The 57,671-nt window shown below is 38.9% G+C and carries 55 protein-coding genes (1 of these 55 running past the window's edge); 38 read left to right on the top strand and 17 right to left on the bottom strand.

Annotated features, from left to right (window positions below; translation table 11 throughout):
• The 7 genes from EXE29_RS13090 to EXE29_RS13065 form a co-directional block, all read left to right on the top strand.
• Positions 1 to 1,073: part of a DUF2345 domain-containing protein coding region (locus EXE29_RS13090; RefSeq protein ID WP_228198804.1), annotated on the top strand (this coding region is incomplete at its 5' end). Its footprint begins 677 nt before the window's first position; the window shows 1,073 of its 1,750 annotated nt.
• Positions 1,074 to 1,727 (top strand): type VI secretion system amidase effector protein Tae4, encoded by a 654-nt coding sequence (locus EXE29_RS13085; RefSeq protein WP_120364817.1) that lies wholly within the window; start codon positions 1,074 to 1,076, stop codon positions 1,725 to 1,727. It abuts the gene before it with no gap.
• 53 nt (positions 1,728 to 1,780) lie between these two features.
• A complete protein-coding gene (locus tag EXE29_RS13080; RefSeq protein ID WP_120364816.1) occupies positions 1,781 to 2,089 on the top strand; it encodes a hypothetical protein in 309 nt (102 codons plus the stop codon).
• A 768-nt stretch (positions 2,090 to 2,857) separates the two neighbouring features.
• On the top strand, positions 2,858 to 3,136 hold the full coding sequence (locus EXE29_RS13075; RefSeq protein ID WP_120364815.1) for a hypothetical protein: 279 nt from the start codon (positions 2,858 to 2,860) through the stop codon (positions 3,134 to 3,136).
• A 343-nt stretch (positions 3,137 to 3,479) separates the two neighbouring features.
• Positions 3,480 to 3,914, top strand: coding sequence for a hypothetical protein (locus tag EXE29_RS13070; protein ID WP_120364814.1), 435 nt, complete (start codon positions 3,480 to 3,482; stop codon positions 3,912 to 3,914).
• A 92-nt stretch (positions 3,915 to 4,006) separates the two neighbouring features.
• Positions 4,007 to 4,165: a hypothetical protein gene (locus EXE29_RS17510; protein ID WP_165382501.1), complete on the top strand. Its 159-nt coding sequence runs from the start codon at positions 4,007 to 4,009 to the stop codon at positions 4,163 to 4,165.
• A 655-nt stretch (positions 4,166 to 4,820) separates the two neighbouring features.
• Positions 4,821 to 6,062, top strand: a complete 1,242-nt coding sequence (locus tag EXE29_RS13065; protein WP_120364812.1) for a reverse transcriptase domain-containing protein — start codon at positions 4,821 to 4,823, stop codon at positions 6,060 to 6,062.
• A gap of 41 nt (positions 6,063 to 6,103) precedes the next feature.
• On the opposite strand, the gene EXE29_RS13060 is transcribed toward EXE29_RS13065, so the two are convergent.
• Positions 6,104 to 6,883, bottom strand: a complete 780-nt coding sequence (locus tag EXE29_RS13060; RefSeq protein WP_117007769.1) for a ferredoxin--NADP reductase — start codon at positions 6,881 to 6,883, stop codon at positions 6,104 to 6,106.
• 106 nt (positions 6,884 to 6,989) lie between these two features.
• On the opposite strand from EXE29_RS13060, the gene tsaA reads away from it, so the two are divergent.
• Positions 6,990 to 7,709, top strand: coding sequence for a tRNA (N6-threonylcarbamoyladenosine(37)-N6)-methyltransferase TrmO (tsaA, locus tag EXE29_RS13055; RefSeq protein WP_171406274.1), 720 nt, complete (start codon positions 6,990 to 6,992; stop codon positions 7,707 to 7,709).
• 9 nt (positions 7,710 to 7,718) lie between these two features.
• Here tsaA and EXE29_RS13050 read toward each other — a convergent pair whose 3' ends face one another.
• Positions 7,719 to 8,966 carry an MgtC/SapB family protein gene (locus EXE29_RS13050; RefSeq protein ID WP_120364811.1) on the bottom strand — a complete coding sequence of 416 codons (1,248 nt, stop codon included), beginning with the start codon at positions 8,964 to 8,966 and terminating at the stop codon, positions 7,719 to 7,721.
• A gap of 240 nt (positions 8,967 to 9,206) precedes the next feature.
• Between EXE29_RS13050 and tfpB the strand changes: the two genes are divergently transcribed.
• The 4 genes from tfpB (at position 9,207) to EXE29_RS13030 (ending at position 13,659) form a co-directional block, all read left to right on the top strand.
• Positions 9,207 to 10,964: a type IV pilus assembly ATPase TfpB gene (tfpB, locus tag EXE29_RS13045; RefSeq protein WP_117007767.1), complete on the top strand. Its 1,758-nt coding sequence runs from the start codon at positions 9,207 to 9,209 to the stop codon at positions 10,962 to 10,964.
• A 182-nt stretch (positions 10,965 to 11,146) separates the two neighbouring features.
• Positions 11,147 to 11,539 carry a NirD/YgiW/YdeI family stress tolerance protein gene (locus tag EXE29_RS13040; RefSeq protein WP_120364810.1) on the top strand — a complete coding sequence of 131 codons (393 nt, stop codon included), beginning with the start codon at positions 11,147 to 11,149 and terminating at the stop codon, positions 11,537 to 11,539.
• Between the two features lie 117 nt (positions 11,540 to 11,656).
• The gene (locus EXE29_RS13035; protein ID WP_117007765.1) at positions 11,657 to 12,328 is read left to right on the top strand and encodes a response regulator transcription factor; all 672 of its coding nucleotides are present in this window, start codon (positions 11,657 to 11,659) and stop codon (positions 12,326 to 12,328) included.
• Positions 12,325 to 13,659, top strand: coding sequence for a sensor histidine kinase (locus tag EXE29_RS13030; protein ID WP_120364809.1), 1,335 nt, complete (start codon positions 12,325 to 12,327; stop codon positions 13,657 to 13,659). Before EXE29_RS13035 ends, EXE29_RS13030 begins: the two co-directional genes overlap by 4 nt.
• Before the next feature lie 176 nt (positions 13,660 to 13,835).
• Here EXE29_RS13030 and hemP read toward each other — a convergent pair whose 3' ends face one another.
• Positions 13,836 to 14,006 (bottom strand): hemin uptake protein HemP, encoded by a 171-nt coding sequence (hemP, locus tag EXE29_RS13025; protein ID WP_117007763.1) that lies wholly within the window; start codon positions 14,004 to 14,006, stop codon positions 13,836 to 13,838.
• Positions 14,007 to 14,152: 146 nt separating this feature from the next.
• Here hemP and EXE29_RS13020 point away from each other — a divergent pair, with 146 nt between their 5' ends.
• Positions 14,153 to 15,052, top strand: coding sequence for an NUDIX domain-containing protein (locus EXE29_RS13020; RefSeq protein ID WP_120364808.1), 900 nt, complete (start codon positions 14,153 to 14,155; stop codon positions 15,050 to 15,052).
• Positions 15,053 to 15,107: 55 nt separating this feature from the next.
• Here the strand turns inward: EXE29_RS13020 and EXE29_RS13015 are convergent, their stop codons facing one another.
• Together EXE29_RS13015 and mrcB are read right to left on the bottom strand one after the other, a co-directional pair.
• Positions 15,108 to 15,620: a tetratricopeptide repeat protein gene (locus EXE29_RS13015; protein WP_120364807.1), complete on the bottom strand. Its 513-nt coding sequence runs from the start codon at positions 15,618 to 15,620 to the stop codon at positions 15,108 to 15,110.
• 68 nt (positions 15,621 to 15,688) lie between these two features.
• Positions 15,689 to 18,088, bottom strand: coding sequence for a penicillin-binding protein 1B (gene mrcB / locus EXE29_RS13010; RefSeq protein ID WP_120364806.1), 2,400 nt, complete (start codon positions 18,086 to 18,088; stop codon positions 15,689 to 15,691).
• A gap of 152 nt (positions 18,089 to 18,240) precedes the next feature.
• Here mrcB and EXE29_RS13005 point away from each other — a divergent pair, with 152 nt between their 5' ends.
• Positions 18,241 to 19,179 carry an NAD(+) kinase gene (locus tag EXE29_RS13005; protein ID WP_106986472.1) on the top strand — a complete coding sequence of 313 codons (939 nt, stop codon included), beginning with the start codon at positions 18,241 to 18,243 and terminating at the stop codon, positions 19,177 to 19,179.
• A 3-nt stretch (positions 19,180 to 19,182) separates the two neighbouring features.
• Complete coding sequence (locus tag EXE29_RS13000) at positions 19,183 to 19,452, top strand: YeaC family protein (RefSeq protein ID WP_106986485.1); 270 nt, start codon at positions 19,183 to 19,185, stop codon at positions 19,450 to 19,452.
• 76 nt (positions 19,453 to 19,528) lie between these two features.
• Here EXE29_RS13000 and EXE29_RS12995 read toward each other — a convergent pair whose 3' ends face one another.
• Positions 19,529 to 20,521: a glycosyl transferase family protein gene (locus EXE29_RS12995; protein WP_120364805.1), complete on the bottom strand. Its 993-nt coding sequence runs from the start codon at positions 20,519 to 20,521 to the stop codon at positions 19,529 to 19,531.
• Between the two features lie 402 nt (positions 20,522 to 20,923).
• On the opposite strand from EXE29_RS12995, the gene EXE29_RS12990 reads away from it, so the two are divergent.
• Entirely contained in the window at positions 20,924 to 22,270 is a 1,347-nt protein-coding gene (locus EXE29_RS12990) for a dicarboxylate/amino acid:cation symporter (RefSeq protein WP_117007758.1), read from the top strand.
• 251 nt (positions 22,271 to 22,521) lie between these two features.
• On the top strand, positions 22,522 to 23,664 hold the full coding sequence (locus EXE29_RS12985; protein WP_117007757.1) for an acyl-CoA dehydrogenase family protein: 1,143 nt from the start codon (positions 22,522 to 22,524) through the stop codon (positions 23,662 to 23,664).
• 56 nt (positions 23,665 to 23,720) lie between these two features.
• On the opposite strand, the gene EXE29_RS12980 is transcribed toward EXE29_RS12985, so the two are convergent.
• Complete coding sequence (locus EXE29_RS12980) at positions 23,721 to 24,239, bottom strand: DJ-1/PfpI family protein (RefSeq protein ID WP_106986476.1); 519 nt, start codon at positions 24,237 to 24,239, stop codon at positions 23,721 to 23,723.
• Positions 24,240 to 24,725: 486 nt separating this feature from the next.
• Between EXE29_RS12980 and pheA the strand changes: the two genes are divergently transcribed.
• The 5 genes from pheA (at position 24,726) to EXE29_RS12955 (ending at position 30,375) form a co-directional block, all read left to right on the top strand.
• The gene (pheA, locus tag EXE29_RS12975; protein ID WP_106986477.1) at positions 24,726 to 25,835 is read left to right on the top strand and encodes a prephenate dehydratase; all 1,110 of its coding nucleotides are present in this window, start codon (positions 24,726 to 24,728) and stop codon (positions 25,833 to 25,835) included.
• A 71-nt stretch (positions 25,836 to 25,906) separates the two neighbouring features.
• Positions 25,907 to 26,998 (top strand): histidinol-phosphate transaminase, encoded by a 1,092-nt coding sequence (gene hisC, locus EXE29_RS12970; RefSeq protein ID WP_120364804.1) that lies wholly within the window; start codon positions 25,907 to 25,909, stop codon positions 26,996 to 26,998.
• Positions 26,999 to 27,001: 3 nt separating this feature from the next.
• Positions 27,002 to 29,251 carry a bifunctional prephenate dehydrogenase/3-phosphoshikimate 1-carboxyvinyltransferase gene (locus EXE29_RS12965; protein WP_120364803.1) on the top strand — a complete coding sequence of 750 codons (2,250 nt, stop codon included), beginning with the start codon at positions 27,002 to 27,004 and terminating at the stop codon, positions 29,249 to 29,251.
• Positions 29,252 to 29,362: 111 nt separating this feature from the next.
• Positions 29,363 to 29,731 carry a hypothetical protein gene (locus EXE29_RS12960; RefSeq protein WP_117007754.1) on the top strand — a complete coding sequence of 123 codons (369 nt, stop codon included), beginning with the start codon at positions 29,363 to 29,365 and terminating at the stop codon, positions 29,729 to 29,731.
• Between the two features lie 188 nt (positions 29,732 to 29,919).
• Positions 29,920 to 30,375: a hypothetical protein gene (locus EXE29_RS12955; protein ID WP_106986481.1), complete on the top strand. Its 456-nt coding sequence runs from the start codon at positions 29,920 to 29,922 to the stop codon at positions 30,373 to 30,375.
• A gap of 49 nt (positions 30,376 to 30,424) precedes the next feature.
• On the opposite strand, the gene EXE29_RS12950 is transcribed toward EXE29_RS12955, so the two are convergent.
• Complete coding sequence (locus EXE29_RS12950; protein WP_120364802.1) at positions 30,425 to 31,054, bottom strand: alpha/beta hydrolase; 630 nt, start codon at positions 31,052 to 31,054, stop codon at positions 30,425 to 30,427.
• Positions 31,055 to 31,178: 124 nt separating this feature from the next.
• Here EXE29_RS12950 and yaaA point away from each other — a divergent pair, with 124 nt between their 5' ends.
• The 4 genes from yaaA to EXE29_RS12930 all read left to right on the top strand — a co-directional run bounded on the left by yaaA (position 31,179) and on the right by EXE29_RS12930 (position 35,682).
• The gene (yaaA, locus tag EXE29_RS12945) at positions 31,179 to 31,958 is read left to right on the top strand and encodes a peroxide stress protein YaaA (RefSeq protein WP_117007752.1); all 780 of its coding nucleotides are present in this window, start codon (positions 31,179 to 31,181) and stop codon (positions 31,956 to 31,958) included.
• A gap of 885 nt (positions 31,959 to 32,843) precedes the next feature.
• Positions 32,844 to 34,166 carry an NCS2 family permease gene (locus EXE29_RS12940; RefSeq protein ID WP_106986484.1) on the top strand — a complete coding sequence of 441 codons (1,323 nt, stop codon included), beginning with the start codon at positions 32,844 to 32,846 and terminating at the stop codon, positions 34,164 to 34,166.
• A 68-nt stretch (positions 34,167 to 34,234) separates the two neighbouring features.
• Positions 34,235 to 35,236, top strand: a complete 1,002-nt coding sequence (locus tag EXE29_RS12935; RefSeq protein WP_120364801.1) for an adenosine deaminase — start codon at positions 34,235 to 34,237, stop codon at positions 35,234 to 35,236.
• Positions 35,237 to 35,325: 89 nt separating this feature from the next.
• Positions 35,326 to 35,682 (top strand): hypothetical protein, encoded by a 357-nt coding sequence (locus EXE29_RS12930; RefSeq protein ID WP_130125662.1) that lies wholly within the window; start codon positions 35,326 to 35,328, stop codon positions 35,680 to 35,682.
• A 68-nt stretch (positions 35,683 to 35,750) separates the two neighbouring features.
• Here EXE29_RS12930 and EXE29_RS12925 read toward each other — a convergent pair whose 3' ends face one another.
• Positions 35,751 to 36,305 carry a cytochrome b gene (locus EXE29_RS12925; protein ID WP_106986380.1) on the bottom strand — a complete coding sequence of 185 codons (555 nt, stop codon included), beginning with the start codon at positions 36,303 to 36,305 and terminating at the stop codon, positions 35,751 to 35,753.
• A gap of 218 nt (positions 36,306 to 36,523) precedes the next feature.
• On the opposite strand from EXE29_RS12925, the gene EXE29_RS12920 reads away from it, so the two are divergent.
• Both EXE29_RS12920 and rnhB read left to right on the top strand, forming a co-directional pair.
• On the top strand, positions 36,524 to 36,907 hold the full coding sequence (locus EXE29_RS12920; protein WP_117007750.1) for a hypothetical protein: 384 nt from the start codon (positions 36,524 to 36,526) through the stop codon (positions 36,905 to 36,907).
• A 63-nt stretch (positions 36,908 to 36,970) separates the two neighbouring features.
• Positions 36,971 to 37,549, top strand: a complete 579-nt coding sequence (gene rnhB, locus EXE29_RS12915) for a ribonuclease HII (RefSeq protein WP_117007749.1) — start codon at positions 36,971 to 36,973, stop codon at positions 37,547 to 37,549.
• Positions 37,550 to 37,631: 82 nt separating this feature from the next.
• Here the strand turns inward: rnhB and csrA are convergent, their stop codons facing one another.
• The 3 genes from csrA to alaS all read right to left on the bottom strand — a co-directional run bounded on the left by csrA (position 37,632) and on the right by alaS (position 42,393).
• Complete coding sequence (gene csrA, locus EXE29_RS12910; RefSeq protein WP_004989721.1) at positions 37,632 to 37,886, bottom strand: carbon storage regulator CsrA; 255 nt, start codon at positions 37,884 to 37,886, stop codon at positions 37,632 to 37,634.
• A 241-nt stretch (positions 37,887 to 38,127) separates the two neighbouring features.
• On the bottom strand, positions 38,128 to 39,408 hold the full coding sequence (locus tag EXE29_RS12905; protein WP_106986353.1) for an aspartate kinase: 1,281 nt from the start codon (positions 39,406 to 39,408) through the stop codon (positions 38,128 to 38,130).
• Positions 39,409 to 39,699: 291 nt separating this feature from the next.
• Complete coding sequence (gene alaS, locus EXE29_RS12900) at positions 39,700 to 42,393, bottom strand: alanine--tRNA ligase (protein WP_171406273.1); 2,694 nt, start codon at positions 42,391 to 42,393, stop codon at positions 39,700 to 39,702.
• Positions 42,394 to 43,010: 617 nt separating this feature from the next.
• On the opposite strand from alaS, the gene EXE29_RS12895 reads away from it, so the two are divergent.
• Both EXE29_RS12895 and EXE29_RS12890 read left to right on the top strand, forming a co-directional pair.
• A complete protein-coding gene (locus tag EXE29_RS12895; RefSeq protein ID WP_120364799.1) occupies positions 43,011 to 44,036 on the top strand; it encodes a type I glyceraldehyde-3-phosphate dehydrogenase in 1,026 nt (341 codons plus the stop codon).
• Between the two features lie 344 nt (positions 44,037 to 44,380).
• On the top strand, positions 44,381 to 44,683 hold the full coding sequence (locus tag EXE29_RS12890; protein ID WP_106986356.1) for a hypothetical protein: 303 nt from the start codon (positions 44,381 to 44,383) through the stop codon (positions 44,681 to 44,683).
• A gap of 124 nt (positions 44,684 to 44,807) precedes the next feature.
• Here EXE29_RS12890 and EXE29_RS12885 read toward each other — a convergent pair whose 3' ends face one another.
• Positions 44,808 to 45,107, bottom strand: coding sequence for an AzlD family protein (locus tag EXE29_RS12885; protein WP_106986357.1), 300 nt, complete (start codon positions 45,105 to 45,107; stop codon positions 44,808 to 44,810).
• Positions 45,104 to 45,850 (bottom strand): AzlC family ABC transporter permease, encoded by a 747-nt coding sequence (locus EXE29_RS12880; RefSeq protein WP_120364818.1) that lies wholly within the window; start codon positions 45,848 to 45,850, stop codon positions 45,104 to 45,106. Before EXE29_RS12880 ends, EXE29_RS12885 begins: the two co-directional genes overlap by 4 nt.
• Positions 45,851 to 45,989: 139 nt before the next feature.
• On the opposite strand from EXE29_RS12880, the gene EXE29_RS12875 reads away from it, so the two are divergent.
• From EXE29_RS12875 to EXE29_RS12850, 6 genes are all read left to right on the top strand, one after another.
• The gene (locus EXE29_RS12875; RefSeq protein ID WP_117007747.1) at positions 45,990 to 46,442 is read left to right on the top strand and encodes an Lrp/AsnC family transcriptional regulator; all 453 of its coding nucleotides are present in this window, start codon (positions 45,990 to 45,992) and stop codon (positions 46,440 to 46,442) included.
• Positions 46,443 to 46,720: 278 nt separating this feature from the next.
• Entirely contained in the window at positions 46,721 to 47,887 is a 1,167-nt protein-coding gene (locus EXE29_RS12870) for an ATP phosphoribosyltransferase regulatory subunit (protein ID WP_120364798.1), read from the top strand.
• Between the two features lie 66 nt (positions 47,888 to 47,953).
• The gene (locus EXE29_RS12865; protein ID WP_106986359.1) at positions 47,954 to 49,273 is read left to right on the top strand and encodes an adenylosuccinate synthase; all 1,320 of its coding nucleotides are present in this window, start codon (positions 47,954 to 47,956) and stop codon (positions 49,271 to 49,273) included.
• A gap of 173 nt (positions 49,274 to 49,446) precedes the next feature.
• Positions 49,447 to 50,238 carry a M48 family metallopeptidase gene (locus EXE29_RS12860; RefSeq protein WP_106986360.1) on the top strand — a complete coding sequence of 264 codons (792 nt, stop codon included), beginning with the start codon at positions 49,447 to 49,449 and terminating at the stop codon, positions 50,236 to 50,238.
• Between the two features lie 139 nt (positions 50,239 to 50,377).
• Complete coding sequence (locus tag EXE29_RS12855) at positions 50,378 to 50,692, top strand: hypothetical protein (protein ID WP_106986382.1); 315 nt, start codon at positions 50,378 to 50,380, stop codon at positions 50,690 to 50,692.
• A 114-nt stretch (positions 50,693 to 50,806) separates the two neighbouring features.
• The gene (locus EXE29_RS12850; RefSeq protein WP_106986383.1) at positions 50,807 to 51,580 is read left to right on the top strand and encodes a M48 family metallopeptidase; all 774 of its coding nucleotides are present in this window, start codon (positions 50,807 to 50,809) and stop codon (positions 51,578 to 51,580) included.
• Between the two features lie 362 nt (positions 51,581 to 51,942).
• Here the strand turns inward: EXE29_RS12850 and EXE29_RS12845 are convergent, their stop codons facing one another.
• From EXE29_RS12845 to EXE29_RS12835, 3 genes are all read right to left on the bottom strand, one after another.
• Positions 51,943 to 52,425, bottom strand: a complete 483-nt coding sequence (locus EXE29_RS12845) for an FKBP-type peptidyl-prolyl cis-trans isomerase (RefSeq protein WP_106986361.1) — start codon at positions 52,423 to 52,425, stop codon at positions 51,943 to 51,945.
• A 136-nt stretch (positions 52,426 to 52,561) separates the two neighbouring features.
• Positions 52,562 to 53,878 carry an NAD(P)/FAD-dependent oxidoreductase gene (locus EXE29_RS12840; RefSeq protein ID WP_120364797.1) on the bottom strand — a complete coding sequence of 439 codons (1,317 nt, stop codon included), beginning with the start codon at positions 53,876 to 53,878 and terminating at the stop codon, positions 52,562 to 52,564.
• A gap of 112 nt (positions 53,879 to 53,990) precedes the next feature.
• Complete coding sequence (locus EXE29_RS12835; protein ID WP_120364796.1) at positions 53,991 to 55,298, bottom strand: D-alanyl-D-alanine carboxypeptidase family protein; 1,308 nt, start codon at positions 55,296 to 55,298, stop codon at positions 53,991 to 53,993.
• 179 nt (positions 55,299 to 55,477) lie between these two features.
• Between EXE29_RS12835 and EXE29_RS12830 the strand changes: the two genes are divergently transcribed.
• Both EXE29_RS12830 and EXE29_RS12825 read left to right on the top strand, forming a co-directional pair.
• On the top strand, positions 55,478 to 57,181 hold the full coding sequence (locus tag EXE29_RS12830) for a M61 family metallopeptidase (protein WP_120364795.1): 1,704 nt from the start codon (positions 55,478 to 55,480) through the stop codon (positions 57,179 to 57,181).
• Positions 57,182 to 57,249: 68 nt separating this feature from the next.
• A partial coding sequence (locus tag EXE29_RS12825; RefSeq protein ID WP_354267168.1) for an AbaSI family restriction endonuclease occupies positions 57,250 to 57,671 on the top strand: 422 nt, incomplete at its 3' end.

The raw sequence follows: 57,671 nt of genomic DNA, 5'->3' as shown, positions 1-57,671 counted from the left end.
TAGGAAACCTCAGTCATCCCAAAGAAACTGCAGAAAGTGAAGGTCGAGGCGAAGGTTTTGAACTAAGAACAGACCAATGGGGCGCAGTGAGAGCAGGGGAAGGTTTACTCCTCAGTACCTATAAACAAGACCAAGCAACAGGCACACACTTAGATGCCAAAGAGGCGAAACAACAACTTGAAGGATCCCTCAATAATTCAAAAGCCTTAAGTGAAGTTGCAAAGAATCAGCAAACAGACCCACTTGAAGTCTTGGATAATCTGAAAAACTTCCTTGGACAAATCGAAAAGGGCAGTCAAGAAAAAGCCGATGCTTTTAAACAAGCCTTAATGATTTTATCTGCGTCCAACTCAATTGCGATGACGAGCAATGAAGATATACATGTTTCAGCAGATAGGCAGATCAGCCAAAGTGCTGGGGATAGTATTAATATCAGCAGTCAAAAATCCTTAATTGCCCATGCACAAAGCAAGATCAGTCTATTTGCGGCACAAGAAGGATTACGTGCGTATGCAGGCAAAGGCAAAGTTGAAATCCAAGCCCAAGGAGATGGGGCTGACTTGATTGCCCGTAAAGGTATTCAAATTATTTCGACTGAAGATAGCGTGGAAATTAAAGCCAGTAAGAAAATAGTACTGACTGCAGGTGGCAGTCAAATTGAGATTAGTAGTGCAGGGGTGCTGCCAACGACTGCTGGAAAGTTTGAGGTGAAGGCGGGGCAGCATACGTTTGTGGGAGGGCAAAGCTCACAGAATAACTTACTCACTTTGCCGAATTTAACAAATTTTTCTTTAAAGAAAAAAGTTAAAAAAATTTACTGGAGTTATGGCGAAAACGAAAACCGTATTGGAAATTCTTCAAGATTTTATACTGATGTTAATTTACATATAGAGACCGAAAATTATGCTGATGGTGAAACTGTTGTTATTAAAGTTAAAAATCCAAAGTTTGAAAGAGTCAGTAATCAACAAGAATTTTTACAATTTCAGGCAATTATAAAAAGTGGTACTGCGAAAATTAAGAATATTTTAAAAAATGAAAAATCATTAATTTTGAATGAAGAGTTACTTTAAATGGTTATCGAAGCAGAAGTAGATGGTGTTATATCGGAACCTTTGAAAGTTAATCGGCCAAGATGGACAGATATGGCTATTAATTATCCTAATAATACAATTCATAAAGAAACCTTGTATCCACAAATCTCTAGGGCATTAGGGAGAGAAATAAATAATGATGCATATGCAAATACTTGTGCTTTAAGAATGAGTGCGGGCTTAATCCGGTCAGGTGTACAACTACCGAAAGCACCATCAAAAGGTGGTACAATTGTTGGTGATGATGGAAAGAATTATTGGATACGCGTTAAAGATTTAAAAGCTTATTTATATACGCTGTTTAAAAAACCAGATTTATCAGTAGATTTACCAAAACTTTCCTCTATTAACCCATATGTACCAGAAGAACTTGATCATCGCTTAGATTATGTTAAAAATAATATAATTGAAAAAATTAAAAATAAAAAAGGAATTATTGTTTTTGAAGTAACTGGATGGGGCGATTCAACTGGTCATTTTACGCTATGGGAAGGAGGTGAAAATGGTAAAGGGCTACTATACTCCTCAGATGATCAAAATAATCCAGACTCAGCCACATATTACTTTTGGATGGTTGCTACTGGAAATAATAATGGTATAACGCAAAAAGTAGATTTTTGGGAGTTGAAGTGAGATATATTATATTATTTATATTTTTAAATTCATTTAATGTTCAGGCTAAACCAATGTCGGATGCTGAGTCATTAAAAGCATACACTTTAATGAAATGTTTGCAATATAATCATTCAAATTTAATTTCAGAACAGGATTTTTCATATTTTAGCTTCGAGTTTGTTGGGAATGAAAGATTGGGTTTTGATGAGATTCAGTTAATTGATCAATATGTGTATGAAAAAGTGAAGGGGTATTCTGAAAATAAAGTTTTTTTGAAAAATGATGTTTTACCAAAAAAAGGAAATAATATATTTTATCAATGCTATTTTTTTAATGAGTCAAAAGATTTGAATAAATTAATTAACAAGTATATTAAGTAATTTTAAAAAATAAATATTGTCTATATATTTAAAAACATGGAAAGCTTATTCTAAACGTGAATTAGGTAATTATTGGTCTGATTCTCTACCTAATTTTTTTCTATAATAGACACCTCTTGCATAAATCATTTTTTGAACTTTTAAAATTCATGATGTAAATTCCCATTTCCTTACAGGAGATGGGAAGCACTGATTCGTAAACGAAAGGTTATTTTATGCTTAAAGTCCCTCATCCTCTTGCTCCTCATCCCAAAGGGAGAAGGGACTTTTATTGATATTTTAAGTACCGATTAATGATCATTTTTTGATTTTTGTAAGAACATTAATTTAGAAGAAGCAAATAAAATACTTTATGCAATCTATAGTGCATTATGGTTTTGGTTAAAATATAAAGTTTATATGGTAGATAAAAGACAAGGCTACTCAGATGTCAAAAAAATTACCAAAGTAGTAAATGGTAGTGATAAAGGTCTACATGAAAGAAAAGCAGCATATCTAGAAGCATAAGGAATATTTAAATGAGTATAAAAAATTTTACTTTGTATTTTTTCATTTTTTATCAGATTATAAAATTGCTAAGTCATTTAATAAGGTTTTATTATGTGCTGTTAATGAAATAGATTTAGCATCATGTTAAGTTAATGAACCTAAAAAAGAGCTGTTTTAATTTTCCATGACAAAATAAAAAATTTAACGGAATATAGGTTTGGAAAAAATAAAATTGAATTAAACCAAAATTTACTCCTATAAAAAAAATTTTTGAGATGGATGGATATTGCAACAGATACTGTATATTTTGTTTTTAAAAATGGTATATCATATTATAGTTTAGGTGTTTCTCATGAATCTTACGGGTCAAAAGTATTTTTAGGGGTATTTACGGTTAATAGGAAAAATTTATTTCAAAAAGAATGTACGACGAATTCTTTTGGTGAAGCTAAAGCAAAACTGAAAACTATAAAAGATGTTGAAGATAGCGTTATAAGAGAAAGTGGTTTTGATTTCCCAATAATTTTCTATAAGGCGGACAAATATATTTTTTCTTGATATGTGATTTGTATATATTCTTTCAATTTAATTTGTCTATGAATACAGAAATTTACTAATGAATTATATGAGTTAAATTATTTTTGAAATGAAGGATACTAGCTTGGTTTATCCAAGATGATACATTTCAAGGCGAACGTTCCGTAAGTTGAAGAAATGAGATGTTAAGTAAGGAATTGATGGATTAATGGCCATGAAATTTTCCAAATAGCAAACTAGAAGCCTTAATATTAGAAAGCCGTTTGGCTAAAAAAAATGCTATTTGACTCAAGAAAAAAATAATTAGACTGACGGGATCAATTAAGAAAAAGAATAAACAGGAATTCAACAAAGAGTATAGAAAATGAGTAAATTAACAAAAATGATGTTATTGCCTGTGTCTTTAACCTTAGGTTTAGCTGGGTGTATGGGTATAGGTCCGAATAAAACTTATGTGTTGACAACAACATCATTTAACTACGATCCGAGTTATAGGACTTATATGGTTAAGATGAATGGAGAGGAAATGGGCGGAGGCTTTGGCGGAGCAACAAAGGGCTCTGCAGTAATACTCGGTCCACAAAATATTGCTTGGGGGGAAGATAACAGTAAGCGTAAACATCAAGCCATTAATGCTGTGAATTTAACTAAAGAAGACTTAAAAAATAAACGATATTTAGCGGTACATTTATACCCAGATGACAGTGTAGAAATTACCACGTCGAATGATCTGCCTGACCCGACACAGAAGGGTTTAGATTGGCGGGATAAATTGAGAAAGCAATCTAAGAGCAAATAAACGAAATTTAAAGTGCTGTATTTTTTAAATATATTTCAACAAAGAAATGGATAAGATGAGCACAATAGTATTTAAAATATGAATAGATAAAAATGAAGAAATTAACAAAATTGATAGTATTGCCTGTGTCTTTAACCCTAGGCTTGGCAGGGATTATGGCGGTACTGGGTTTAACGGGTGGTTATGCTGTGATTAAACAGGCGTTGAAAGAGCGTAAGTATAGTAAAATGGAAACCAGTTGTTCAGCTTAATCTAAATATGAAAAAACCGAGTTAATTAGCTCGGTTTTTTATAAATTTTTTTGAAAAACTTGAATTTTTTATAATAATCCCAATAATTTAAGAATCGATTATGCTCTCTCGAGCACCCAATCGCACCTAAAGTCACAGGACGCATCATTGTGTTCTGAGTACTTGGCAATGGCGACCGACAAGGTTTCATCGTTGAGTAAGACGAATAGGAAGCGATATGCTGCTTCTGTCATGGCGAAAACTTGGAAGCATGTAGGTTGTTTGAAAATTTGGAGCATAAATATGATCGATAAAGTCAAAATCTATTTAGCTGATATCTGTTTGTCAGTTTATTTGGGGATGACAGTGTTTATTGGTTGGGATGGTGGAAATATTTCGATACAAATATCGTTGTTTTTCACTTGCTTATACACAATAACACAACATAAAGGGCAGTTATTTTCTGATATAATGAAAAGGGAAATGTGTCTAAAAATGGTCTCGATTTTGAAATCTGGAAACACAAATCAGAATGATATCTCGAGCACCCAATCGCACCTAGAGTCACAGGACGCATCATTGTGTTCTGAGTACTTGGCAATGGCGACCGACAAGGTACAATCGTTGAGTAAGACGAATAGGAAGCGATATGCTGCAACTCTGAAGCTATGTGACCATGACCTTGCAAGAGCATAGTGAAACAGGAATGGAATTTTATCAATATTGTCAACAAGAGTTTGATACCAAGCTAAGTGAATTCAAAGCGAAACTTGGTAAAAAAAAGTCAGCTTTAACATATCATTCAAAATATATAACACTCGATGAATTCCTTGAAGAAAGAGAAAAATACAAAGTAGAAATAATAAACTCTATTAAATTAAACAGGTTTAAATTTGATCCACTCACTCCAATTTTCCTTCCTAAAGGTAAAGATAATTACCGTATGGTATGTGTACCATCAGTTAAAGATCGGTTGATTCAGCTACTTTTTATCTCTTATTTAGAGACAATGAACAAAAAAAATGAGTTACAAACTCGTGATTTTGCTTATGGTGAGATATATGCAAATTTAAAAGGGGTTAAAGCCGCTCACGATAAATTAAAAAATCTGAGAGAAAAATATAAATATGCCTTGAAAACAGATATTGAATCTTTTTTTGACCAATTAGATCGAAATCGCATATTAGCTTTATTTCAGACAAAAATAGGATTACCTAATTTACAGCTTTTTTTTAAAGAAATGATTCAAGCTGACCCACATGTAAGTCTACTTCAAGAAACATCAAAAGAGAAAAATCAAATTTTTGTAGAAATGATAAGAAAAAAAAGAGGACGAGGAATTCGCCAAGGTATGCCTATAGCATCACTCTTAGCATCTTTTTATTTACAGGATTTTGAAAAAACTTTACAAACACATGGGATTGAATTTATTCGTTATGCTGATGATTTAGTAATATTTGCACATTCAAGGAGTACGATTACTCAGCATTTTGCTTTAGTCCGAACAGAATTAGCAAAAATTCATTTATCTATACCCGATATTGGTATGGGAAAAACAGAAGTTTATTCAGCATCAAAAACTCTCATGTTTTTAGGTCTTGAATTAAGAAAAGTAGATCAAGAATATAAGTTATTTATTCCTCAAAAAGCATTTAATGATTTAAATCAAAAAATGATTGCTTTGCAAGGTTATAAGAAGAATACAAAAAGTGGATTAAATTTTTATAAGACTTGTCAAAAAATAGATCAAATTTGTAATGGTTATATAGTTTGTTATGAATTTACAGCAAATTTAGATTCATTTAAGAAGTTTATAGATGAACGAAAACTATCTGTTTATCAAAAGTTATTAGCCCCTTTGGGTATCGACTACATAAAGCTTTCAGCAGAAAAGAAAAAGTATTTTTTCAATGAATAAAAAACCGAGCTAAAAGCTCGGTTTTTTATAAGATGTAAATCTTATTTTTCTACGAATGCACGTTCAATTACGTAGTCGCCTAGAACGCCCATTTTTGGAGATTCTTTCAGACCATGCTGGTCAAGAAGTGCAGCAACGTCGTCTAGGAATGCAGGTGAACCGCAAAGCATTGCACGGTCAGTTTCAGGGTTGAAACGTGGCAGACCGATTTTTTCGAATAGCTGACCAGATTCAATCGCAGTTGTTACACGGCCTTGAGTGTGGAATTCTTCACGCGTTACTGTTGGGTAGTAAACCAATTTTTCTTTCGCGCCTAATTCACCAAAGAATTCGTGATTAGGAATTTCATTTTCAATTAAGTCTTGGTAAGCCAATTCTGAAATGAAACGCGTACCATGCACAACGATGATTTTTTCAAAACGTTCGTAAGTTTCAGGGTCACGAATCACAGAAAGGAATGGTGCAAGACCTGTACCTGAAGAAAGAAGGTATAAGTTTTTACCTGGGTTTAAGTCATCAAGTACTAAAGTACCTGTAGGCTTTTTAGAAACTAAAATTTCGTCGCCAACTTTAACTTGTTGCAAAATAGATGTTAAAGGACCATCTGGCACTTTAATAGAGAAGAATTCAAGTTCTTCTTCATAGTTTGCACTAGCAATAGAATAAGCACGCATTAAAGGCTTACCGTTTACTTCAAGGCCGATCATCACAAATTGACCGTTTTTAAAACGTAGTGCAGTGTCGCGAGTCGTTTTAAAAGAAAATAAAGTGTCATTCCAGTGGTGAACGTGAGTAATCTTTTCGACGTTGAAAGCAGCCATTAAAGGTCTCAATAAAATTATCAAATTAGAACAGCTTACTATTCTAATCTAAAATCATTCTCGATAAACTGAATATATTTAATTGAGCTTATCAGAAAAAGTGATTATGTCGGGTTTGAATTTGCCAATTATTGGTTATATGCGTTCTCCTTACCAAGAAAAGTTCGGAATACCGCGTCAGCCGAATTTGGTGCAGGTTGAGTCATATATAGAAATGACAGGTGAATATAATACCTTGCTGGCATTTGAAGGAATTGAAGCCTTTAGTCATTTATGGCTGATTTGGCAGTTTCATGACAATAAAAATCAGGATACTCAAAAGTTCCGTCCGCAAGTACGTCCACCACGCCTAGGAGGCAATCAAAAAATAGGTGTCTTTGCTACGCGGAGCATGTATCGACCTGCGCCGATTGGTTTATCTGTAGTACAGCTGAAGAAGGTGGAAAAAGTTGGAAAATCTGTACGGGTTTATGTGCAAGGCAGTGATTTACTCAACGGCACGCCCATTGTAGATATTAAACCTTATATACAGTATTCGGATGCTGTGGCCGATGCACAAAGTGGTTATGCACAAGACGAGCCTAGGCGTAAAGTGGTGTTATGGCAGCAAGTCGCAGAGCAACAAAAAATTCACTTAGTGCAGACCCAAAAAATTGATGTACAAAAATTGCAAGAGCTTGAACAAGTATTGGCACTTGATCCGCGGCCTGCATATCAGGAAGATGCAAAGCGTGTTTATAAAATGCGCTTTGCTAATGTTGATGTTGCATTTACCGTAAGCGTTGAAGCAGTACATATTTGTGAGCTTAATACAGTAATTGAATAGCGTTGTTCCTTATAGGCAATACAGGAGCGTGATGAGCACAGCAATATGCAAAATTTGAATTGGTGCAAAGTAGGCAAAATAGCGATAACCGCCCGTGATAAATGCATTGATGGATTTAGCAATTGCATGTGCAATCATCCCAAGAACAAATGCATAAAATACGGTGCTATTGTCGGGCGTACCTTGTATTACAACAGTTGCCATCGCGGCATGAATTTCAAATAAAGATGCTAGTAAGGTTCCAAGAATTAAACCTGCATCGCCCAAACTCAAATTAAGCGCGTAAACACCTGCTTGAATCAGCGTTAAGGTTAAGGCGATAATTGCAGCCTCTTTTAAGCTAAACATACGGCTGTCTAAATCTTGATTTGGCGTTATGAGAGGAGCATCTCTTAATAAGAGCCATGCACAGGTTGCCAAAACGACTGTGGCGATGAGAGTAGCAATCACAATGCTTTTTAGCCACAGCATACTCAGACCAGCCACAATAATTAGTAATTGCAATAGTGTAGCGACACAAGACATGAGTGCAGCACCAGCATTGTGTTTTGCATTGGCACGTCCAGCGCGAACTTCCATGCCTAAGCTTGCAACCGTGGCAGTGCTAGACACAAAACCCGATGCAATAGCAGACAGCATCATGGCATTTTTAGAAGACAATAAACGTTTTGCAATATGTGCTAAGGATTGCACGACCAAGATCAGTGTAAGAAGTTTTAAAATAATATAAGGATTAAGTACGTCGCCCCACAGTGGGGTATTGGGAGTAAGTGGAAGTGCGATTAGGATTAATGCCAATAAACACAGACCATCTCTAAATTCTGCTTCAGTAATCCATTTTCCTGCAAAGCTGTGCATGGAATGTTTGGCTCTTAAAATGATGGTTAACCCCACAGATAAACCTGCAGCCAAAGGCATATTCCATAAACATAGTGCCCCAATAAAATAGGTCATCATAAAAGCCAGTTCTGTGGTAATGCCTGGGTCATCCGTTTGGTTTTTAATTGAAAACACAACCATTGCACCCACAATGGCCGCGCCCATTAATCCAATATGCTGACCAAATAAAAAACAGAGTGCGCCAAGCAAGGCACAAATGGCAAAGGAGCGAAGTCCTGCAAAGCTGTGCTGATTTTCACGTTGTTTACTACGTTCACGTTCTAAACCAATGAGTAAGCCGCAACCTAGTGCAGATGCAAATATAGAAAGCAATGTAGCAAATGAGCCTGGAAATTGTGTGGCAAATGAATAATCCAAAAGGTCACCAATACTATCGTTATTATCTAGATGTGCTTGAAATATAGGCGAAGTTTTGAATGTCTTTCAAGCGTTATATTGCTCAAAATAAGAAATATCCTTATTTATTTTAAGGTTTTGGTTTGGGCAGATTAATAAGGCAGGACCATTAAATACTTTTAGGTGTTAATTGATGGTTTATTGATATAAAAAGCAAGGTGAAACTTGTTATAGTAAAAGTCTGTTTGGGGACTGAAAATAATGATACATAATTTTGAAATTGACACGGTTTGGTGTTTAGAGCAATTAGAAAAAGATGGCCGAATTACCGAGCGCGATCGATTATTAATTCAAACGACACATCGTCAACGTGAACAACTGAAATGGCATCCATTACAGTGGATTTCAAATTTTAATTTGCCTGATCAAAGTCACCCACAGTCGGTTTTAACGCTGAATCGCTTATGTCAGTGGTTGGCAGAAAAAAGCCAGCTACCTTTTTATATTATTGATCCATTAAAAGCGGATGTAGCAGCATTAACCAGTGTGATGTCGCAAGAGTTTGCATTTCGAAATCGTATTTTGGCTGTTGAGTTACAAAATGATGTGGTGCTGATTGCCACAGATCAACCGTATAAAATGGAGTGGATGGCCAATTTAGAACGTACGGTACTACCGCGTAAAATTCAACGCGTATTGTTAAATCCTGAGCAATTACAGCGTTATTTGGTCGAATATTATCAGGTCAGCCGTGCGGTGAATAATTCGCAAAAAACCTCGGCTTATGATCGTGATAATAAAGGCGTGGAAGCTTTACTCCAGCTAGGGGATACGCAAAACCCAGATGCCAATGATCAGCACATTGTGAAGTTAGTCGATTGGGTACTGCAATTTGCCTTTGAACAAGGAGCAAGTGATATACACCTTGAACCACGTAAAGAAGCAGGTAAGGTGCGTTTTCGTATCGATGGGGTATTGCACACCATTTATAATATGCCAGCCAATACACTGACCGCAGTCATTTCACGTATTAAAATTTTAGGTCGAATGAATGTGGCTGAAAAGCGTAAACCGCAAGATGGCCGTTTAAAAACCCGCACACCAAAAGGCCAAGAAACGGAATTACGTTTATCAACCTTGCCAACGGCATTTGGTGAAAAACTGGTGATGCGTATTTTTGACCCTGAAGTGTTGGTACGAAGTTTTCAGCAGTTGGGTTTTGAAGGGCGTTTGCAAAATGCGTGGAATGAACTGACCAGCCATAGTCATGGCATTATCTTGGTGACTGGTCCAACAGGTTCGGGTAAAACTACTACGCTGTATTCATCTCTTAAACAATTGGCTACAGATGAAGTGAACGTGTGTACCATTGAAGACCCGATTGAAATGTTAGAACCTAGCTTTAACCAAATGCAGGTCAATACAGGCATTGATTTGGGTTTTGCTGATGGTGTACGAGCTTTAATGCGTCAAGACCCTGACATTATTATGGTGGGGGAGATTCGTGATCACGACACAGCCAACATGGCCATCCAAGCGGCATTAACAGGTCATTTGGTATTGTCTACGCTACATACCAATGATGCGCCGTCGAGTTTAACCCGTTTACATGATTTAGGTGTGCAACCCTTTTTGACGGCAGCAACCATATTGGGTGTTTTGGCACAGCGCTTAGTGCGGAAACTATGCCCGCATTGTAAGCAAGAAACTTTTATTGATCATCAAGAGTGGAAGCATCTCACATTCGATTACAACATTGATATGCCAGATTTTGTGTGTAAGGCTGTTGGGTGTGATGAATGTCGCAATACAGGCTATAAGGGGCGAGTAGGTATTTATGAGTTTATGCCACTGAGTTTGGAAACCAAGCAACTGATTGGCGCCAATGCAGATCTAACTAAACTTCGTTACCAAGCTCGTAAAGAAGGCATTGAACCGTTAAGAATTGCAGGTGCACGTAAAGTGATGGCTGGTGTAACCACCTTAGAGGAAGTGCTACGTGTTGTGCCTTTAAACTAAGCACTAGGCATTTGCATATATGTCTGATGGTCTAAAATGCTTCTTGTTTTAATGGGGTGTGATTTATTTAGTGTGTCCAGTTTCATACGCAAGATGATTTGATCCTAAGATTCACCTCATCTTACTTTGTTTAAATGCAGTTATCGAATCAAGCATTGAACATTTAAACAGAGGAAATGAGCATGAACACATTAACTAAATCATTGGTTGCAACCGTTTTTGCAGGTGTAGCTGTGTATGCGGTTGCAAACCCAACAGCACCACAAACCAAGGTAAATGCGCCAGCCATCATTCAACAAGCTATTGCTGCACCAGCATTGGTAACTGTAAAGCAAGCTTTGACTTTAAAAGATGATACTGAGGTTCAGTTAAAAGGCTATGTTGTGAAAGCCTTAGGTGATGAAAAATATCAATTCCGTGACAGCACTGGCAGCATTAGCGTTGATATCGATGATAAGTTGTGGCAAGGCAAAGCGATTTCTGCCAAAACACCGGTTGTGATTATGGGTGAAGTGGATGTTGATTTACTACCGACCAAACACGTAGAAATTGATGTTGATCACATCAAATTTTAAGAGCACGTAGATCACCCAACAGAAAACCGTATGCGTGCATACGGTTTTTTTATTATGCTGACAGAATAAAAAGCAGATAGATTTTGATTGCCCACCACCAATGTAAGGAATATCAGCATGCGTATATTACTGGCTGAAGATGACGCTTCCCAAGCACAGAGCATTAAAGCTTGGTTAGAAATGGATGGTTATAGCTTAGATTGGGTGGCACGTGGGGATCATGCAATTTTGGCTTTACAACAACATCAATATGATTGTGTGTTGTTAGATCGAGGCTTGCCTCAAGCAACAGGCGATGACGTTATTGTGGCATTACGTAAAACGCAGCCACAAACGCCAGTCATCTTTATTACAGCCAAAGACAGCATACAAGACCGTGTCATTGGATTAGATTTAGGTGCAAATGACTATTTGATTAAGCCATTTAGTTTAGATGAACTTTCTGCACGCATACGTGCACAACTTCGTTTAAAACAAGCCGAACAGACTCAAGCCAATATCATCAGCTTTGACAGCTTAAAGTTGGATGTGCAGGCGAAAACTTTATATAGGGCTGCAGAACGCATAGATTTAACCGCCAAAGAGTTTCAGATTTTATATAAATTGATGCAACGACCTGAGCATACCGTGAGCCGAGATAGGCTCGAGGAGTCCTTATATGCATGGGGCGATGAAGTCGAAAGTAATGCAATTGAAGTGTATATCTACCAATTAAGAAAAAAAATTGGCAGTGAATATATCAAGACGATCCGTGGTTTAGGTTATCGCATGAATAGGGCTACATCATGAGCCAAGCTAAGATTTCACTCCAGCAAAAGCTGATTAAGACCTCCTTATGGAGTTCGATTTTGGCAGGTGCAATTGCACTATGTTTGCTATTTGCATTGTCGGCCTATCAGACGATGGATACGCAAGACGCCATTATGGATGAAATAGCCGATTTTCTGGTCGCTCAGACGCAACCCACACAGTCGAGCCAAACTATAGGTGAACTCAGTAAGGAGTTTGATATTTCCTATGTGGTTCAACATCAGCAACGGATCTTGGCACAATCTAAACTTGAAGATCAGCATGATGTGAGCGCTTTTGTATCGGAACGTATAGTTGATGATTACGGCTTTTATTGGCAAGACAGGCAACTGTGGCGTAGTTATAAGCGAATAGACTCAGAATCACAGCGTGAAGTACTCATGCTTCAACCGATGCAAGAACGGGTTGAATTGTTATTACAAAGCGTGTTGGGCTATGCCGCGGTTTTACTTTTGTTGTGGGGTCTACAGTGGGTGCTGTTAAAAGTATTGATGAAGCGAGATTTTGCAGTTATTCGGCAGTTTTCAGAACAAATCTCCTTAAAAAATCCGAAAGAATTGAGTCCGATTGATGCCAGTCAGCCTGCAATCATCGAGCTAGAGCCTATACGCTTGCAATTAAATTCCTTAATGCAACGATTAGGGCGTGCCTTAGAAGCAGAACATCGTTTTACTGCAGATGCCTCGCATGAGTTACGCTCACCGTTGTCTGCCATTCAAATGCGTTTGCAAGTACTACGCCGTAAATATCAAGATCATCCACAATTGGCAACAGAAATGTTGGCCATACAGCAAGATGTCAGCCGTGGAACTCAGGTCTTAGAAAATTTACTCTTATTGGCACGTTTAGATCCGTCCAAGGAGGAGGATCTTCCCAAAACTCAGGTTGATGTACAAGCAATCACAGAGCAGTTATTGAATGACTATCAAGAGTCTTTGCAACAGCACCATTTGATACTTCATAGTCAGTTAGAGCCTGTGACCATTGAAGCGAACGCAGAGTTATTGCAAATATGTTTGCGTAACTTAATCGACAATGCGGTGCATTACACTCCTGTTCAAGGCACCATACAGATTCGCTTGCAACAACAGGGTTATCACTGTTATTGGCAAATTGATAACTCAGGTGAAGGCTTAGACGAAACCGTGATACAGCACTTTGGAGAGCGCTTTTATCGCGTATTGGGAAGCCAAGTACAAGGCAGTGGTTTAGGGCTTTCGATATGTAAAAAAATTGTTGAATTACATCAAGGCCAAATAAATTTTTCAGCGTCTGAATTGGGTGGGCTCAAAGTTCTCTTATCTATATAAAGCGGGTTGAGTGAGTAGAGTGATGCAGACTGTGGGAACTAAATAATTTCATTGTCGGTGTGATCAATATATACATTACGTTCGTGTGGAAAATTGTTTTAATCTGGATGTAAAAAAGCAGTATGCGCTGACTCATACTGCTTGTTCCCACGTTTATTATTATTAGAAACTGAAAATTATTTAGTTAAAATAAGACGGTTATTGCGTGTTAAACGTAAACGGTATTCTTCGCCTGCATGCATAATGCGAATTTCACGGCCCAATGCAAATAAGTTATTAGAATGTAGCATTGGTAGTGCATGATGAGTTTCGTTAGAACGAGTAAATAAGCTAAAAGGTGCGTTCATTATTATGTGCTCCGTGGTGGGTTGTGAATGAATTAAATGATAATCATTATCGAATAGGCCTGTCAACGGTAAATGATAATATTTTAAAAAAATTATAAAGCTGTTTACACTTAAACATATTTCGTCAGATTTTGAGATGTTGCTTTATGGCTAAACCAAATTTGCACATAGCAATTGCTATTTTATTACATCAAGACCAAGTGCTGGTTGGCTGGAGAGATGCACAGCAACATCAGGGCAATAAAAATGAATTTCCAGGTGGTAAGGTGGAAGAGGGTGAAAGCCCTGTAGAAGCATGTAGCCGAGAAGTGCTTGAGGAAGTTGGAATTAATTTAAGTGAATGGCATCATTTTGATTTTATACGCCATGAATACGACGATGTAATTGTGAATTTGCATATATTTCATGGGGTAGTTCCGAGCAGTATGCTGGAATCGATTCGTGAACCATGGCAATGGTATCGCCGTGATGAACTACTTGATTTAAACTTTCCCAAAGCCAATAAAGCCATGTTAAAGCGTTTGTATTGGCAACAGATTATTAAAATTTCAGATCAATTGAGTCAATTGGCGGAAGTGGATGACACAAAGCTGATGTATTGGCGCACGGATGCCACACAGCAACAGCAAATTGAGTTATCAGAAATTAAGTTGGAAGATTTGTCACGATTGATTGTGAATATTGAACTTTGGAAAAAGTTAAATAGCGTGCAACAGCAAAGTATGGGGGCGGTTCATTTAAAACAGCAACAATGTCTGCAACTCAACAAAGGTGATTTACAGCAAGGCGTACGTTATATTGCTGCCTGTCATGATTTGGCTTCTGTCTTGCATGCTAGCCGTATAGGTTGTGATGCTGTATTACTCAGCCCTGTAAAGCATACTGAGACACACAGCGAAACTCAGCCACTTGGGTGGCAGGCTTTTGCAAGCATTGCACAGCAGGTGGATATTCCAGTCTTTGCATTGGGTGGAATGCATAGTGCAGATCTGATTGAAGCGAAGCAACATCATGCTTATGGTATTGCTGGAATACGCTTTGTTTAAGTGATTGCTTTAAGCGTGAATAATCTAAGATAACAAGCTGGCTCAAAGGGCGAGTTTATAGTCCTTTGAGCACGTGTAACGCTTTATTTACCGTTGCAGTATTGTTTTGTTTTTGCCCAGACTTAAGAATCACTTGCCATAATTGTTTTTTCATAGCATCGGTTTGTGCATAACTTAAACCCCGCTGTGCCAAAGCTTGTGCATTGGCTGCTTGGTTTTTACGGTTAGCAATAAGGGCTAAGTATAAAAAGCTTTCAGCAGATTGAGGGGCTAAGCGCTGTGCTTGATTGGCTAAACTCTCTGCTTGATTCAGTTCGCCTTTTGCGTATGCAGTTTGCGTTTGTTGCATCAATTTTTGAAAAGCAGGTAGGTTTCGACCATCATCAAACTTTTGGCTAGGTGCTTTTTTCTCAGGAATAATAATCTGCTTACGTTTAATTTCAGGCACATCATAAGGATGAATGACCACACCATCCGCAGCTTGAATTGGTTTATTGATTGGTGCTTTGTTTGAAACTTCTGTTTTTTGCTCAGGCGTTGGTACGCTTTGACAGCCAACCAACGCCATAAGGCAGACAACTAAACTGAGTTTGCTTACATCACAATGTAATTGCAATTTATTCAATATGACACACCTTAATTTGCATAGTTCCCGCTTGAAATCATTCGGGGTTGATTCGATGAATCAGCATCAGTATCCGATTCGCTTTCATGGATATAACCACCATCTGAATAATTATCATCTTGCGGTACTGAAGGCTGTGTAGAATCGATATTAATTGTGTTTTGTTCTGATTCATATTGTGAAGCAGCACATGCTGATGCACGTGTTGGTATTGAATTACGATTCAAAGGAATATAGACCGCGTTATTACAGCCTGAAGCAGACAAATCACTTGAACCACTATCAATCCATTGCCATGTCACTGCATCAGGTTGACGCAAATTTACCGGTTTTTGACGTAATTGTTTCATCACATTGGTCCAAACTGGTAGTGCACCTGAAGAACCAGTAAGACCTGTCGCTTTGTTATTGTCTAAACCTAACCATACTACGGTTGCATAATTTCCAGAGTAACCAGCAAACCATGAGTCACGTGTATCATTGGTGGTGCCTGATTTACCTGCTAAGCCTAAAGATGACGGTAATGTTGCATAAGCAGAGCGACCAGTACCTGCACGCATAACTTGCTGTAAACCGTAGTTCAGAATGTATGCATCGGATGGATCAATTGTTGGTTGTACAGATAAACTATAACGATCAAGCAAATGACCGTTTGCATCCACCACAGAGCGAATGGCTTTAACAGGGTATTTGAAACCACCTGTTGCAAAGTTGCCATAAATACTCATCACTTCCAGTGGTGACATATCAACAGCACCCAAATATATCGATGGATAGTTTGGAATAGTTGAAGTGACGCCAAATTTTTTCAAGTGATTGATAAATGTTGACATACCAAATTCTTGACCTAAACGCACGGCAGATAAGTTGTATGAATTCGCAAGCGCCGTCATCATTGGCACAATACCATGTTCACCACCGCTGTAGTTTTTAGGCGTCCAAGTTTTTCCTTCGCTTTGAATGTTAATTTGTGAATCTTCAATTGGGCTGGCCCAGTTATAACGATTAGACTCGATTGCGCTGAGGTAAATGACAGGCTTGAGTAAAGAACCGACCTGACGTTTAGCATCCAGTGCACGGTTAAAGCCTGTAAATTCTTGAGTAGAACCAACAGCGGCAACCAGTTCGCCATTTTCTGGGTGCGTCACCAGTACTGCACCTTGTAAATCTTTTAAACGTGCAGGATTACTTTTGGTTAAATTGGCAACTGAGATTTTAAAACTGTCTTGAATTCGTGTTTGAGCAATCGGATCTAGAGTTGTAAAAATACGTAAGCCTTGATTGGTCAAGTCGCCTTCTTGGTATTCCGTACGTAATTGACGACGGACAATATCTAAGAAATCAGGGAAGCGGGCAGGGCCTAGAGTTGGTTTTGCCAATACATTTAATGGACGTGCAATTTCAGTTTCATACTGCTCTTGGCTTAGCGTACCCATAACCAACATATTATTTAAGACAATATCACGACGCTTTTTAGCCCCTTCAGGGTTACGCCACGGATTAAATAAAGTTGGACCTTGTACCAAACCAACCAAATAAGCTTGCTGTGCAATATTCAACTCACGTAGAGGCAAACCAAAGTAGAACTGTGATGCCAAGCCATAGCCGTTGATAGAGTAGTTTCCATTTTGGCCTAAGTTCACTTCATTTAAATAAGCTTCTAAAATTTCATTTTTGTCATAGTGTAATTCAATCAACAGCGCCATAAGTGCTTCGTTGACTTTACGTTTTAAGGTTTTTTCAGGGCTTAAATAGAAATTCTTAACCAACTGTTGTGTCAGGGTTGATCCGCCTTGACGTTTACCACCTGTCAAATTACTCACTAAGGCACGTGCAGTACCACGTACAGAAATACCGTGGTGTTTATAGAAATTACGGTCTTCTGTGGCAATCAGTGCATTAATTAAAGGCTGTGGTACATTTTTTAATTTAATCAGTACACGGTCTTCGTTGTGCTGTGGGTAAATACCACCAATCAGCATTGGCTCTAAGCGAACAATACCTGTTGACGATGGTTTAGTTGCGCTTACATCGGCAATGGCATTTTCATTAAAGGCAATTTTAAGTACTTGCTCAGGCTCGACGCTATCACCAAAGTCAAAACCACGCGTGTGTACATACATTTCATTTCCTGAAACAACGTAACTTCCGGTTTTGGCATAACTTTCAGTGTTTTTATAGCCCAGCATTTTAAGTTCTTGGCTTAAATCTTCTTGGTTTACAGGGGCGTTCGTATAGATTTCTAAAGGGCGAGCAAATACTTTCGCAGGAATATCCCAGCGTTGGCCTTCAAATTTTGTACGTACAATGTTATCAATACGAATAAGATAGACACTCATTGCGACAAACATGCCAATGATAAGTACACAAAAAATGAAAGCAATTATGCCTATGCCACGTTCAGACTTCATAAACTATGATAAGACCCTGATAAATTGTGCTAATCATGCGAAGCTTTTTGTTAATTTGCAATATTTAAACTGTATAAGAATGCAAAATATACAGTGAAATCCGTTGTAATGAATGGCTTTAAAGTTTTTTTTAAAACAAATGCGTTAATGCTATGATAGGCATGAAGCGTAGTGGAGCAAAGGCGCAGGTGCAAATTTCACACAAATCATTTAGAAATATTGGACTAATAGGACGTCCAGATAAAGTTTCTGTAGTGGATACTTTATGTCTCATTCATGACCATCTTTTAAGTCTAGGTCTGCATCCTGTATTTGATAATGCAACTGCAGCTTTGGTGCCATATACCAATACGCAGACGGTCAGTAAGGCGCTATTAGGCGAAGTTGTTGATCTGGTGATTGTCGTTGGTGGCGATGGTTCACTCCTGCATGCTGCACGTTCACTGGTCAAGCACAATACACCTGTTATTGGGGTAAACCGTGGTCGCTTAGGTTTTTTAACCGATATCAAACCAACAGAAGTATTATTTAAGCTTGATCAAGTGTTAAAAGGTGAGTTTCAGCTGGATCGTCGATTCTTATTAGAAATGGAAATCCGCTCAAAAGGTGAAACAATCTACGATGCCATAGCACTCAATGATGTAGTGCTGCATTCGGGTCGCTCTGTACACATGATCGACTTTGAGCTGAATATCGATGGGCAGTATGTTTACCGTCAACACAGTGATGGCTTAATCGTTTCAACGCCGACAGGCTCAACAGCGTATGCTTTGTCTGGCGGTGGCCCAATTGTACATCCAAGTATGGATGCGATTGCCTTAGTCCCTATGCACCCACATACTTTGTCATCACGTCCGATTGTGGTGGGCGGGCACAGTGAAATTAAAATTTTGATTCGTGAAAACCGTGTATTGCCTATGGTGAGCGCAGATGGTCAAAATAGTGTTTCATTAAATGTGGGGGACAGTTTACATATCCGTAAACATCCATTTAAACTTAATCTACTCCATCCACCAGGCTATGACTTTTATATGGCATGCCGGACTAAACTTGGTTGGAACCAAGATTTTGACTCATTAAAACAGGATTAGATGATGAATATTGAACAAATGCTGGCCGTACTCGATCCTGAAATTGTTAGTCGTTTGAAAACGGCAATTGAAATTGGTAAATGGCCTAATGGCGTGGCGTTGACAAAAGAACAACGTCAAACCTGTATGCAAGCAGTTTATGCGTGGGAAGCTAAAAACTTACCTGAAGATGAACGTAGTGGTTATATTGACCGTGGCACGAAAGAAGAAGATGAGCATTGCGACTCTCATGATCATGCTGAAGAAGAATTTAAGCCAATTAAATTTATTTAAAGTAATAACGGTATTTTTGCTCAATAAAAAAGGATGCTTAGCATCCTTTTTTTTATGGCGTTATTCACCGCAATATTTAACGTGCCTGCCAAAGTTTACGAGCATGTTGCATTGCAGTTGGGTAGTCTGCACAAACACCCATGGTATATAAAGCAATGCCCATGGTTTCAATCACCGCAACTTCGCCGTACTCATGTGTGCGTTGGCCTTCCCAAACAGCTTTAAATACCGCAAGGTCGAGTTCTTCTTCGATAGGACTACGGTTGTCTGTGAGCTTTGCTAACTCATGTTCATATAGCTCGCCATTTTGGATGCCACAAATTAAAGTTTTAGCATCTGGATTGCGTTCAAACTCGCCACCTTCTCCTTTAATAACGGCACTATTTTGATAACCTAAGCGGTAGGCAGACTGTTGGTGTGAACTGCGATATGCAGGATGGAAAATCGCTTGCAAGGTGGCTTTGGCATTAAAAGGATTAATTAAACGCGCAAGTGTATGAATTGGTGAGCGTAAGCCCATAACATTACGCAGTGCAATTAAGTCACTTAGAATTGGTGAAATAGCATGTAAAGGTAAATAGGCAAAATTACTTTGCTTCAGTGCAGTTTCAACTTCAGTATCTGTTTGGCAGATTGGATAGCCTAAATATTCGAGAACTTGCTCTGTATAAACACGGTTAAGCGTGTGGCCAGAAGCCCCATGCATGACAATTTTATAGCCGTTTTTCGCAAGTGTTAGTGCTGCCAATAAAAACCAAGGATAGTGTTTACGCTTACCTGCATAAGATGACCAATCTAAATCTACAGCAAGAGGCTTAAAGTTAAGTTGATCTCGGGTTGCTTGCACAAAGCCTGCAAGTTCATCCACAGATTCTTCTTTGACACGTAACAACATGAGAAATGCACCCAATTGCACGTCCAAGACTTCATCTTTTAAAATCATGCTAAAAGCTTGATAGGCTTCCTCATAGCTTAATGAGCGTGCGCCATTTTTGCCTTTGTCAATAATACGTACAAACTGTGCAAAGGAATGTTCAAAATCTTGATAAATATTTCGTTTGGTATTCATAAATATATTTTCAGGCTATGCATGACATTTGAGCCTAGTTTACGTGTATGCATGCAAGATTTCAGCTTGATTTTGGCGCTAAAACTAGCACTTATGAGACTATAGTCTAAGAGGTTGTGTTTGTTATTTAACCTAAATTAACAATTATGGGAAAACAAAAAACTAAAAAACAGGTAAAATTTAAACCAATTCGAGTGTATTACTCATCTCCTGATCCATTCTGATTTTTTATCAGGTCCTGAAGTAATTATTAAAATTACGTATACACATTTTTCTGTATTTAGCATGCTAAATATATAGGCATTCTTTTGTCTGGGCAAAAGGGTTTCAACTGTTTATTTGTGTTAAATAAACAAAAACTGAATATTTCTTATCATGAGAAATATGTAGTGAAGTATTATCATGACCAAAAAACCAATTTATAAATCACTTTATTTTCAAGTGATTGTTGCTATTTTTTTAGGTGTTTTGGTGGGGCATTTCTCACCAAGTTCAACTGAAATTGTAAATGGTGTTAAGCAAAGCGTACCTGGTTTGGGTGAGCAATTAAAACCATTGGGTGATGCTTTCATTAAGCTCATTAAAATGATTATTGCGCCAGTTATTTTCTGTACCGTCGTGAGTGGTATCGCGGGCATGGAAAGCATGAAATCTGTAGGTAAAACAGGTGGTATTGCGCTGTTATATTTTGAAATTGTTTCTACATTTGCATTAGTAATTGGTTTACTTGTAATTAACATTGCTAAACCTGGTGTAGGCATGAATATCGACCCAGCAACTTTAGATACTTCAGGTATTTCAAAGTATGTTGAGTCGGGTGCTTCGCAGTCCACAGTTGATTTCTTAATGCATATTATTCCTAACACAGTTGTTGGAGCATTTGCAGAAGGGGAGATTCTACAAGTATTGCTATTTGCTTTACTCTTCGGTTTTGCACTGCATAAACTTGGCGATGCAGGTAAACCTGTATTGAAGTTTATCGATCAAATCTCACATGTTTTCTTTAACATTGTAAACATGGTGATGAAGCTTGCACCGATTGGTGCATTTGGTGCAATGGCATTTACGATTGGTAAATATGGTATTGGTTCGTTAGCGCAATTGGCGCAATTAATCATTTGTTTCTATGTGACCTGTTTGCTGTTTATTTTTATTGTACTGGGCGCAATTGCACGCTTCTGTGGTTTCAGTATTTTAAAAATGATTCGTATGATTCGAGAGGAACTACTCATTGTGCTGGGTACATCTTCTTCAGAATCTGTACTGCCGCGTATGCTGAAAAAGCTCGAAATTGCAGGTTGTGAGAAGTCTGTTGTAGGTTTGGTTATTCCAACAGGTTATTCATTTAACTTGGATGGTACGTCTATTTACTTAACTATGGCAGCAATCTTTATTGCCCAAGCAACCAATACCCATTTAGATTTGGCACATGAAATTACATTACTTGCAGTATTGTTGATTTCATCTAAAGGTGCGGCTGGGGTTACAGGTTCGGGCTTTATTGTTATGGCTGCAACTTTATCAGCAGTTGGCCATATTCCTGTGGCTGGTTTAGCATTGATTTTAGGTATTGACCGTTTCATGTCTGAAGCACGTGCATTAACTAACTTGGTTGGTAACTCATTAGCAACAATTGTGGTTGCAAAATGGGTAGGTCAATTGGATGTTGAAAGCCTCAATTATTATTTGGCAAATCCAGAAGAAGTTGACCGCAAAATGCTTGAAGAGCAAGACCAAGCACATGCTTAATTCGGCAGAAGTTTAAAGTTGGGTTTAGAAAAGGAAGCTTTGGCTTCCTTTTTTATTGTTTATTGGGTGATATAGAACTTCTTGCAAGACATCATGTCATGGCATTCAGCCAAGTCATTTTTGTTGTGTTCAGCTGTGGGCCATTGGAAAAATATACATTTTGAACGCAAAAGTTTTCCTTCATGACGTGCCTCTAAAACTCCTCTAGGATGGGAGTATTCAAAAACAACAATCTGAAAAGGAACTGTTCAATGCTTGCTTATGATGCAGATTTAGAATTATTTAGAGATAACTTTCGTCGTTTTATGCAAGAGCAGATTGCACCGCATTATGAGCAATGGGAACGCGAAGGCATTATGCCACGCTCTGTATGGAATGCTTTAGGTGATAACGGTTTCCTGTGCGTAGATGTGCCGGAAGAATATGGTGGTTATGGTGTTCCAACACATTATTCATTAATGCTGGTCGAAGAGTCTGCACGTGCAGGTTTTAGCGCACTATCTACAGGTATTTCGTGTCACTCTGAAATTGCGGCACCGTATATTTTACATATTGGTTCAGAAGAACAAAAACAATACTGGTTACCTAAAATGGTAACAGGTGAAGTTGTGGGCGCGATTGGTATGACTGAGCCGGGTGCAGGTTCTGATTTACAGTCAATGCGTAGTAGTGCAATTTTACAAGGTGATCATTATCTATTAAATGGTTCTAAAACCTTTATTTCAAATGGTCAGCATGCAGATTTAGTGGTGTTGGCAGCTAAGACTGATCCGCAAGCGCGTGCTAAAGGCGTGTCTTTGCTGTTGGTGGATACACACTTGGACGGTTTTAAGAAAGGCACAAACCTCGACAAAATTGGTCTGCACTCACAAGATACCTCAGAGCTGTTTTATGACAATGTAAAAGTGCCAAAAGAGCAATTATTGGGTCAAGCGGGTCATGGCTTTGCTTATCTTATGCAAGAGCTTCCACGTGAACGTACTGCAATTGCAGCGACTGCTGTAGGTGCAATCCGTGGTTCGATTGAAGTAACAGTAAAATACGTGCAAGAACGTCAAGCTTTTGGTCAGGCGGTGGGGCAGTTCCAAAATACTCGCTTTGTATTGGCACAAGCCAAAATTGATGAATTGGCAACCATTGCATTTTATGAGCGTAATGTTGAGCTCTACATGGAAAATAAACTGGATGTAGAAACTGCAGCTGCCTTAAAGAGCTTTTCAACGGATATGCAGATGAAAATCGCGGACAATTTACTACAATTGTTTGGTGGCTATGGCTATATGACTGAATATCCAATTTCACGTTTCTTCGTTGATGCGCGCATCCAGCGCATTTATGGCGGAACCAACGAAATTATGAAAGAAATTGTAGTTCGTAGTATGTTGGGCCGTTAAGCTTAGATGGTTATATATTGAGTTTTAGTCATAAAAAAGAACCTTCGGGTTCTTTTTTATTGGCTCAAGGCAATCAAACTTTCACGAATAAAATAAGGTAAATCGGTAGATGATGGTGAAGAAATATAGAGGTTATTATCATTTACTACACTGACATCATAATAGACTGCACCTGCATCTATTAAAGACGATGCATTTGGTTTGTTAATTGTCATTAAGTGACCTGCCACAACCCGTGCTTGAATTAACAGTTGTGGAGCATTTGAAATACTCATAATTAATTTATGCGAATTGGCAAAATGTTGAATAAATTCGAGATAGCGCAGATCTTGAGAGAGGAGGTCATGTGAATGGCCACCGGGAATTAATAATGCATCAAAATTGTTTAAGTCAACTTCTGCAATGCTTTGATCAATTGTAACGGCGCTGGTGCAATGTTGACCATGAATGATTTTACCAGCTTGTGCTTCAATATTTAAAATCGAATGTCGAGCAGCACGAAAGGCTTCTACAGTTTCGTCATAATGTGTGTCTTCAAAATTATGGGTCACCAGTACAGCAATATTTTTTGGCATGGTCGGAGACTCAAGAAATCTTTAAAAAAATGCTACACCTTGTCTGCATTTATAAAGTGCGATATTTGTCATAATAAAGTATGAAAAGGTAACCAAGCATCGGTACTCTTATCGTGTTTTTTTTAAGACCTAGCACTCGGGCATTCGTTTGTGTGAAAGGTATTTCTTTTATGAAATTTTAATTGGAATAACTGAACTATTTTTTATGAATAAGGTGATTGAGTTGGCTTGTTAGCTTAGAGGTTGAATCATGAAAATTCCTGTAGTTTTCATAACTTAATAACAGGGTTGTATATATACAAAACAAGATTGAATGACACAAGAAGATGATAATTTAAGCAAAGCATAAAGGCAGAAATCATGTGGATAGTTTAAACAACTGTCTGTTTTTAAGGCTGAATCAATGAAAGTCGTATTGCGCAACATTTGAAAGCTAACTATTGTTATACTTGTTTGCAAACCATGTTTTTGAAGGGCGATATAACAATGATCAACGACGATCAAAACACGAAGGCTTCTCTTGACCTAGCTCAAATCCGCGAAGATATTGATTCAGTGGATATGCAAATTCAGCAATTGATTAACCGTCGAGCTAAATTGGCAGAGGCAGTAGCAAAAGCAAAATTTGCTTCAGAAGAAGATCCTCTGTTTTACCGTCCTGAGCGTGAAGCGCAAGTTTTACGTAAAGTTATGGATCGCAATGAAGGCCCATTGTCTGATGTCACCATGGCTCGTTTGTTCCGTGAAATCATGTCGGCATGCTTGGCTTTAGAAGCACCACAAAGTATTGCTTTTTTAGGCCCTGTGGGTACATATACTCATTCGGCAGTTTTAAAACATTTTGGTCAGGATGCGGTCATTCGCCCTTTACCGACTATTGATGAAGTATTCCGTGAAGTTGAAGCAGGCAGTGCGCATTATGGTTTAGTGCCTGTTGAAAACTCATCTGAAGGTGTAGTCAATCACACACTAGATTGTTTCAAGACATCACATCTAAATGTTATTGGTGAGGTTGAATTGCCAATTCATCACCAATTCTTAATTTCTGAAAACACACGTAAAGACAGCATCAAACAAATTTATGCTCATCAACAAACTTTGGCGCAGTGCCGTGGTTGGTTAGATGCACATTATCCTGGTGTTGAACGTGTTGCATTAAGCTCAAATGCAGAAGCTGCGCGCCGTATTCGTAATGAATGGCATTCGGCAGCCATTGCATCTGAGGTTGCCTCAAGTATTTATGGCTTAGAAATTTTACATAGCAATATTGAAGATAACCCAGAAAACACGACACGTTTCTTGGTTATTGGTCGCGAGAAAGTGCCACAGTCAGGTAATGATAAAACGTCATTACTGGTCTCTGCACATGACCGCGCTGGGGCATTGTTAGAAATTTTAGCACCATTTGCCAAACACAATATCAGCTTAACAAGTATTGAAACGCGTCCTGCATTGCCTGAAAAATGGGCCTATGTGTTCTTTATTGATCTTGAAGGCCACGTTGAGCAAGACAATGTCAAAGCGGCCATTGAAGAAATTCGACCTTTAGTTAAAGAAGTTCGTGTGTTGGGCTCATACCCAATTGCGGTGCTCTAAGTTCACAACTGTGATTTGTGTGTGTTTGCATGCACATCACCTTTATTACTTGAAATAATCGGAAGTGTAAAATGACGTTTGTCCCAGCCAATGAAGGCATTGCAAAATTAAAGCCTTATCAACCAGGTAAACCAATCAGTGAGCTTGAGCGTGAGTTGGGGATTACTGATATTGTTAAATTGGCCTCTAATGAAAATCCATTGGGTTGCTCAGCAAAAGTAAAAGAAGCGGTAGCTGCTGAATTAGCTGAAATTGGCCGTTATCCAGACGGTGGTGGTTTTATTTTAAAAGACCAAATTCAGGCACAATTTGGCGTGGTACACGACCGTATTACATTAGGCAATGGTTCAAACGATCTACTCGAGATTTTTGCACGCAGTTTTGTATCTGAAAAGGATTCAGTTGTGTACAGCCAGCATGCATTTGCTGTCTATGGCTTGGTGACTCAAGCAATTAATGCACAAGCCATTGAAGTGCCTGCAAAAGGTTTTTCACACGACTTAGATGCAATGGCTGCTGCTGTTCAAGCCAATACCAAATTAATTTTTATTGCAAATCCAAACAACCCAACAGGGACTTGGTTTGAAGAAGCGGAATTTGATGCATTTATGCAAAAAATTCCAAGCAATGTGATTGTGGTATTGGATGAAGCTTATGTGGAATATTTCCCAGAAAACTTTAACAGCTTGAAGTTCTTAGACCAGTATTCAAATCTAATTGTTAGCCGCACGATGTCAAAGTGCTATGGCTTAGCTGCACTTCGTGTAGGTTTTGCTTTAGCTTCTGTTGAAGTGACAGACTACCTTAATCGTATTCGTCAACCGTTTAACGTGAACCACCTTGCAATGGTGGCGGCAGTGGCTGCGCTCAAAGATGAAGCGTTTATTGAGCAATCACGTGTCGTGAACAAAGCGGGTATGGCGCAGTTAGAAGCTGGCGTAACAGCATTAGGTTTAAGTTTTGAACCTTCGCGTGCGAACTTCTTATTAATCAATGTAAATGCAGATCCTGCACAAACATTCGCAGCTTTACTTAAAGAAGGTGTGATTGTGCGTCATGTTGGAATTGCAAATCATCTTCGTGTATCAATTGGTACTGAAGTAGAAAATGAAAAATTCTTAGCTGCTTTGGCTAAGGTGCTGGGTTTAGAGGCAAAAGCGTAAATTATGGCAACGCCACTGTTTGAAAAAGTTGCATTTATTGGCCTTGGGCTAATTGGCTCAAGTCTAGCTCGAGTGATCATTGCTGAAAAATTAGCAACGGAAATCGTCGCTTCGACGCGATCGCAAAAAACTTTAGATGATGCGAAAGCGCTGGGTCTGATTCAGGCGGGTTATACCAATCCGATTGATGCTGTAAAAGGCGCAGATTTAGTGGTCTTGGCATTACCTGTACGTGCGACACAAAAGGTATTAGAAACTATTCAACCGTATTTGAGCGCAAATGTCATTATTACGGATGTAGGTAGTACCAAAGGCAATGTGGTAGAGGCAGCAAAAGCAGTTTATGGTGAGAAATTACCTGCTGGTTTTGTACCTGGCCATCCAATTGCTGGAGCAGAGCATACAGGGGTACACGCAGGTAAAGTCGATTTATTTGCTAACCATAAGGTTATTTTGACACCTTTGCCAAGTAGCGCAGATTGGGCAGTAGATAAACTCATTCAACTGTGGCAAGCAGCCAAAGCTGAGGTCATTTGTATGGATGTGGACAAGCATGATGAGGTGCTTGCTCACACCAGTCATTTACCGCATCTTATGGCATTCAATTTGGTTGAGCAATTGGCCAACCGTGAAGACAATTTAGATATTTTCCGTTATGCAGCAGGTGGCTTCCGTGACTTCTCACGCATTGCTGCCAGCGATCCACAAATGTGGCATGACATCTTTTTTGCTAATAAAAAGGCAATTTTAAATGCAGTCGATGGCTTTGAACAGCAGCTAACGACTTTGCGCAAGTTGATTGAAGATGAAAACTCGCAAGCATTGATGGGATTGCTCGGACATGCGCAAGCAGCACGACAGCACTTTAATCACATGCTGGCTAAAAAACCCTTGATGGAGAAAAACAAAGTGACGACACAGCAATTTACAATTTTACCGGGCCAAAAGAATTTCCAAGGTAAATTTACAGTGCCAGGGGATAAATCTGTGTCACACCGCTCAATCATGTTTGGTGCGATTGCTGAAGGCACCACACATGTGACTGGTTTTCTCGAAGGTGAAGATGCACTTGCAACTTTACAAGCTTTCCGTGACATGGGAGTGAGTATTGAAGGCCCAAAAAATGGTGAAGTTACGATTCATGGTGTGGGCATACATGGTTTAAAAGCACCTGCAAGTGCATTGTATATGGGCAACTCTGGTACATCGATGCGTTTGCTATCAGGCATGTTATCTGCGCAGGCATTTGATTCGGTGATGACTGGTGATGCGTCATTGTCTAAACGACCAATGGAGCGTATTGCGAAGCCTTTACGTGCTATGGGCGCACAAATTCAAACCACAGGTGAGCGTGGTACGCCACCAGTGTCTATCTCTGGTAGCCAAGCTTTAAAAGGCATTCAATACGATTTGCCTATGGCATCAGCGCAAGTGAAATCTGGTATTTTGCTTGCGGGTCTTTGGGCTGAGGGTGAGACTTCGGTAACTGAACCTGAGCCAACACGTGACCATACCGAGCGTATGCTTCGTGCATTTGGTTATGATGTAAAAACAGAAGGTAACCGTATTTCGCTACAAGGCGGTGGTAAGCTTGTGGGTACCAATATTCAAGTGCCTTCAGATATATCTTCAGCAGCTTTCTTTATGGTGGGTGCTGCCATTACAGAAGGTGCGGATGTTACGCTTGAAGCGGTTGGGATTAACCCAACACGTACTGGCGTGATTGAAATATTAAAGCAAATGGGTGCGGATATTTCAGTTGAAAATGAACGAATTGCAGGTGGTGAGCCGATTGCTGATATTCGTATTCAAGGTACGCGTACACTCAAAGGTATTCACATGCCTGAAGATCAAGTGCCGTTGGCGATTGATGAATTCCCAGCTTTATTTATTGCGGCTGCTTGTGCAGAAGGTCAAACAGTTTTAACTGGTGCTGCTGAGCTTCGCGTAAAAGAGTCTGACCGTATTCAAGTGATGGCAGATGGTTTGAAGATCATGGGTATTGATTGTACGCCGACTGATGATGGTATCATTATTGAAGGTAAGGGTAAGTCAGGTGAGTGGGGCTCAATTTTCACAGGTGGTGAAATTGAATCACATCACGATCACCGTATTGCAATGAGTTTTTCAATTGCGGGCTTACGAACTTCGGGCGCAATTAAAATTGTAGGTACTGAAACAGTTGCAACCAGTTTCCCTACATTTACACAATTAACAGCGAAAGCGGGCTTAGCAATTGAAGTAACAGAATAAAAATTGTTAAAACTGATTATTTGTTAGACAACAGCCAAGCAAAAGCTTGGCTGTTTTGCATTTATTGCTTATTCTAAAACCATACAACAAAAATGCCTTTAGGGTTTGATCATGAAAAAATTACAATTTGCAGCCAACTGTGAGCAACATCAAGCAAAGGAAGTAGATTCAACTGTGGCGCAAAAGCACGTCGCGGATCTTTTGGCAAGCAAGCTGGGGCAATATGGCTTTGAAGTATTGCCTCAAGGCGCTGACCGTGTTGCGGTCAGTGTAGATAATCATGAGCTACCACTTTCTGTAACCTGCCAAGGGCATAATGCTGAAGGTCATTTAGTCTGTGAAATTACGTCTTATCCTGATGAGGATCAAGATTGGTTGGAGCGCATTACTGAGCAAAGTTTGCTTAATCAATTGGCACAAGCTGTTGAAAGCTCATTGAAAGAAGATGATGCATTCAGTCAATTTAGCTGGAAAGGCTAAATTTTGATTTTGGGGTTCTTCGCGTCAGTATATGTCGCTTCATGCTATGCTGACCGAAATCTAAGTTATATGATGATACTCAAGAGAAAACGAATAAAGAAAAGTGGACTTTAGAAAGTTCATGAACGGAATGTTTGGGTACTTTAAGATGTGTGAAATTCCGTCCAATCCATGTCTGGAGGAAGTCGATGTTTGATTTAAAACGTATCACTGAGCAATTTGAATGGAATCCTGGTTCAGCTTATGGTCGATGGAGTCGGGCCATAAAAGAAAATGACCGTCCCTATATTTGGCTCAGCTGTAGACCAAGTAGCGAAGGGCGCGAACTTTATTGTATTAATCAAAGTGGTTCACCAATTGAGCGTATTGATGTGCTCCACAATACACATGCATTGGTTGATGGTGAGTATTTTAATAAAGCCAATGCTGCGCTGAGTTATACTGAAATCGCACATGATGAAGCCGTTAAAATTGCTCACTATGATGAATATTATGATTTAGATGTATTGCTGGGTGTTACTTTAGCAGTCAGTAGTACAGAGCTTGGGCATTTGGTATTAAAGTCGAAAGAGATTTTAGGTGGTCCTAAGCTTGATGATGTATTGCTTTGGAAAAATCAGTGTGATTCATCAAAGATAAAATAAAAAAGCCAGTTTGAGACTGGCTTTTTTATTTTTAAACGGCTTATTTATATTAGTTAATGAGGAAGCGTGTCATCGCAATACGCAATTGCTTTAAGTAACCTGTGAAGAAGTGGTTTGCACCAGGCAACACAGTGATTAAATGACGTTGTGGTTTCGCCCATTGAATCATATCTGACAATAAAGTGACATCATCTGCTTCGCCATGAATGAAGAGGATATCGCCTTTAATGTGTGGCGTCACATATGGACGTACACCAGCAACAGTTGCTGTAGGTAAACCACATAAGATGGTTTGTACAGGCTGAAGCTCAGTGGCAAGCATGGCATAACATTTTGCCATGACATGTGCACCAAAGCTAAAACCGCCTGCAAAGAAAGGCAAGTCTGCATGTTGGCTACGTGCATAGGTAATGACATCTAAGGTGTCTTTCGTTTCGCCATTACCTTCATCGTGAACGCCCGCACTTTGGCCAGAACCACGAAAGCTAGGACGATACACAACACAACCGCGCTCTAAAAACATTTGAGCAAGTAAAGTTGGGACTTTATGCTGTGGTGTTCCACCTTGTAGGGGATGGGGGTGAGTAACTACCGCGAATCCTTTCACTTCACCCTGTGGATAATCTAGAAAAACTTCAATTTGGCCAGCTTGGCCTTGAAGGAAAATTTGTTCAGACATAACAAATAGATTAAATAGCAGGAGAATGCAGTATTCTACCGATAATGCTCAGTAAAAACACAGATTGGAAATAAAATAAGTCTACTGTTATAGTTTGATTACTTAAATTTTAATCAAGTTATCTATGCTCGCTTTAATTTCCCCAGCTAAAACTTTAGATTATGAAACTGCATTACCTACAGATCAGCACACATTACCAAGATTGCTAGAACATTCACAAGCGCTTATCGACGTAAGTCGTAGGCTGTCAGCATCTGAAATAGCCAGTTTGATGGGTGTGAGTGAAAAAATTGCAAATTTAAATGTAGAACGCTTTAGGGATTGGCAGTCAGATTTTAATTTTTCAAATGCTCGTCAAGCGCTATTTGCATTTAAAGGTGATGTATATACAGGATTAGATGCATATCATTTAGATGATGCACAAATTAACTATGCACAGAAGCATTTGCGCATGCTATCAGGTTTGTATGGCTTATTGCGTCCTTTGGATCTAATGATGCCGTACCGTTTGGAAATGGGAACTAAGCTACAAAACTCACGTGGACATAATCTATATGAGTTCTGGGATGATATTATTACCCAGCTCATTAACCAAGACTTGTCTGAGGCTGGGAGTGAATTGCTAGTGAATTTGGCGTCAGACGAATACTATAAGTCGGTGAAAGAAAGCAAAATCCAAGCACAAATTGTACGCCCAGTGTTTTTGGATCAAAAAAATGGCAAATATAAAATTATTAGCTTTTATGCTAAAAAAGCACGTGGCCTGATGGCACGCTATTTAATTGAAAATAAAATTGAGAAAATTGAAGATATTCGTTCATTTAATTGTGATGGTTATTATTTTGATGCAACCAATTCGACATCAAGTGAATTAGTATTCAAAAGAGATGAACAAGTCGCTTAATTCAGTTTAAATAAACGAGATGAAAGCAGATCATTTGCATGGGTCTGCTTTTTTTTGTAGAACTAAATATGTCATTCGTCGCTCTTGTATATGGATACTATGTCATATTCCTTATGCTAAAAACTCGAAAAATAAAGATCTTGCTAGAAATTGAAGTTACGTAAAATTACAAAAAAATGTATATTAATTCAAATAAATAAAATAAATGTCTATCGAGTCACATTTTTGTATTTCATTTTGTTATTATTAGCAAAAGTTAGCAAAACAATAATTTTTAGTTATGAAGACATTTGTGATTTTAATTTTCTTGAGCCTTGTTGGTGGGCTATGCATGCTGGTATATAACGATGCAGAAGCCAAGCGACAGCAAAATGTAGATCAGCTGGTTGGAGAAGAGCATCTGCAAAATTCAGAAAATTTTTCATCAAGCGTTAAATAAGGCTAAAAAACAAACTTTAAAATCGTGTGCTGACTTTTGAGTTCAAATTTATTTTTATAATTTTTTTCTTAATTTTTTATAAGACTTCAATAAAACCAATATGTTATATATATTAAAAAACGATTAAACTTAAAATTTAGAAACATTAAAAAATCCCTGTGTTATAATTCTGTTCGCATAGGGTTAGATCATATTCATAGTTAAATAAACCTATGATTTAATTCAGGTAAATAGAGCTGCATAACTGTTATGCAGCTTTTTTGTTTACGATTGATAATGATTGAGCTTGTTAAGCTTAACTTATTGATTGTTTGTGCATATTTTGTTCTGAATGAACAGTGCTGGAATTGTAGTGCTTCGACATGCACAAATTTAAGCATATGCAGTGCTGTGTTTAACTTTGTGGAATGCTTAAGGCATAAAGTTTACTTAATAGGGGCTAGGTCATGACGACTCCTAATCCGTCTTCCGAAAGTGTGCTAGAACGTATGTTCAAGCTGAGTGAAAATAAAACCAGCTTTCGTACAGAAGTGCTGGCAGGTATAACAACGTTTTTAACGATGTGTTATATCATTATTGTCAACCCAATGATCTTGTCTGAAACAGGCATGGATCATGGGGCTGTCTTCGTTGCAACGTGTTTAGCCGCAGCAATTGGTTGTTTGGTAATGGGGATCATTGCAAATTATCCTATTGCTCTTGCACCAGGTATGGGCTTAAACGCTTTCTTCACATACTCAGTATGTTTGGGCATGGGCGTGCCGTGGCAAACGGCTTTGGGTGCAGTATTTATTTCAGGCTTTGTCTTTATTGCGATTAGCTTGTTTAAAATTCGTGAAGCGATTGTCAATGCCATTCCAATGTCATTGAAGCTGGCAATCGGTGGTGGTATTGGTTTGTTCTTGGCACTTGTTGCACTCAAAAATGCAGGCATTATTGTTGATAATCCAGCAACTTTGGTGGGATTGGGTGATCTGAAGCAGCCGTCTGTATTGCTTGCTTTGCTTGGCTTTTTAATGGTGGTTATTTTACATCACTTTAAAGTTCGTGGCGCAATCATTATTAGTATTCTTGCCATTACCGCTATCGCAACTTTACTTGGCTATAATGAATTCCAAGGTGTGGTGGGTGCTATTCCATCAATTGCTCCAACATTCATGCAAATGAGCTTTGAAGGCTTATTCACGGCAAGTTTAATCGGGGTAATTTTTGTATTTTTCTTGGTTGATTTATTTGACTCTACAGGAACTTTAGTCGGTGTTTCACACCGTGCAGGTTTACTGAAAGATGGTAAGTTACCACGTTTAAAGAAAGCGCTTTTTGCTGACTCAACTGCAATTGTTGCAGGTGCTGCATTAGGTACATCTTCTACAACACCATATATCGAATCATCTGCGGGTGTTGCTGCTGGTGGTCGTACTGGTTTAACAGCTGTAGTTGTAGGTTTGCTCTTTATTGCGTGCTTGTTCTTAGCACCACTTGCACAGTCAGTACCTGGTTTTGCAACAGCGCCGGCATTGTTGTTTGTTGGTGTGCTGATGATTCAAGGCATTACGCATATTGACTGGGAAGACATTACTGAAGCTGTTCCAGCTTTCTTGACTATTGTATTTATGCCATTTACGTATTCAATTGCAGATGGTATTGCAATGGGCTTTATTAGCTATGCATTAATCAAATTATGTACAGGCAAAGCATCTACTGTACCGTATATGGTATGGATTATTGCTGTGCTTTGGGTATTAAAATTTGCGTTGTTTGGCGGTTAATTCTCCGAGCACAAATAAGGGTGTAAACTCAGTTTGCACCCTTTTTTATTTTTAAAGAGGAATAAAGTATGAATCGACTTGAGCTCATCCGTGCTTTACCAAAAGCTGAATTACATGTTCATATCGAAGGCACATTTGAGCCTGAACTGATGTTTGCGATTGCCCAGCGCAATCAGATTGAGATTCCCTACAAATCTGTAGAAGAAGTTAAACAAGCGTACAACTTCCATAATTTACAGTCTTTTTTAGATATTTATTATGCTGGTGCAAATGTACTTGTACATGAACAAGATTTTTATGATTTGGCTTGGGCATACTTTGAAAAATGTGCTGAAGACAATGTTGTACACACAGAAATGTTTTTCGATCCGCAAACACATACAGATCGTGGTGTAGCTTTTAAAACGGTTATCGATGGTTTGCAATGTGCATGTGATGATGCGAAAACAAAGCTGGGCATTAGTTCGCACTTAATCATGTGTTTCTTGCGTCATTTGAGCGAAGAAGCTGCATTTACCACACTTGAACAAGCCTTACCTTATAAAGACCAGATTATTGGCGTAGGTTTAGACTCAAGTGAAGTAGGGCATCCACCTGCTAAATTTGAACGTGTATTTGCGAAAGCGCGTGAAAATGGTTTCTTGATTGTGGCACATGCAGGTGAAGAAGGCCCGCCAGAATATGTTTGGGAAGCTTTGGATTTACTTAAAGTAAACCGAATCGACCACGGTGTACGTTCTGAAGAAGATGAAGTGTTAATGCAGCGTTTAATTGCTGAAAAAATGCCGTTAACAGTGTGTCCCTTATCAAATCTAAAGCTTTGTGTTGTGCAAGATATGACGGAGCATAATATTCGTCGTTTGCTACAACAGGGTGTGCATGTCACAGTCAATTCAGATGATCCATCGTACTTCGGTGGTTATATGAATGATAACTTTATTGCTATTGCAGAAGCATTAGACTTAAGCAATGATGAGTTGAAGCAATTGGCTATAAACTCATTTGAAGCATCATTTATAGAAGATGCTGAAAAGCAACAATGGATTTCTAAAATTACATCTTTGGTGTAATTTTAGGTCACAAAAAAGGCAGCTTGGGCTGCCTTTTTATGCTTTTTCTTAATCGTTTTATTCAATTTATAGTTTGAAATGGGTATCAAGTGAAAACAAAATTTAAGTCGATGGTGCTTTTGATGAGCATGTTCTTTAGTGTGACATCTGTACAAGCAGCATCGCAAAGTCTGGCAGTTAAAATGCTAAAGCCAGTGATTGAGCGTCAATGTATAACAGAATTAAAGGACTCTAATGTTTGGAAGGCTTCAACATTTTTAATGACTGATCATAATAAAAAGCAATTTGAAGCAGAGGTATGTCAGTGTGTGGGGGAAAATGCTTTGAATGACGTGACTGTGAATGAAATTACACAGGCTTTGTTGAGTGAGGAGGCGAAAAATCAACTCATTCGTAAGGCAACACTCAATAGCATTAAAAGTTGTGTGATTAAAACTAAAAAATAACAGCACTTTGCCTGTTATTTTTTAGTTATAAACTATAGAGTGCTTGAAACGATTATTTAGTTTCTCGTTTATTTACCTTGTCTTATCATGCTCTTCAGTACATTGTCTTTATCAATGAAGTGGTGTTTGAGTGCAGCTAAAATATGGCCTGCTAATAACAAACCTGCCGCCCACGAAATATAAATATGTAAAGGTTTTACCACAGCTAAAAGTGCGGGATTGTCTTGTACAAGGCGAGGGATTTCAAATAAATACAATACTGGTGCGGGATGGCCTGCACTCCAACTGAATAAACAACCTGTAATTGGTAATGCAAGCAAAACGAAATACAAAGCTAAATGCCCGAAGTGAGCAAGTTTTTTCATACCGTTTGACATGCTATCTGGTAGCGCTGGTGCAGGATGGGTATAACGCCAAAATATACGGACAACGACTAAAAAGATCAGTGTAGTCGCAATATTTTTATGTAAGGTAATGACTTGGCCTTTAAAGCTTCCGTCATTGTCATAACTTAAAAAGTTACCGCTATAGAAGCCAATAATCCAAGCGACAATGAAAATAATCGCCATGAGCCAATGCAGGACTTGAGCCGTACGTGTGTAATATTCTATGTTTTTATTCATATTGAGTTGCTGGGCAGTTGTGGGTTGAGTCAGTGGAAATGCTAATCGAGTTTGTTGATGCGCTTTATAGTTTAGATAGAACTCAGCGTTGATATACTGCAACGCTGAGTGGGATGACATAAATTGTGCATCTGTATTAAATTTTATAATTAGCAGTTTATTCAGTGTGAAAATTTCGGCAAAATAGCGCATCTTTACACCAAAACAAAGGATAAATAGTGAAAAAATTACTAGCTGTACTTGCTCCCCTCGCTTTTGCTTTAACTGCATGTGCGACTGTAGATGGCACAACAGGCTCAACCACAGCAAATACAGGTAACAGCCTAGCAATGATGGCGGTAAAAGTTGGTGTTCAGGCGAAATGTGTGACTGAAATTAACAACAACACCTATTGGAAAACAGGCTCTAAATTATTGACTGAAAGCAAGAAACAAGAATTAGAAACTGAGGTGTGTTCTTGTGTAGGTGAGAAGGCGACAACAAGCGTGACTGCGACTGATCTTGTAGTTGCTGCGATGGATAAAACATCTCAAGCAACATTGGTGAATAAATTAGTAACAACAACATTAAATGCATGTGTTGTTGAAGTATTGAAAAACTAAGCACAATAAAATTGTGTCAAAAGGCGGTCGAATTCGGCCGCTTTTTATATTTGAGGAAAAAATATGCGTATTGCCGGTGCGGATGAAGCGGGTCGTGGTCCTTTAGTTGGCTCGGTAGTGGCTGCTGCTGTTATTCTAGATCCAAACAACCCAATTGAAGGTTTAAATGACTCTAAAAAGCTGACGGAAAAAAAACGTGAAAAGCTTTTTGTTGAAATTAAAGAAAAGGCTTTGGCTTGGGCTATAGCTGAAGCTTCAGCAGCTGAAATTGATGAGATTAATATTTTACAGGCTTCGTTGCTTGCAATGCGACGTGCGGTAGAGCAATTAGAGATTCAGCCTGACCATTTGCTGGTAGATGGTAATAAAGTGCCACAGGGCTTAACCATGAGCTGTGATGCGATTGTTGGTGGTGATGCACTGCATGCTGAAATATCGGCAGCCAGTATTTTGGCGAAAGTAACACGTGATCATGACATGGTGGCATTAGATGCCAAATATCCTCAGTATGGTTTTGCTAAACATAAAGGTTATCCAACCAAGGCACATTTTGAGGCGATTGCTTTACATGGCGTGATTGATGAGCATCGTCGTAGCTTTGGGCCAGTGCGCAAGGTCATAGAGCAAATGCAAAACCAATAAGTATTATGGTTCAAGGTATTACAATGGATAGATAAATTTAAAGCGGCTCAAGAGCCGCTTTATATTCAAACCAGTTTTAATCTTAGCGATTAAAATTGTTCTGTGAAAAATTATCATCTTCAAAAGAAGGTTGATAATCTTGATCGAGATGCTGTAGGTGTTCGTGCATAGCGCGTTCATGTTGAATTCGTTGGTAAATTTCTTCACGATGAACAGAAACTTCTTTTGGAGCATTTACGCCAATGCGCACCTGATTGCCTTTAACGCCAAGTACAGTCACACTGACTTGGTCCCCAATCATCAATGTTTCTCCGACACGTCGAGTCAGAATCAGCATGTTTATCTCCTTGCAAAACGCTAAACCTGCAATTGATCTAGAATGTAAAAACACAACCTGAAAAAGCAAAGAAAATATATCAGAAGTTGTAACCGTCATTGTTACGAATTTTATTCTGATTCTTTTCTTAATATCCTCACAGTTAATATAACAGAGCCACTATAAGAAAAACTATAGTGGCCCTGATTTTTTGTAATGTTTTTCAAATACTGTCTAACAATGACAATTTTTGACACATTAATTACGCACGAGCGCTTGATTCACCATGTTCACGGTCTAAACCGAAAGCAGTATGAAGAGAGCGTACAGCAAGCTCTAAGTAATTTTCTTCGATAATTACAGAGATTTTGATTTCAGAAGTAGAAATCATCAAGATGTTGATGCCTTCGTCAGCTAGGGCAGTAAACATTTTGCTTGCTACGCCAGCATGTGAACGCATGCCAACACCAACGATCGATACTTTTACGATGTCATCACGTGTTGCAACTTCACGAGCGCCAATTGCTTGAGCTGTTTCTTCAAGAATTTTTTTCGCTTTCGCAAGTTCGCCACGGTTAACTGTAAATGTGAAGTCAGTTGTACCATCTTCTTCAACATTTTGGATAATCATATCCACTTCAATGTTTGCATCGCCAATTGGCTTCAAGATTTTAGACGCAATACCTGGTTCATCAGGAACACCTAAAATCGTTAATTTAGCTTCGTCACGGTTAAATGCGATACCAGAGATAATTGGTTGTTCCATGTTGTCTTCCAATTCAGTCGTAATAAGTGTACCAACGTTCTTTTTGAACTCTTCATCAAATGCGCCGTCATCATCATTATCAAAGCTTGATAATACGCGTAGCGGAACTTGATATTTGCCTGCAAATTCTACAGAACGAATTTGTAGAACTTTAGAACCAAGAGATGCCATTTCTAGCATTTCTTCAAATGAAATGCGGTCAACTTTTTTCGCTTTTGGTGCAACACGAGGGTCAGTCGTATACACGCCATCTACATCTGTGTAGATTTGGCATTCGTCTGCTTTAAGTGCTGCGGCAATCGCTACACCTGAAGTGTCTGAGCCACCACGACCAAGTGTTGTTGTGTTGCCATTTGCATCAAAGCCTTGGAAACCAGCAACTACAATTACGCGACCAGCATCTAAATTTGAAGTTAACACATCAGTGTCAATCGATTCGATACGTGCCTTGGTAAAAGCGCTGTCAGTCTTAATGCCGACTTGACGGCCTGTTAGTGATGTTGCTGCAACGCCAATAGAATTGAGCGCCATTGCTAACATAGAAATCGTTACCTGTTCACCTGTGGACACCATTTGGTCTAATTCACGTGGATCAGGGGTTTCGGTAATGGCTTTCGCTAAAGCAAGTAGGCGATTGGTTTCGCCACTCATTGCAGAAACAACCACCACAACTTGGTGACCGTGATCATGCCAACGCTTTACACGACGAGCAACATTTAAAATGCGCTCAGGAGTACCCATTGAGGTACCACCATATTTTTGAACGATTAATGCCATAACTATCCTTACCAAGTATATAAGCCGCAAGGCTTAAAGCACTTTTACATATTTAAAGCCGTCCTTTCGGGGCGGCTTTAATATACCACGCATGTTTAAATAACTGTTTTCACGGTTATTTAAGAGAATGCATTTTTGTCCGCAAGTGGGCAGAGTGCTTTCTCGTGGACTCCATCATTTTTATCACGTTAGAACTTATGCATCATTAAAAAATCCACATGAGTCTGACGTTTGTTTGGTTTTTATACAAAAGTTGATCAAAATTGCTTGATCAACTTTTAATATTTGCTCTTATTTTGCAGCTAACCATGCTACAAGGTCGCTCATTACAGCTTCGAGTTTGTCGCTATAAGGCGCACCACCTTGAGCCATATCTGGTTTACCACCACCTTTACCACCTAGCTCTTGGCCAAGGTGTTTGATGATGTCACCCGCTTTAACAGTTGCTGTAAATTCTTTAGCAACTGAAGCAATTAAGCTCACTTTATCGGCATCAATTGCTGCAATTACAATCACTGCATTATCTAGCTTAGATTTCACGCCGTCATGTAAGTTACGAAGCGATTTCGCATCTACATTTTGAACAGTGGTAATTAAAGTTTGACGACCTGCGATGTCTTGAACTTGACTCAAAAGCTCAGCAGCTTGGAAGCTTGCTAATTTTTGGTTCAATTGTTCAATTTGCTTTTGCAGGCTAGATGCGGTGTGAGACAAAGCTTCAACTTTTTCTAAGGTTTGATCTTTTTGCGCTTTAAGCAAATCGTTAATTGCGTGAATATCACGTTCTGCTTTTTGAGCAACTTGAATTGCTTTAGTGCCTGTAACTGCCTCAATACGACGTACACCTGCTGCTACACCACCTTCAGAAGTGATTTTGAACAAACCGATGTCGCCAGTACGCTTAACGTGGATACCGCCACACAATTCGATTGAGAAGTTTTTCTCTTCAATGATTGAACCCATTGAAAGTACACGAACTTCTTCACCGTATTTTTCACCAAACAACATCATCGCGCCTTTTGCTTTCGCAGATTCGATGTCTAGAAGTTCAGTAGAAACAGCAGTGTTAGCAATCACTTCGGCATTTACAAGACGTTCAATTTCTTGAAGCTGTTCAAATGAAACAGGTTGGTCGTTGGCAAAGTCGAAACGTAAAATGTCAGACGCAACCAATGAGCCTTTTTGTTGTACGTGAGTACCCAAGATTTGACGTAATGCAGCATGTAGAAGGTGAGTTGCAGAGTGGTTGCGCGCAGTAGCTGCACGAATGTCTGCTTTTACAGTTGTTTCAACATTTTGAGTAACTTTCAAGTTACCCATCGTCACAATACCTTGGTGTACGAATGCGCCACCAGATTTTTTCGTATCTTGAACTTCGAAAATACCTGTATCGTTTTTGAAGATACCTGTATCACCGATTTGACCGCCACTTTCTGCATAGAAAGGTGTTTGGTTTAATACGATTAAAGCTTCGTCGCCTTCAACCACTTCATCAACTTGCTCACCATCTTTGTAGATTGCGATGATTTGACCTTCACCCGCAGTTGCATCGTAACCGTCGAATTGAGTTTCACCTTCAACTTTAACAACAGCGTTGTAGTCGATTGCAAATTTACCTGCATCACGTGCACGTTGACGTTGCGCAGCCATTTCAACTTCAAAACCAGCTTCGTCAATCGTTAATTCACGTTCACGTGCAATGTCAGCAGTTAAGTCAGTTGGGAAACCATAAGTATCGTAAAGTTTAAATACCACTTCACCAGGAATTACAGAACCTTTTAGTTGTGCCAATTCGCCTTCAAGCAATTTCAAACCTTGCTCTAAAGTTTTCGCGAATTGTTCCTCTTCTTTCAAGAGCTGTGCTTCGATACGCGCTTGCTGTGCAGCAAGTTCAGGGTAAGCAGCACCCATCACTTCAATAAGTGGCTTCAACATTTTGTGGAAGAATGAACCTGTTGCGCCAAGCTTGTTACCATGACGTACTGCACGACGGATAATACGGCGTAGTACATAGCCACGGCCTTCATTAGAAGGGTTTACGCCATCAGCAATTAGGAATGAGCATGAACGTGCATGGTCAGCTACAACTTTTAAAGACGCTGGGTATTCAACAGGTTTACCTTCAGCTTGAGCTTTTGCTTCAAGCTCAGTGGTATCTAAACCAATGATTTCAGCCGCAGCTTTAAGCAAGTGTTGGAATAGGTCGATTTCGTAGTTTGAGTTTACGTGCTGTAAAACTGCAGAAATACGTTCTAAGCCCATACCTGTATCTACAGAAGGTGCAGGAAGAGGGTGGAGTACGCCGTCAGCAGTACGGTTGAACTGCATGAATACGTTGTTCCAAATTTCAATGAAACGGTCGCCATCTTCTTCAGGCGTGCCTGGTAGGCCGCCCCAGATGTGGTCGCCATGGTCAAAGAAGATTTCAGAACATGGACCGCAAGGGCCAGTGTCGCCCATTGCCCAGAAGTTATCTGATGCGTATTGACCGCCTTTGTTGTCACCAATACGGATAATACGAGATGCATCTAGACCAATTTCTTTGTTCCAGATATCAAAAGCTTCATCATCTGTGTGATAAACAGTGGCATAAAGTTTGTCTTTTGGAAGACCTAACCATTTTTCGTTGGTTAAGAAATCCCATGCAAATGTGATCGCATCACGTTTGAAGTAATCGCCGAAAGAGAAGTTACCTAACATTTCAAAGAATGTGTGGTGACGTGCTGTATAACCAACGTTGTCTAAGTCGTTGTGTTTGCCGCCTGCGCGTACACATTTTTGTGAAGAAGTTGCACGAACGTAGTCACGTTTTTCAAGACCAAGGAAGCAGTCTTTAAACTGATTCATACCTGCGTTTGTGAACAGTAATGTTGGGTCGTTGGCAGGTACCAGAGAACTCGACGCGACACGTGTATGCCCTTGCGATTCAAAATAGCTTAAAAAAGCTTCGCGAATTTCAGCTGATGTCATAAAACGAGTACTCACAACCAAGTCTCTCCTAATTTCGATTTGGTAATAGCATATCAAGCAAGTCTTACAAAAATTTAAAGCTGGCTTGAGATGCTGACATAAAATTTAAAAACGCTAAATTATAACGGAAAAAGGTGTGGTGACCAACGATTTTCGGCTATCTCTATGACTTTTTATACAATTCAAAGGGAATCATGCATTTCTCTGAAAATTGTCGAATTTTTGCTTTATTTTTATTTTAGAGGCTTTTGTGTTTTTAGCTGGATTTTGCTTCATTATAGAATGACTTTTCAGTGTTCAGTTTATACTTATTTTGCCGACTAAACTTGAAGCTATATTTAAATATTCCAAGTTGTTTTTCAAATCTATTGGATAGAATTACATATCTGGTGATGTTAGGCGTTCAGTCAACTTAACATTGATGAATATTAAATATTTTTTAGCAAATTACCCAGCCGTTTTTATAGATTTGACTTGAAGATAAAGAATCTTTCTTATTATTGAAATGTCTGATGTGAAAATAAAAAAATGCCCAATAACTAATAAAAGAATTAATGATAACTATTGTGGGTTGAAATCAATTAACATAGAGGTGCTTTAAGGTAACAGTTTCATATTACAAGGTTTGAGTCATGCAACGAGTGGCAATTAATGGATTTGGTCGAATTGGGCGTAATGTGTTACGTGCTTGGTTTGAAAATCCAAAGCACTTTAATTTTGAAGTTATAGCCATCAATGATGTTGCAGACATAGAAACCTTGGTGCATTTATTTAAATACGATACAACACATGGTCGCTTTCAGGGGCTAGTGAGTGTTGAACAACACGAATACCATCATTATTTAAATATTCAGTCTGCGACGCAAACTTTGCGCGTGGAAGTACTCAATCAAGCTCATCCTTATGATTTGCCATGGCAAAATTTAGATATTGATGTGGTGCTTGAGTGCACAGGTTTATTTCGCTCACGTGAAGCGGCTACACAACATATTACTGCTGGGGCAAAGCGTGTCATTATTGGTGCGGCACCGTTTGATACCGTAGATGCGGCCATTGTATATGGTGTGAATCACCAAGATGTAAAAGATACCGATCAGATTATTTCCAGTGTGTCTTGTACCACCCAAGCATTGGTGCCTTTGGTTAAAATCATTGATGATGCGTTTGGTATAGATACTGCGATGATGACTGAAATTCACGCAGTCACAGCGGATCAATCAGTTTTGGATCATGCACATCGTGATTTACGTCGTGCTCGTGCATCAGGTCAAAATATTATTCCCACTACATCATCTGCATTAGGCGCTTTAAAGCAGGTGTTGCCTAAAATGGCCGATCGAATTAATGGATATTCAATTCGTGTACCCACTATTAATGTGGCAGCCATAGATCTTACGTTTATTTCGCAAACAGAAATTAATGTAGCACAGGTGAATCAGGTTTTAACGGAAGCTGCGCATAGCCGTTATGCTGAAATTATGCAGGTAACCGATGAGCCATTGGTGTCGAGTGATTTTAATCACTCTCCATACTCTTTAATTGTGGATTTAACCCAAACTATGGTGGTGGGTAAGCAAGCAAAAGTCTTTGCGTGGTACGACAATGAATGGGGTTATGCTAACCGCTTATTAGATTTATGTGAGTCTTTTACCGTCTAATGCTTTTAAAACAGCTCAGGATTATACGGTACTAACCATAAGATTACTTTTGAACATCATTTGTGCAGCGGTTTTTGTTATTTCTAAGCCTTATTTCTTGTGCTTGTTTGATCGATTTTTTAAAAGCTGTGCGTGCTGGTTGATGGGTGAGCATATTGGCTAAAGCCGATATTTAATTTTGCTGGCTTCAACATCATTTACTTTCGAATGTGTTTTAAAGGCATTCAAATAATTAAAAAGATGAAATGACGTGAAAAGTAGATGTATTTTATAGAATTAAGCATTCATTTAACTCGAATTTGGTTAAGATAGAATGGAATTAAATATATAAGTAGAGTTTGCACATGATTATTTTGTGGGGATTTGTTTTTTTGCTGTCTATGGCGGTAATTTTTTTAACATGGATGCAATTTAAAAACCAAGGGGATGAAGTTTTTAAGCAGTCTGAGCACGTGCAACTGGATCAGAAAGTTGTAAATCTTGAGCAGAATTTGAAAAAAACTTTAGAAATTATGCAAGATTTAGCAAAAAAAATGCATACCCAACAAGAGGTTTTAGATCAAACCACACATAAATTACAGCAAGTCGAATTACAAAATGCCGAATTGGTAACCTTGCTGGCAAAAGTAGTTATTCCTAAAGAATAAAGCTTTATTGCTATTGGTTAAGAGAATATCTTTAAATGATGTGAATAAAGCTCGGTGCATATTGAATATATGCATTGAGCTTTTTTAATTCAAAAGAATGAATAGGAAGTGCTGAATACATTGTTTAGCTGAGTGCCATACGTAAAAAAGCCGCAGTACTCATACTAATGATGACGGTTGGTAGTAGTGACAAGCGAGATGCTGCAATTAATGTCACTACAATTGCAATCATGTCCGCAGGATTATCACGTACAAAATAAGGTGCAATCACTGAAATGAGCACACAGCCAGGTACGACTTCTAAGATTTGTTTTTGCTTTGTGCTCAGCGTTTTATTTTTTAATAAAACATAACCCAATATACGGGTTAAATAGGTTGTGATCGCGACAAAAAGAATGGCAATAAGGGTGGCTGTGTGAATCATGCATCATCTCCAACAAAGTAAAAAGCTGAAGCAATGCCACAAATTGCACCGACAGGGACATACCAGCCTGTAGGTAAATATAAATAAGCTAAAGCAGCTGTAATTAAACTCACCAACCATGGACGTGTCGCAGTCATTCCTTTCCACATACTGCGTAGCAAGATTAAAAATACCGCTGGGAATGCCATATCAAAGCCGAAACGACTAATATCACCTAATATAGGTCCAATCATGGCACCTAATGTAGTAAAGCCGACCCACATAAGGTACAGCGCTGTACAAATGCCCGCATAAAACATCATGCTAAATGCAGAGGGGGCTAAAATTCCTTGTTTCTTTTGTGCATCGGCTAAACCAACAGCCCAGCTTTCATCACACATAAAAAATAATGCGGTATAAACCGTTTTATTGGGTAAATGACGTAAATAGGGCACTAAGCTTGCACCCATAAGTAGGTGGCGACTATTCACCAAAAAGGTAATAAAAATCAACATAATAATGTTGGGTGGATTGGTCCAGACTTCTAAAATGGCAAACTCGGACCCACCTGCAAAATTAAGACCTGTGAGCAGTGGAACTTCTATTGCAGAAAAACCTTTTTGCGTCGCTTGAGCACCTAAAACCAAAGCAAATGGAATAATACCCAGCAGTAGGGGTAGAGACACTTTGAGACCACGTTTAAATTCTGTTGCTTGAACTTGTGTGTTGGGTGTATGTGTTGAGCTGCTACGAAGGCTGTACATGTTGGGCATTAAACTGCAAATAGAAAATCTATTTTATTCTGTCTATGTTGGCATTTGTGATTGAAATTGGGGTTATGTTTTGCCTTAACGCAATTTTATTGCTAATTTTATCTTAAATGAGATATTAAGTGCTTTAATTATGGATCAATTAGACAAACGGATTTTGCAAGTATTGCAACATCAAGGGAAGCTACAAAATAATGAGCTGGCCCAGCAGGTGGGGTTGTCTGCATCACCGTGTTTACGTCGGGTTAAACAGTTGGAAGATGAGGGTTATATCGAAAAATATGTTGCCTTGTTAAATCCACAAAAATTAAATTTAGGATTAACTGTCTTTGCACGGATTTGGTTGAAAGGACAAGATGCCAATACAGTAAATAGTTTTGTAGAGGCAATACAAGATTTGCAAGAGGTGGTTGAATGTCAATTAATGGCAGGCGATTGTGACTTCTTTTTAAGAATAGTTGTGGCAGATTTGGATGCATATCGACGTTTTCAGGTTGAGCATTTAAACAAAATTATCAGCATACAGAGTGTGAAAACAGAAATACCATTACAGCGAATTAAGCAAACCACGGCATTACCACTATAGTATTTAGTTTTTGGTGCGTTATTCTTAGGTGTTAATAGCGCTTGGATGTGTAAATTATGCGCAGGTAGTTTGCTATTTCCTTCATAAAAATACTTTATATAATCAGTTCTTAAGAAAATATAACGATAGATTTCATACAAGCGTGTTTATTTGCACATGATTTATGAAAAAGTCATGTGCACAAGCTAAGTGATCGTGCTAGACTAGGAGAAATCGGGTGTGCTCCCGATTTTTTTATGCGGATTTGTTCCGCGCTGACAAGAATTTAGGTTTACAACATGCCCATTTCAGAGACATGGTTATTACCTGATGGTGTAGCTGATGTACTGCCAAAACAGGCGCAAGTGATTGAATCTTTGCGTCGTGAAGCATTAGATTTCCTCGCATCTCGAGGTTATCAGTTGGTGTACACGCCATTCATTGAATACATCGAATCTCTATCTTCTCTTTCAGAATCGAATCAAGATTTAGACTTAGCCACTTTTAAAGTGATCGACCAACTTTCAGGTCGTTTGCTTGGTGTGCGTGCCGATATGACACCACAAGTGGCTCGTATTGATGCGCATGTACATCCTGTCGAAGGTGTAGCTCGTTATTGCTACGCTGGTACAGTACTACATACTAAGCCACAGGGTTTTAATACCACGCGTGCACCTTTACAGTTAGGTGCAGAATTATTTGGTTCAGACAGCATTGATGCTGACGTTGAGCTGATTGATGTCATGATCAACTTGCTTGAAAAAGCCGGTCATGCAGATGGTATTCATCTTGATTTAGGGCATGTCGGTTTATTCCGTAGCATGGTGAAACAAGCAGGCTTGAGCAAAGCGCTTGAACGCCAATTGTCTGACTTATATCAACGCAAAGCTTTGCCTGAACTTGCTGAATTCACACAAACTATTCCGTTTGGTGCAGACTTTTATACATTAGGTCGTTTTGCAAGTGATTTAGATGCACTGCAAGCTAATTTAACGCCTGAAGTATTAGCGAATGAAGCATTTAAACTTGCTTTTGATGCTGTGAAGTCGACTCAAGCAGCAATTCAAGCACGTTGGCCAGCGCTAGATATTGGTATTGATGTGGTTGAACTTCGTTCATATCACTATCACACTGGTTTAATGTATGCAGTATATGCACCAAACCGTGCTGCACCACTGGCTCAAGGTGGTCGCTATGATGGTATTGGTGAGCACTTTGGTCGTGCACGTCCAGCAACGGGTTTCTCTTGTGACTTATATGCTTTAACAGCTGGTCAAGTTCAGAGCACTCAAGTTTTGGTTGCACCTAAAGGCATTGAAGCAGATTTATTAAAGGCAATTGATTCAGCACGTAACGAAGGGTTTAGTGTGGTTCAATTGCTAGGTAATGATGATTTAAATTCAATTTCATCTGCGACACACCAATTGGTGCGCGCAAATGGCGAATGGACAATCAAACAAATTTAACCGCGGATGTGCCTGCGGGCACACGCGCTATTTCCAATTTTAACAGCATGATGCAATGAGGCTATTATGGGCAAGAATGTTGTGGTACTTGGTACCCAATGGGGCGACGAAGGTAAAGGTAAGATCGTCGACCTGCTCACAGATCAAGCGGCTGCGGTCGTTCGCTATCAAGGCGGACACAACGCAGGTCACACTCTAGTTGTAGGTGGTAAGAAAACTGTATTACACCTCATTCCATCTGGTATTTTACGTGAAAACGTACTGTGCTTAATTGGTAACGGTGTTGTACTTTCACCTGAAGCACTTATCAAAGAGATGGATATCCTTGAGAAAGAAGGCGTGCCTGTACGTGAACGTCTACGTATTTCTCCAAACTGTCCATTGATTCTTCCACATCACATTGCTCTTGACCAAGCACGTGAAATTAAACGTGGTAATGCGAAAATTGGTACGACTGGTCGTGGTATCGGTCCAGCATACGAAGATAAAGTTGCTCGTCGCGCAATCCGTGTTGCTGACTTGGTACGTGGTGGTGAACATCTTAAAGCTCAACTAGAAGAGCTTCTTGAATACCATAACTTCCAATTGACTCAATTCTTCGGTGTTGAAGCAGTTAAAGTTGAAGATGTGATTGCACTATGCGACGAATGGCGCAAAGTAATCGAGCCTATGGTAATGGACGTGACTGGTGAACTTCATGCATACCGTAAAGCTGGTAAAAAAATCATGTTTGAAGGTGCGCAAGGTTCACTTCTTGACGTTGACCATGGTACATATCCGTATGTTACTTCTTCAAACACCACTGCTGGTGGCGTAAGCTCAGGTTCAGGTCTTGGTCCATTACACCTTGACTATGTATTGGGTATTACGAAAGCATACACAACTCGTGTAGGCGCTGGTCCATTCCCAACTGAGTTGGTTTATGACGCTGCTAACGATGTTGGTGATGCAATTGGTAAACACTTGGGTACTGTAGGTTCTGAGTTTGGTGCTTCTACTGGCCGTCAACGTCGTTGTGGTTGGTTCGATGCAGAAATTCTACGCCGCTCTGTAGAAGTGAACTCACTTTCAGGTATTTGCTTAACTAAACTTGACGTTTTAGACGGTTTGGAAGAAGTGAAAATCTGTGTAGGTTACGAAGCTGCGGATTCTGGTTGCGTAGGTTCTTCTGATGCGCTTGCATTTGAAACTTTAAAACCTATTTACGAAACTATGCCAGGTTGGTCTGAGTCTACTTTCGGTGCTAAATCGATTGAGCAATTACCACAAGCGGCAATTAACTATGTTAAACGTCTTGAGCAATTGATCGAATGTCCAATCGATATTATTTCAACTGGTCCAGACCGTGAAGAAACAATCGTTCTTCGTCATCCATTTGATGCTTAATTTGCATTTTTAAATGGAATAAAAAAGCCCTACATGCGTAGGGCTTTTTTTTGCCTTAATATTCAATAAATAAATGATTGTATTTTATTTGTAAATGATTTATAGTTGGCACTTATAAATAAAAATGTCAAATAAGACATAATTTATAATAATTAATTATTTTTGGTGAAAAAATGTTGAATAATAAAAGTTTACTGGGGCTTGGCCTGATCCTAAGTCTGTCTGGTTGTACAACTGTTGCTGAATTAACAGGAAATGACTCTGCTACTTTAAATTTAAATGCCGCGCAAGATTATCAGCTGATTGTCGAAGATGCGAAAGCGCAAAAAGCTTTAGATACAACATCTGCAACGTATAAGCGCATCAATACCATATTTTTAAAAATGAAGCCTTTTGCCGATCAGGTGAATCAAACAGGCCAGCAGTTTGATTGGAAATTGAGTGTATTAAAGTCAGATGAGCTAAATGCTTTTGTAATGCCAGGTGGTAAGGTCGTATTTTATTCTGGACTTGTGACTAAATTAAAATTAACAGATTCAGAAATTGCAGCTGTAATGGGGCATGAAATGACACATGCACTTGAAGAACATTCAAAGCGTGCAGCAGGTGCAACAGCCATTACGGATTTAGCAGTGAAAGCTGGAAAGGCTTATGCTGGCGATAAACTTGGTAGTACTGGATCGCAAGCTTTGGATATTGGGAGTAAATATGGTGTGGGATTGCCATACTCACGTAACTTAGAATCAAAAGCTGATCGTGGTGGATTAATGTTGATGGCTAAAGCAGGCTATAACCCAGATGCGGCGATTACAGTATGGGAAAAAATGAATAAAATGGATGGGGGTAGCACGAATGGTGCACAGAAATTCACCTCAACACATCCATCAAATAATGACCGTATTGCTGATTTGAAAAAAAGCTTAGCTGAGGCAAAACAATTTTATACCGCAAGTGCAAAGCCTTAATACGGATTTAAATAAAGATTAAATTTCAGATTTAAAAAAGGAATGCTTAGGCATTCCTTTTTTTGCCGACTAAAGTTGACTATGTTCTAGCGCAAATTCACGTTAAAAAATACCACAAAGTAAAATGAATAAAGATGCTATGACCTTACAACCTAATATTGCCAAAACAATTTTGTATTCGTTATTGTTTGCAATGGGTGGTGCTCCCACCATCGCAATGCTGATTATTCAGGGGCAAAGCTATCATCCAGATATCTTTTATCAGGCTTTTGTGGGGTTGTCTGTAATGATTGCCTGCGTTTTGGCACCTGTGATCCTGATTCAAAATGCATACTTATTGTTTAAACGTAATGATGAGGCATTAGATCTTAAAATTAAGCCGTTAATGAAAGCTTATTTTGTTTTAAATATCGCTTGTTTGTTGTATTGGCTCTATATGCAGTTTATTGGCTAAAGCCGTTACATAAATTAAATGAATTTGTCCTTAATATTTATTTAAGCTCCTAAATTTAAAGAATATAATGAAGCATATTTTTGTGGAATACTGATGTTTTGGAGTTTAAATACAATGAATAAAAATATATGGATGGGCCTGTGTGTTGCAGGTACGTTGACTCTTTCGGGTTGTACGACTATTGCTGATATGGCAGGTGCTGATACTGCGACTTTAAATGCAGCAGCCAGTCAAGGTTTTAATAAAACGGTTCAAGAAGCCAATAGTAATAAAACCCTAGATACAAGTTCTGCAACCTATAAGCGTATTTATGCTGTATTTAATCGTCTTAAACCTGTAGCAGATCAATACAATCAAACAGGCACTCGTTTTGATTGGCAATTGGCTGTGCTGAAATCTGATCAGGTAAATGCTTATGTTGCACCAGGTGGTAAGGTAGTATTCTATACAGGTATTGTAAATAAACTAAATTTAACCGACGCCGAAATTGCAGCCATTATGGGCCATGAAATGACCCATGCCTTAGAAGAGCATTCTAAGCAAAAAATCGGTGCGCAAGCATTAACTGACATTGCTCTTGGTATTGGTTTAAGTGCTGCGGGTGTAGGTCAGACTGGTACTGCAGCTGCGCAATTAGGAAGTCAAATTGGTGTAGGGTTGCCATATTCTCGTAGTTTGGAAAGCCAAGCAGACCAAGGTGGTTTAATGTTGATGGCGCGTGCTGGTTATAACCCGCAAGCAGCAATCACACTTTGGGAAAAAATGAACAAACTCGATGGTAAGGGTGGTGCAACTTTCTTGTCGACTCACCCATCAAATACACAGCGTATTGATGCGATGCGTAAAAACTTGCCAGCAGCGCAAGCCATTTATATTCAGCGTAAATAAGCAGTTATTATGTGTAAATAAGCAGAGGTTGATCCTCTGCTTTTTTATGTCTTAAAAATAAAAAAAATGGTGCAGGCCAATAAGCATTATTGCACTGTGAGTTTGTGTATTTATATAGAGAATTCAATTAGCTTAATTTAAAGCTTAAGGGGCTATGTTTATTTAACTGGTTGTGACTGTTATTGAGCGTGGGGATTGTAGGAGCGTAACGAGTCGATAGAATGTAATTTTCATATCTACAACTGCACAATCTGAAGATTTATATAAACAATCGTTGAAATCAAATACAAATAAATCAAATAAAATCCATAAAAAAAGGCAAAGTAAAAACTTTGCCTTTTCACACTTTAGATCAATAGATCTTAGTGGTGGTGACCGCCTGCACCGTGTACGTGACCGTGGTCAAGTTCTTCTTGAGAAGCTTCACGGATTTCAACGATTTCAACTTCGAAAGTTAAATCTTGACCAGCAAGTGGGAAGTTAGCATCAACGATTACGTTGTCGCCTTCAACAGATTTAACAGTAACGATTTGAACGCCATCATCAGTTTGCGCTTGGAATTGCATACCAGCTTGGATGTTGTCTACGCCTTGGAACATTTGCGCAGGAACTTCTTGAACTAGTTCTGGGTTGTATTCGCCGTAGCCTTCAGCAGCAGGTACTGTAACAGTGAATTTTTCACCAACAGTTTTGCCTAAAAGTGCATTTTCAAGACCAGGAATGATGTTGCCTGCGCCGTGCAAATATGCAAGTGGTTCACCTTGAGATTTGTCAAGAGTTTCACCTTCTGCATTAGTCAATGTGTAGTGGAAAGAAACCACGAGGTTATTTGCAATAGCAGTCATGTTATTGATCCGTTCAATTTTTTAAGGGTTACATCATAAAGTGAATTTGCACTTTTGTAGACTGGATTTGCGAAAAAAATGCAAAATTTCAGTTCTTCTGATGCTTTTTTCATTAATGGGGATGAATATTTATTTTTCAATGCAATTTTATTTTTGGTGTGATTTTTCGTGTAACAAAATCTTTGGCTGTTAGCAGGCCAGCTTGGGTATAGCCATAAATAGTAGCTTGATGTAAGCGATATAATGAAACATACATCGATTTAGCCACAAAGCCCTGAACATTCACTTGACCAAGTAACTCGCCAACCGCTTTATGTTTGCTCAATGACACCAAAGAGCCTTTGTCAGAAAATACAAACATAGGTAGGGATTGACCTTTTATGCGCGCTTTCATGGCTTCAGCAAGAAAAGAGGCTTGTTGGCTAGCCACTTGCGCGCGCGGGCCCAATACAGGTTCATCTGCACGCGGTTGGCAGTGTGCACAATCACCTAAGGCAAATATATTGGGATCAGATTTGGTTTGTAAGGTGGCAAATACTTCGAGGCGTCCCATTCTGTCTTTAGCAAAACCTTCTAATTGGCTAATGACATCTGGTGCTTTAATCCCTGCAGCCCAAACTTTGAGTTCTGCTTGAATGCTCGTGCCATCGTTAAAATAAATATGAGTCGCGTCGACTTTTTCTACACGCTTGCCACTCAAAACATCAATTTTCATACGTGTGAGTTGCTGTTGTGCGTGATCTGCCATTTGGGCAGGCAGTGCAGGTAAAATTCGGTCTGCACCTTCAATTAAGGTGATTTTGACATTGTTTGGATGGATTTTATTTAAGCCATATTTATAGAAATTTTCTTTGGCTTGAATTAACTCGGCTGACAGTTCGACCCCAGTTGCACCTGCGCCAATCACGCCTATGGTGAGTGTGCGGTCAGCATTTTTATTTTGTGCATCGAGGTATAGGTGTAGAAGGTCTTGTTGGAAGACTTCAGCTTGTTGTAGGCTGTCCAAGTAATGGCAGTGTTCTTGTACACCTAGCGTACCAAAGTCATTGGATACTGAGCCTACAGCTAAAATGAGGGTGTCATAACTTAGACGTGTTTCTTCATTTGTAGAGGCATATTTACCATTGATAATTGGGCTTAAGCCAATTTGCTGCTCTTTGGAATAGACTTGTTCTAGCTTAGCGAGTACAAACTCGTAATGATTTTTGCTGGCATGTGCATAATAGTTGGTTGCTTCATCATTAATATTCATGGTGCCTGCTGCAATTTCATGCAGTAGGGGTTTCCACACATGGTTGAGTTTTAAATCGACTAAAGTAATGTGAGCTTTTTGAGATTTACCTAAACTGCCGCCCAATAGTGTTGCAAGTTCTAAACCGCCAGCACCACCACCAACGATCACGATTCGATGTGGAGCTGTGCTTTCTGAAGTGGTATTTTTGTCATTCGGCATTGCAGTTACCTATTTTATTATTGTAAAAAAAAGATGGCCTTAGTATGCCATCTTCTTATTTTGCTTTATAAACCTTTGTCTGACATGTTACAGAAACACATCATTGCAAAAATTATTTGCCAATAGGATAAGTTTTAATTTCGCTATTTACACTGCCACCAAATAAACTACTTAACCAGTGGAAAAAGCGCTGGAAAATGCCAGCTTCTTCAATTTGTACGTCATCTTCAATATCAAAGCTATTGATGAGCTGATTGTTTTGATAGACCTCAATTGTTGCAAGTTTCATCACTTGAGACAGTGGTGCGGTTAGCAACTTCTCATTCATTTTTACTTCTAAGTTGGTATTGGTTTGTTGTAGTGGCTCAAGGACTTGAATTTGACCATTGCCTAAGTCTTGTGCAATACGTTGGCGTAAAGGATCAAAATTGGCTAAATCAAGCTGGACAGCAGGATCAACAAGCGCTGTACTGATAATTTGTGGTGCTTTGGTTTCAACTTTAAACATTTTTAAAGTAGATTTAATCACAGGGACTTCAGCCAAAAGCGTTTTGTCTTTTACCGCAACTTCATTGCGTGTATAGACATAAGCGAGGTTCATGAGTTTGTGTGCGACTTCTGCACGTTTTACCCCACTTTTTGTACCTAAAACCACCACAATTAAGCGACGATCAGGGTCATTATAACGTCCTGTTGGTCGGCTTGCGGTGAGCGCTAGATTGTAACCTGCAGCGCGGGTAAAGCCTGTTTTTAAGCCATCAACACTTGGGTCTTGTTTTAATAATATGTTGGTTGCACGGTGAAAACGACCATTATAAGAAAAACTTTGTTGTTTTGAGTAGGTCAAATAGTCTGGAACTTCTTTGACTAAGGCTGCACCTAAGCGCGCTAAATCTGCTGCAGATGAATAATGCTCAGGCATTGTGACACCAGGTGGATTTTCAAAGTGTGAGTCATTCATGCCTAATGCTTTGGCTTCTTTGTTCATGCGCTCTACGAACTTTGGCACACTACCTGAAATACGCTCTGCAAGTGTAACAGCAGCATCATTGGCAGACATAACCACTAAACCAGCAAGAAGATGATGAATCGTGATTTGATCACCTTCTTTAAGATACATTTGGGATTCATCCCATTGCACAAGTTTTACAACAGGTGTTGCGGTTAGCACTTCATCTTTGCGTAGGTGACCAGCTTGAATTTCTTTAAGCGTAATATAGGCCACCATCATTTTGGTTAATGATGCAGGAGCACGTTGAAGATGACTATTGTGCTCAGCAATGACTTGTCCAGACTGAGGGTCTAGAATAGTCCAAGCTTCAGCTTCTACGGTTTCAGGCTTAATGTTGAGTAAGGCTGCATGGGTTATCGTGGAGCATAAAGCTACGAGCGCCAAGATGAAGTAAATTACGCGTTTCAATGGGTTTCCTTACGGCCTATCCTTAGGCTGAAAATACAAAAAAATTTTAGGAATGCTATGCCTTTTTTTTTCTGCTGACTAGTCTTAATTGTAGACAATTACGACAGTTCAGCGCTGTAGCAATAAAAAAATGTTAAGCTAGTTACTAAGTTATCTATTTTTATTTTGTATTGCCCATTATGTTGCATTATCAAATCGAATTTGACGATTATCGTCAGCACTTGGTTCATGTCACTGCACGTTTTCTTGCAGATCCAACGCAAATCCTGTCTCTCCCAACATGGATTCCGGGTAGCTATTTAATCCGTGAATTTTCAAAGCATATTGAGTCTGTACGTGCTTATGATGAAGATGGTCGAATTTTAAAAATTCAAAAATTTGAAAAAAATAAATGGCGTTTATTTAATACGGATCATGAGCTGATTACGGTTGAATATGATGTTTATGCGTATGATTTGTCGGTGCGTGGTGCTTATGTTGATGAAAAGCGCTTATATGTGAATCCTGCATGTGTATGCTTAGCTTTGGAAGGGCAGGAGCATAAGGCGATTGAAGTTGAGTTGTTTTTACCGCAAGAGTTAAAGCACTTTCAATTGGCAACGGGATTGAAGTCACGCACTTTAGTGAAAGGTCGTTTTACCTTAGAAGCCGACAATTACGCACAATTAATTGATGCACCGTTTGAGCTTGCAGAACAAACACGTTTTAGCTTTGAAGCTGAAGGCATTCCGCATGAATTTGTGGTGTCTGGCAAACATGCAATGAATGCCACACGTATGCAACAAGACATTGAAAAAATCTGTGCAACAGAAATTCAAATGTTTGGTTCGGCGCCATTTAAAGACTATACCTTTATGACTATGGCGACTGGCAACAGTTATGGTGGTTTAGAGCATCCGAACAGCACGAGCTTAATTAGCCCGCGTGACGATTTGCCAAAAGCCAATGAGCCTGTAGAGCCTTCTGCGGATTATCAGCGTTTCTTGGGTTTATGTAGCCATGAATATTTCCACTCTTGGTTGGTAAAATTCATTCGCCCTGAAAACTTTGTCAATTATGATTTAAACAGAGAAGGTTACACTTCACTGCTTTGGATTTTTGAAGGCTTCACTTCGTATTATGATGATTTAATCTTGCTTCGTAGTGGTGTGATTTCTCAAGCGTCATACATCAAGTTGTTGAAAGCTCAGATTAATCGCTATTTGCAAAATCCGGGGCGTGAGGTTCAGTCGGTATCTGAATCAAGTTTTGATGCGTGGGTGAAATTCTACCGTCAGGATGAAAACTCCAATAACGCAGGTACAAGCTATTACAACAAAGGTTGTTTGGTGGCTTTATGCCTAGATTTAGGCTTGCGTTTGCGTGGTTCTAGCCTTGATGCCTTAATGCGTAAGTTGTATGTAAATGCGCAAAATGGCATACAAGTTAATGAACGTACGATTGTAGAGTTATGCAATGAACTCACAGGCGATAATTGGATTGAACAAATCAATCATTTGGTTAACACGACCGATGAATTGCCACTGGATCAATTATTCCCTGAGTTTGGTTTAAGTTATACATTAAACAACGATAAAGCTTTGCCATTTGGTTTGAAACTTTTAGACAAGCCAGAAGGTGTGGTTGTGTCTTCTGCACGCCGTGATGGGGTGGCTGCTAAAGCAGGTCTTTCTGCCAATGATGTGATTGTGGCGATTGATGGCATTAAAGCCACAGTGAAGCTTGCAGAAAAATATGCTAAACAAGATGGTACTTTTACTATTCATGCATTCCGTCGTGATGAGTTAATGACATTTGAAGTGAATGCAGCTTGTTCTGTTTTAACTGAAGTTGAGTTAAAAGTGGAAGATCAGGCGAAAGCTGAAAAGTGGCTTAATGTTTAATTTGCATACGCTATAAAAACCATGTAAAACCGATGCTTAGGCATCGGTTTTTTTGTTTGGGGGTATTTATGTCATCGTGTTATGAGCAAAATTCTGAATTGTATACGGAATATTTTTTTAAACAATTAAATAAAACTAAAAACAAAGTGTATGAAGCTTATGTCATTAATAGGATTTTAACATTATTAAATGATCACAGTATTAAGTTTGTGACTCAACAATATGTAAGATTATCGGAATATAATTATGCTTTAGTGGATATTTATTTTCCACAGTTAGGTGTTTTAGTTGAGATTGATGAGGGGCACCATTTTGATTTAGAAAAAAATGAAGTCAAAGAAAGAAATGGGGAGTTTAAAGTTGAAGAAAAAGTCTTGAAGCAAACAGATAAAGATAAGCTACGTCAGTCAGATATAGTAAATAGTACAAAGCAAGAAATAGAAAGAATCAATGTTTTTAGAAATACAACAACTTCGGAAACCATATCATT

The sequence above is a fragment of the Acinetobacter sp. WCHAc060006 genome, from assembly GCF_004209135.1.
GTDB classification, from domain to species: Bacteria; Pseudomonadota; Gammaproteobacteria; order Pseudomonadales; family Moraxellaceae; genus Acinetobacter; species Acinetobacter cumulans.
The sequence above is the reverse complement of the archived record's forward strand: the minus strand, read 5'-3'. Positions and strand labels throughout refer to the sequence as shown.

Coding starts and splice junctions, on each gene's coding strand:
- EXE29_RS13085 (WP_120364817.1), top strand. CDS start 1,074: ATGGTTATCGAAGCAGAAGTAGATGGTGTTATATCGGAACCTTTGAAA.
- EXE29_RS13080 (WP_120364816.1), top strand. CDS start 1,781: ATGTCGGATGCTGAGTCATTAAAAGCATACACTTTAATGAAATGTTTG.
- EXE29_RS13075 (WP_120364815.1), top strand. CDS start 2,858: ATGGATATTGCAACAGATACTGTATATTTTGTTTTTAAAAATGGTATA.
- EXE29_RS13070 (WP_120364814.1), top strand. CDS start 3,480: ATGAGTAAATTAACAAAAATGATGTTATTGCCTGTGTCTTTAACCTTA.
- EXE29_RS17510 (WP_165382501.1), top strand. CDS start 4,007: ATGAAGAAATTAACAAAATTGATAGTATTGCCTGTGTCTTTAACCCTA.
- EXE29_RS13065 (WP_120364812.1), top strand. CDS start 4,821: ATGACCTTGCAAGAGCATAGTGAAACAGGAATGGAATTTTATCAATAT.
- EXE29_RS13060 (WP_117007769.1), bottom strand. CDS start 6,883: ATGGCTGCTTTCAACGTCGAAAAGATTACTCACGTTCACCACTGGAAT.
- tsaA (WP_171406274.1), top strand. CDS start 6,990: ATGTCGGGTTTGAATTTGCCAATTATTGGTTATATGCGTTCTCCTTAC.
- tfpB (WP_117007767.1), top strand. CDS start 9,207: ATGATACATAATTTTGAAATTGACACGGTTTGGTGTTTAGAGCAATTA.
- EXE29_RS13040 (WP_120364810.1), top strand. CDS start 11,147: ATGAACACATTAACTAAATCATTGGTTGCAACCGTTTTTGCAGGTGTA.
- EXE29_RS13035 (WP_117007765.1), top strand. CDS start 11,657: ATGCGTATATTACTGGCTGAAGATGACGCTTCCCAAGCACAGAGCATT.
- EXE29_RS13030 (WP_120364809.1), top strand. CDS start 12,325: ATGAGCCAAGCTAAGATTTCACTCCAGCAAAAGCTGATTAAGACCTCC.
- hemP (WP_117007763.1), bottom strand. CDS start 14,006: ATGAACGCACCTTTTAGCTTATTTACTCGTTCTAACGAAACTCATCAT.
- EXE29_RS13020 (WP_120364808.1), top strand. CDS start 14,153: ATGGCTAAACCAAATTTGCACATAGCAATTGCTATTTTATTACATCAA.
- EXE29_RS13015 (WP_120364807.1), bottom strand. CDS start 15,620: ATGGCGTTGGTTGGCTGTCAAAGCGTACCAACGCCTGAGCAAAAAACA.
- mrcB (WP_120364806.1), bottom strand. CDS start 18,088: ATGAAGTCTGAACGTGGCATAGGCATAATTGCTTTCATTTTTTGTGTA.
- EXE29_RS13005 (WP_106986472.1), top strand. CDS start 18,241: ATGATAGGCATGAAGCGTAGTGGAGCAAAGGCGCAGGTGCAAATTTCA.
- EXE29_RS13000 (WP_106986485.1), top strand. CDS start 19,183: ATGAATATTGAACAAATGCTGGCCGTACTCGATCCTGAAATTGTTAGT.
- EXE29_RS12995 (WP_120364805.1), bottom strand. CDS start 20,521: ATGAATACCAAACGAAATATTTATCAAGATTTTGAACATTCCTTTGCA.
- EXE29_RS12990 (WP_117007758.1), top strand. CDS start 20,924: ATGACCAAAAAACCAATTTATAAATCACTTTATTTTCAAGTGATTGTT.
- EXE29_RS12985 (WP_117007757.1), top strand. CDS start 22,522: ATGCTTGCTTATGATGCAGATTTAGAATTATTTAGAGATAACTTTCGT.
- EXE29_RS12980 (WP_106986476.1), bottom strand. CDS start 24,239: ATGCCAAAAAATATTGCTGTACTGGTGACCCATAATTTTGAAGACACA.
- pheA (WP_106986477.1), top strand. CDS start 24,726: ATGATCAACGACGATCAAAACACGAAGGCTTCTCTTGACCTAGCTCAA.
- hisC (WP_120364804.1), top strand. CDS start 25,907: ATGACGTTTGTCCCAGCCAATGAAGGCATTGCAAAATTAAAGCCTTAT.
- EXE29_RS12965 (WP_120364803.1), top strand. CDS start 27,002: ATGGCAACGCCACTGTTTGAAAAAGTTGCATTTATTGGCCTTGGGCTA.
- EXE29_RS12960 (WP_117007754.1), top strand. CDS start 29,363: ATGAAAAAATTACAATTTGCAGCCAACTGTGAGCAACATCAAGCAAAG.
- EXE29_RS12955 (WP_106986481.1), top strand. CDS start 29,920: ATGTTTGATTTAAAACGTATCACTGAGCAATTTGAATGGAATCCTGGT.
- EXE29_RS12950 (WP_120364802.1), bottom strand. CDS start 31,054: ATGTCTGAACAAATTTTCCTTCAAGGCCAAGCTGGCCAAATTGAAGTT.
- yaaA (WP_117007752.1), top strand. CDS start 31,179: ATGCTCGCTTTAATTTCCCCAGCTAAAACTTTAGATTATGAAACTGCA.
- EXE29_RS12940 (WP_106986484.1), top strand. CDS start 32,844: ATGACGACTCCTAATCCGTCTTCCGAAAGTGTGCTAGAACGTATGTTC.
- EXE29_RS12935 (WP_120364801.1), top strand. CDS start 34,235: ATGAATCGACTTGAGCTCATCCGTGCTTTACCAAAAGCTGAATTACAT.
- EXE29_RS12925 (WP_106986380.1), bottom strand. CDS start 36,305: ATGAATAAAAACATAGAATATTACACACGTACGGCTCAAGTCCTGCAT.
- rnhB (WP_117007749.1), top strand. CDS start 36,971: ATGCGTATTGCCGGTGCGGATGAAGCGGGTCGTGGTCCTTTAGTTGGC.
- csrA (WP_004989721.1), bottom strand. CDS start 37,886: ATGCTGATTCTGACTCGACGTGTCGGAGAAACATTGATGATTGGGGAC.
- EXE29_RS12905 (WP_106986353.1), bottom strand. CDS start 39,408: ATGGCATTAATCGTTCAAAAATATGGTGGTACCTCAATGGGTACTCCT.
- EXE29_RS12895 (WP_120364799.1), top strand. CDS start 43,011: ATGCAACGAGTGGCAATTAATGGATTTGGTCGAATTGGGCGTAATGTG.
- EXE29_RS12890 (WP_106986356.1), top strand. CDS start 44,381: ATGATTATTTTGTGGGGATTTGTTTTTTTGCTGTCTATGGCGGTAATT.
- EXE29_RS12885 (WP_106986357.1), bottom strand. CDS start 45,107: ATGATTCACACAGCCACCCTTATTGCCATTCTTTTTGTCGCGATCACA.
- EXE29_RS12880 (WP_120364818.1), bottom strand. CDS start 45,850: ATGTACAGCCTTCGTAGCAGCTCAACACATACACCCAACACACAAGTT.
- EXE29_RS12875 (WP_117007747.1), top strand. CDS start 45,990: ATGGATCAATTAGACAAACGGATTTTGCAAGTATTGCAACATCAAGGG.
- EXE29_RS12870 (WP_120364798.1), top strand. CDS start 46,721: ATGCCCATTTCAGAGACATGGTTATTACCTGATGGTGTAGCTGATGTA.
- EXE29_RS12865 (WP_106986359.1), top strand. CDS start 47,954: ATGGGCAAGAATGTTGTGGTACTTGGTACCCAATGGGGCGACGAAGGT.
- EXE29_RS12860 (WP_106986360.1), top strand. CDS start 49,447: ATGTTGAATAATAAAAGTTTACTGGGGCTTGGCCTGATCCTAAGTCTG.
- EXE29_RS12855 (WP_106986382.1), top strand. CDS start 50,378: ATGACCTTACAACCTAATATTGCCAAAACAATTTTGTATTCGTTATTG.
- EXE29_RS12850 (WP_106986383.1), top strand. CDS start 50,807: ATGAATAAAAATATATGGATGGGCCTGTGTGTTGCAGGTACGTTGACT.
- EXE29_RS12845 (WP_106986361.1), bottom strand. CDS start 52,425: ATGACTGCTATTGCAAATAACCTCGTGGTTTCTTTCCACTACACATTG.
- EXE29_RS12840 (WP_120364797.1), bottom strand. CDS start 53,878: ATGCCGAATGACAAAAATACCACTTCAGAAAGCACAGCTCCACATCGA.
- EXE29_RS12830 (WP_120364795.1), top strand. CDS start 55,478: ATGTTGCATTATCAAATCGAATTTGACGATTATCGTCAGCACTTGGTT.